This window comes from Streptomyces sp. Sge12, assembly GCF_002080455.1.
Taxonomy (GTDB): domain Bacteria; phylum Actinomycetota; class Actinomycetes; order Streptomycetales; family Streptomycetaceae; genus Streptomyces.
The window spans coordinates 7,019,648-7,074,289 of the sequence record NZ_CP020555.1 but is presented as its reverse complement, the minus strand read 5'-3'; the positions used below and the strand labels follow the sequence as shown (position 1 = coordinate 7,074,289).

The following is a 54,642-nucleotide window of genomic DNA, read 5'->3' as shown; positions in this document are numbered from 1 at the left end:
GGCACCGGCCCCGTACATCCCGCAGCAGCAGCCGATGGCGGCCCGCGGCGGGTACGTCCCGCAGCCCCAGCCGCAGCAGCCCCGTCCGGCGGCCATGGCCACCGGGTACGAGGCCATGCGTCCGGCCGCACCGCGTCCGATGCAGGTGCCCGCACCGGTACCGGCCGCCTCGTACGAGGACCCGTACGGCCGCCCCTACCAGGGACGCGGCTACTGAGGGGGCTCTGAGACGCGGGGCGGCGGAGGGGCTGGCAGGATGCCCCCATGTCGAACTTGCACGTGCAGGCGCTCCACATCCATCCCGTCAAATCGGTAGCGGGGACCGCTCCCGACGAGGTGGCCGTGGAGCCCTGGGGTCTGTCCGAGGACCGGCGTTGGGCGCTGATCGACCCCGAGGGCACGGTCATGACCCAGCGCCGCCATCCGCGGCTGGCCCTGGCCGCGGCCCGTCCGGTGGGCGGCGGCCGGATCGCCCTGACAGCGCCCGGTATGCCGGAGCTGTTCGTGGAGGTGCCCGACCCGGGTCCGCTGGAGCCGGTCGTGCTGTTCGGGAAGAAGGTCGAGACCGTCGTCGCGGCGAGCGCCGCGGCCGACTGGTTCAGCGCGTACCTCGGGGTGCCGGTACGCCTGGTGCACATGGATGATCCGGCCGTACGCCGTCCTGTGGATCCGGATTACGCCCTGCCGGGCGAGACGGTGAGTCTGGCCGACGGCTATCCCCTGCTCATCACCACGCTCGCCTCGCTGGACGCCCTCAACTCGCTGATCGCGCAGGGGGACCACCCCGAGGAAGGCCCGTTGCCGATGAACCGTTTCCGCCCCAATGTGGTGGTTTCCGGGGCCGAGGCCTGGGCGGAGGACGGCTGGCTGCGCATCGCGATCGGCGACGCCGTCTTCCGCGGGGTACGGGAATGCGGGCGGTGCGTCGTCACCACCACCGACCAGGCGACGACGGAGCGGGGCAAGGAACCGCTGAAGACTTTGGCCCGGCACCGGAGGATCGGCCGGTCGCTCGCCTTCGGGCGGCTCCTGGTGCCGGTGCGGCTGGGTACGGTGCACGTCGGCGACGAGGTTCGCGTCCTCGCATGACGCGACCGGGAACGCCCCGAGCCGGGCGGAACGGGTGTACGGGGCGGGCGGTCGCGGACCGGCGACCGGCCGACCGGATTGACACCTTCGAGGGGCAGCGCGCCCGGGCTGGAACCAACCGGCATGACCAGGCCGTTGGATCAGTCAGGACAGAGGTGCAGACAGGCGCAGACTGGCACAGGTTGGGGGAGCCGGACCGTGCGGACAGCAATGGGTGTGTGGCGTTGGCGGCGCAATCCGCTGCGCCGGCCGACCGATCTCTTCGAGGCGTGGGTGGCGTTCGCCGCGCTGGTGTGCGTCCTGGTGGTGGCTCCGGCCGTCGGCTGCGTCGCGGGCCTTCAGGTGGACGGCACGCTCCAGCAGGCCGCGCACGAGCAGCGGCAGGACCGTCATCTCGTACCGGCGGTGGTGGTCCGGCCGGCCGCGGAGTCGGAGTCGGAGCCGGCCGGGGGCCCGGCCGACGACCCGTCGGCACAGCGGACGGCCCCGCACCGTACGCAGATCGTGGCCGTGTGGACCGCGCCGGACGGCAGCAGCCACCAGGGCACGGTGCCGGCCGCGGAGGAACCGCCGCTGCCCGGCGACCGGTTCCGGATCTGGACCGATGCGCGCGGCCGGGTGGTCGGGCAGCCGCTCGACCCGTCCTCGGCCGTGTTCCACGCGGGGATGGCGGGCCTGGCCGCCGCGATCTGCGTGGCCGCGCTGGGAGAGACGGTGCGGCGGCTGGTCGTACGGCGGCTCATGCATCGGCGGTACATACGTCTGGACCGGGCCTGGGCCGCCACCGGGCCGGACTGGGGTCGAGCGGGTGCGGGGAGTTGACCTGGCAGCTCATCGGCTCCGCGCGCGCTACGGTGGAGCCGCCGGATCGGTCTCTCCAGTTACTTCGGTGACGTCAGACTTCAGTGGCTTCGGTCGTATCGGCAGCGCGAGTACGAGGGTGGGGGCACGACAGCACCATGGTTCAGGGCACGGTCCAGGTGACGCACGGCGGGTCTTCGCGGTGGCGGCGCCGCTCCGGTGAGTATCCGACACTGACCGCCGCGCTCGCCGTCGCGGGCGACGGGGACGTCCTGTCCATCGCCCCCGGCACCTACCGCGAGAACCTGGTGCTGCACCATGCCGTCACCCTGCGCGGACCCGAGGGCGGGGCCGGATCGGTACGGATCGCCCCGCTCGACGGGGTCGCGCTGACCGTGCGCGCCTCGGCCGTGATCCAGGACCTGTATCTGGAGGGCCAGGACCGGGCGGCGCCCGCCCTGCTGGTGGAGGACGGCTGCCCCGAGCTCACCGACCTGCGCGTGAGCACCCACTCCGCCGCCGGCATCGAGGTGCGCGGCGTCGGGGCGCGGCCCCTGGTGCGGCGCTGCACGGTGGAGAATCCGGCCGGCGTCGGCATCGCCGTACTCGACGGCGGTGGCGGGGTGTTCGAGGAGTGCGAGGTCGTGGCCGCCGGGCAGAACGGCGTCTCGGTCCGCGGCGGGGGCCGCCCCCGGCTGGAGCGCTGCCGGATCCACCACGCCACCGGCGCGGGCATCGGGGTCACCGGGGAGGGGTCCGGGCTGGAGGCGCTGGGCTGCGAGGTGTACGAGGTCAAGGGCGCCGGGGTGCAGATCGCCGCGCGTGCCACGGCGCGGCTCACCGACTGCTCGGTGCACCGCACCTCGGCCGACGGGGTCACCCTCGACACCGACGCCGTGCTCACCCTGGCCGGCTGCGACATCCACGACATCCCGGAGAACGCGGTCGATCTGCGGTCCCGGTCCGTGCTGACCCTCAGCCGCACCACGGTGCGCCGGTTCGGCCGCAACGGACTGTCCGTGTGGGACCCGGGCACCCGGGTGGACGCCGACTCCTGCGAGATCCATGACAGCACGGGTGACTATCCGGCGGTGTGGATCAGTGACGGGGCCACCGTCTCCCTCGACTCCTGCCGGGTGCACGACGTGCCCGACGCGCTGTTCGTCCTGGACCGCGGGTCGCGCGTCGACGTGGTCGACAGCGATCTGTCCCAGGTGCGCAACACCGCCGTCTCGGTGAGCGACGGGGCCACCGCCCAGCTCGACGACTGCCGGATCCGCGAGGCGGCGACCGGGGCCTGGTTCCGCGACCACGGCAGCGGCGGCACGCTGGCCGGCTGCACCATCGACGCCGTCCAGACCGGTGTCATCGTCACCAAGGGGGCCGACCCCACCCTGGAGCGGTGCACCGTCACCTCCGCGGCCGAGGCCGGTTTCTATGTGTCGGCGGGCGGCCGGGGCACCTTCACGGCCTGCCGGGTGTCGGACAGTTCCGGCTTCGGTTTCCACGTCATGGACGGCTGCCGCACCACGCTGACGCGCTGCCACACCGAGCGCTGCGCCCGCGGGGGCTACGAGTTCGCGGAGGACGGGCCGGCCGCCCAGGACTGCACCGGCGACGAGTCCGGTACGCGGGCGGCGGCCCGGTCCGCCGCGGGCGGCGGCCCCGCCGGACCCGCGCAGGCGGGCATCCTCACGGTCACCGGGGTGCAGAGTCCTGCGGTGCGTGCGGCGCAGCCGGCGCCGGCGTCCGTACCGCGGCCCGCGGACGGGGCGCAGGCGGTCCCGGCCACCGCCGCCCGGGAGTCCGGCGAGATGCTGGGCCAGCTCGACGCACTGGTGGGCCTGGACAGCGTCAAGCGTGAGGTGCGGGCCCTCACCGACATGATCGAGGTGGGCCGCCGCCGCCAGCTGGCGGGCCTCAAGGCCGCCTCGGTGCGCCGGCACCTGGTCTTCACCGGTTCCCCCGGCACGGGCAAGACCACGGTGGCCCGGCTGTACGGGGAGATCCTGGCCTCGCTCGGGGTGCTGGAGCGCGGGCACCTGGTCGAGGTGTCCCGGGTGGACCTGGTCGGTGAGCACATCGGCTCCACGGCGATCCGGACGCAGGAGGCTTTCGACCGGGCGCGCGGCGGGGTGCTGTTCATCGACGAGGCGTACGCGCTGGCCCCGGAGGACTCGGGCCGGGACTTCGGGCGCGAGGCGATCGACACGCTGGTGAAGCTGATGGAGGACCACCGGGACGCGGTGGTGGTGATCGTCGCCGGGTACACGGCGGAGATGGAGCGCTTCCTGACGGTGAATCCGGGGGTGGCCTCCCGCTTCTCCCGGACCATCACCTTCGGGGACTACGGGCCCGAGGAGCTGCTGCGGATCGTGGAGCAGCAGGCCGAGGAGCACGAGTACCGGCTCGGTGAGGGCACCTCGCAGGCGCTGCTGACGTACTTCACGGAGCTGCCCAAGGGCCCGGCCTTCGGTAACGGCCGCACGGCCCGCCAGACCTTCGAGTCGATGGTGGAGCGGCACGCGGGGCGGGTCGCCCAGCTCTCCGAGCCCAGTACGGACGAGCTCACCCTGCTGTTCCCGGCGGATCTGCCGGCACTGCCGGCGCTGCCCGCTCCTTGCTGACCACGACCCGCTGGCCCGGTACGTCGACGTCGGCCCGTGCGGCGGCGTCCAACCGGGCGAGCAGGGCATCGCGTTCCGCGGCGAAGGCCGGATCGGCCTGGTAGTCGGAGTGGCCCAGAAGCGGGGCGGGCAGCGGGTGGCGGGCGCTGCGCCCGTAGGCGATCGGGTCGGCGAGCGGACCGCGGTCCACGTGCCGGCCCGCGCCGGGCAGTGCGGGTCCGCCGATGGGGTCGGTGGCCCGCCAGAGGTTGCGCCAGCAGTCGACCTCGCGGTGCAGGGCGGTGAGTTGGCCGGGGCCGAAGTAGGCGGGGAACCAGCGGCCGTAAAGGCGGCCGAGCGGGGATCCGTAGGTGAGCAGGGCGACCCGGCGGCGTGCGGGCGGCGGCAGTTGCCACACGGCCGCGGCGGCGAGCACGCTCCCCTGGGAGTGGCCGGAGATGACGAGGCGGCCGCCCGTGCGGCCGGTCCAGCCGGCCATCCGCCAGGTCAGGTCGGGGACGGCCCGCTCGGCGTAGCAGGGCGGTGCGAAGGGGTGCGCGGCGCGCGGCCAGAAGGTGCCGACGTCCCACAGGATCCCTATGGTCCGGCGGGCGGCCGGATCCCGGTAGGCGCGCCGGCCCCAGGCGACGAAGGAGGCGATACCGAGTCCGATGAGCCAGGACCCGGCGTCCTGGGCGGCGCGGGCGGCGGCCTCCAGCAGCGGCACGGTCCCGCGGGCCGCCTCGCCCGGGACCTCCGCGCTGAGCCAGGCTCCGGCCAGCGCGCCCGCGCCGAGCACCAGGGTGATCCCGGATACGGCGGCCACGAACCAGGGCGCGGAGTCGGTGAGCGCGGCCGCGGTCCGCGCCCCGGCGATCCGGCGGCTGCGGGCGCGGTCCGGTGTCTCCCCCGGGTACTCGGCGGCCACGGAGGCGGCGAGCCGGCCCCGCTCCCGCCCGCCGCGCACCGCGAACCAGCCCGCGAGCAGCGCCAGTACGAGGAGCATCGGGGGCAGTACGGCGGCCTGCCAGGACAGCAGTACGGGCGGCCCGGGCAGCGGGGCGCCCGGCATCCCGGGCGTGGCTCCCCCGTCCAGCCAGTCGGCGACGCGCTGTGCGACGCCGCCCGACATCACCCCGCCGAGCGCACAGCCGAGCATGGCGACGGCGGGCCCGCCGAGTCCGTACAGGGCGGTCGCCGGGTCGGGGTCCCTGCGGTACAGGTGGTGGGCGACGGCGGCGAGGGCGAGCACGCACAGCCCCTGGCCCAGCATGAGCACGCCGAAGGTCAGGTCCCCGGGGAGCCGTCCGGTGGCGGTCCAGCCGGGGCGCGGCCAACAGGCGTACAGCAGCACGGCGGTGAGCAGGGCGAGGGCGCTGCCGGGCAGCAGGGTGACGGCGGCCCGGTCGAGCCGGTGGTCGGGCCGGGCCTCGGTGCGGCCGCGCCGGCACACGACCCAGGCCACGCTGACGGCCCCGGCGGCGAGCAGGACCTGCGTGAGCGTGCCGAGGGCCGCGAGGACGGGAGCCCCGGCCCGGCGGTCCTGGCGGGCGGTCGGGACGGAGACGGCCACCGCCACGGTGAGCAGCCCGGCGGCGGTGTGCGCGGCGCGCAGCCGGGCCACGAGCCGGCGGCCGTACCAGAATCCGGGGCGCCCGAGCGCGGGCGCGGTGTCCGAGGCGGTGTCCGGGTCGGCGGCGCCCGCGGGGGGCGGCTGGGACTCGTAGGCGCTCCAGGTGCGGTTCGACAGGTACCAGAGCAGCCCGGTCAACGCGGCGGGGACCAGGGCCCCGAGGGCGAGGCGCCGCCCGGGCTGGGCCCACCAGCCGCCGCCGGGCCCGAGGAATCCGAGTCGGGAGCCGGGGCCGGCGCAGGTTCCGGAGCCCGCGCACTGCCAGGCGAGGAGGTCGAGCGCGACCTCGCAGGCGGCGGCGATCAGCAGCACGGTCAGGCTGAGGGCGAGGATGCGTACGAGGACCCCGTACGTGCGCACGGCGCGCGGAGCGGGGTCGGCGGCGGACGTGGCGGGCCGCGCCCAGTGGGCGAGGTTGGCCACCATGAAGGGCAGGAGCAGCAGCCACAGGGCGCGGGCGCCGTTGCCGGAGGTGAGCCGGGACCAGCAGTAGGCCTCGGGGACGGGCCGCCCGGCGTACCGCTCGGGGTGGGCTTCGGCGTCCGCGTCGTCGGTGCGGCGGAAGACGGCGGCGGTGGAGTCTCCGGTGACGCGGACGGTGCGCGGGTCGCCGAGCAGCTCGCCGGGAGCTGCGCCGGCGACTCCGTGGACCAGGAGTTCGAGGGCGAGGGGGGTGTCGGGCTGGGGGTGGTCGGGCACGGCGGCCTCCGCTCGCGGGGCGGGACGGGCGCGGTTCCAGCATCCCGCGGGACGGGGCCGCTGCCCAGGCCCCGCGCGGGGATCGACAGAGATCGCCAGAGATCGACACCGGAGGGCAGGGACGGTCCGGGATCGGTCAGGACCGGCGGATATTCGGAAGGAGAGCCCTACGGACTTCTCGCCGGTGCGGGGCTATGGTGTCGCGCACACGCGTTCAGGTCACCGTCCCAGGGGGTACCGCCATGGCTCGCCGACTCCGCCCGGTGGGGCTGGACTTCATCGACGACGCGCCGGTACGGCTGGTCTTCGACGCCGGTACCACGGCGCCTCCCGAAGCCGTCTACCACGCACTCGCCGAGGAGGTGGCGGGCTGGCCCGCCTGGTTCGGCGCGGTGACCCTGGCCCGCCCCACGCACGGGGGCGCGGGCCGCGAGGTCAGGCTGCGGGGCGGGGTGCGCTTCCAGGAGACCGTCATGGCCGCCGATCCCGGGCAGCGGTACGCGTACCGGGTCGACACCACCAACGCTCCCGGGGTGCGCGCCCTGTTGGAGGAGTGGCGGCTGGCACCGGCCGGGTCCGGCACGCACGTGCGCTGGACCTTCGCCGCGGACGGGCCGACCGCGTTCCGCCTCGGCCTCGCGGCCGCCCGCCCGGGTCTGGGGCACTCCTTCCGCACGGCGGTCCGGGCGCTGGACCGCAGGCTCACCGCCCGGCGCGGGGCCGATCAGTAGCCGGATCCACCGTGGCCCCGGACACCCGGTACACCTCGGCCAGTTCTCCGTAGCCGCCCGCACTCCAGACGGCCTCGCGGAACTCCTGCAGCGTCATCCCCGGCCCGGCGGCGAAGTGGACCACCGCGCAGCGTGCGCAGCACCAGCCACGGGACCAGACGTCCTCGGCGGCGACCCGGCCGGCCGCCGTCCGCGCCCGGAACGCCCGCTGCGTGCGCGCGGCCGCCACGATCAGCAAGGCCGCCCCCAGCAGGGCGAACGCCGAGATCCAGCCCAGGAACAGGAGCTCGGGCCCCGGGCCCGGCGGGGCGGGCACGGTACTGCCCCAGGTCCCGGCCGACCACTGGTCCTGCGTGCCCCCGGGCGCTCCGGCGAACCGGTTCCCGGCCAGCGCACTGCCGATGAACGTACCGATCGACACCAGGACGAGCAGCACGCCCAGCACGGTGCGACCGGAGGTCTCCGGGGGCGGCGGGGCCGGGGCCAGCGCGTCGGCCAGCCGCGGGACGATCTCGCGGACGCCGCCGGTGCGCCGGTCGCCGTCGCCGGTCTCCTCGTGGAGGCGGCGCTGCCCGCCGAGACAGACGGCGGGGACGGCGCGGACCTCGTCGCAGCGGCGGCAGCTCGGGCACTCCAGCGGGGATCCCCCACTGTCGGCCGGACTCTCGGCCGGGTTCTCGGCCGGGTTCTCGGCGCCGGGCCGGTCGCCCGGACCGGTGGTCCGGGCCCGTGTGCGCGCGTCCCGCTCGGGTCTGCTGTATTCGATGCCCGCCATGCTTCCCCCCGGCCGCCCGCGCTCCGAATCCGCCGAGCGTAGCCAGGCAACTCCCTTGTCACCACGGTGTTTTCGTGACGGGCCCCTCACGGCGACGGGATGTCAGGCGGCGGGGTGTCAGGCGGCGGGCTCGCGCCAGACACCCGTCGTCAGCAGCGTGTCGAGGGTCTTCGCGTACGGGGCGATGTCGAGCCGCTGCGCCGCCAGCCACTCGTCGGAGTAGTACTTGTCCAGGTAGCGGTCGCCCGGGTCGCACAGCAGGGTGACGACGCTGCCCGTGCGGCCCTCCGCCACCATCTCCGAGATGATCTTCAGGGCGCTCCACAGGCCGGTGCCGGTCGAGCCGCCCGCCTTGCGCCCTATGGCCGTCTCCAGGGCGCGGCACGCGGCGACGCTCGCCGCGTCCGGGACCTTCATCATCCGGTCGATGGCCCCGGGCACGAAGCTCGGCTCCATCCGCGGCCGGCCGATGCCCTCGATGCGGGAGCCGCAATCGCTGCTCGCCCCGGGGTCGTTGTTGGTCCAGCCTTCGAAGAAACAGGAGTTCTCCGGGTCCGGGACGCAGATGCGGGTGTCGTGCTGCATGTAGTGCACGTAGCGCGCGATGGTCGCCGAGGTACCGCCGGTGCCCGCGGTCGCCACGATCCAGGCGGGCTCGGGGTAGCGCTCCAGGCGCAGCTGCTGGTACATCGATTCGGCGATGTTGTTGTTGCCGCGCCAGTCGGTGGCGCGCTCCGCGTACGTGAACTGGTCCATGTAGTGCCCGCCCGTCCGGGCGGCGAGCTCGGCGGACTCCTCGTACATCTTCATCGGGTCGTCCACGAAGTGGCATTCACCGCCGTGGAATTCGATGAGGCGGCACTTCTCCGGGCTGGTCGTGCGCGGCATGACGGCGATGAAGGGGACGCCGATCAGCTTGGCGAAGTACGCCTCGGAGACGGCGGTGGAGCCGGAGGAGGCCTCGATGACCGGGCGTCCGGGGCGGACCCAGCCGTTGCAGAGCGCGTACAGGAAGAGCGAGCGCGCGAGGCGGTGCTTCAGGGAGCCCGTCGGGTGCGTGGACTCGTCCTTGAGGTAGAGGTCGATCCCCCACTCCTCGGGGAGCGGGAAGCGCAGCAGGTGGGTGTCGGCGGAGCGGTTGGCATCGGCCTGGACCTTGCGGACGGCCTCCTTCAGCCAGGCACGGTAGTCCGCGTCGCTGCGATCGACGTCGACGGTCGTGGCAGTCGTACCGGAGGTACCGGTGGTTCTGGTAGTGCCGGTGGTGCTCATGTGCCGCGCTCCTTCGTGGGTGAACTTCGCCCCCCTTCTTGGCAATGTACCTCTCCCACCTGCACAAACGTTCGCTTTGGGGATCCATGCGAATCCCTTTCGATCGCGTTCGGTTGCACTGTGCGGCACCGTGGGTGACCCTGGTGGAGCATTACCGAGGGTGCAGCACCCGTAACACTCATGTCGGGGAGTCGCAGCCGTGATCACTCATTCCCGCAGGCACTGCGTCGTCGAACTGCAGGCCTTGCCGTCGCGGATCGGCCAAATCCGCAGAATCGTTTCTGCACAACTGCGCCACTGGGAGCTCGACCCGCTCATAGACCGGGCTGCGCTCGGCGTGACGGAACTGCTCAGCAACGTCCACCGCCACGCGCAGCCGGACAAGACCTGCACCGTGGAGATCGAACTCCGGCTCGGGCGGCTGACGGTCTCGGTCATCGACAGCGATCCACGGCTGCCGGTCGTCCACGAGACGCGGGCGGAGGCCCTGGAGACCTGCGGACGCGGGCTCGCCCTCGTAGCGGCCCTCAGCGAGGCCTGGGGGGCGCGCGAGCGGCCCGACGGACCCGGCAAGGCGGTGTGGTTCTCGCTCACGGCGGCCCCGGCCCCGGTGGAACGGGCCCGGCCGGTCCCGATCAGGACCACGCCCGTACGGGAACCCGCGCGTGCGGTGCTCCTGGCCGTCGACCCGGCGCCCACGGCGGCAGGCCTCCCGGTGGCATCGCCGGTCGGCGCCCGGCCCGGGTGACCGACCGCCGGCCACCACGGGCCGGGCCGATCGGCAGGATCGGCAGGACGCCGCCTAGGCGAGGGCTCCCAGCGGGTCGTCGAGCACCGGCTGCCACGCCAGTTCCGCCGCACCGACCAGGCTGTTGTGGTCGAGGGTGCACGGCAGGATGGGCACCCCGCCGCTGCGCCCCCACAGGCTGCGGTCCGCGACCACCGCGCGCAGCCGCTCCGGGTCGGCGTGCAGCAGTTCCCGGTGCAGCCCGCCCAGGATGATCCGGTCCGGATTGAGGATGTTCACCAGGCCCGCGAGGCCGAGGCCGAGCCGGTCGATCAGCTCCTGCGTGGCCGCCCGTACCGCCGGTTCCGCGGGTTCCTCGCGCAGCAGGTCGCGGGCCTGCTGCAGCAGTGACACCTCGGGGCCGGGACTGCGGCCCGCCGCGGTGAGGAAGGCCAGCGGGTCCGCCTCCACGTCCAGGCAGCCGCGGCTGCCGCAGTGGCAGGCCCGCCCCTCGGGGTTCACGGTGAGGTGGCCGACCTCCAGGGCCAGGCCCGAACTCCCGCTGTGCAGGCGGCCGTCCAGCACCAGCGCGCCACCGACCCCGCGGTGCCCGGTGGCCACGCACAGCAGGTGCTGGGCGCTGCGCCCCGCGCCGTGCCGGTGCTCGGCCAGGGCCGCGAGGTTGACGTCGTTGCCGGTGAGGGCCGGGCCGTCGATCCCGGCCGCCTTCACGCACTCCGCGAAGATGGCCCGCACGGGAGAGCCGGCCGGCCAGGCCAGGTGCAGCGGGTTCAGCGCCGTGCCGTCCGGTTCCGCGACCGCCGAGGGGACCGCGAGCCCCGCGCCGACGCAGCGGCGGCCGCTCTGTTCGAGCAGGGCCGCGCCCGCCTCCACCACCGCGCCGAGCACCTGCGCCGGGTCGGCGGAAACGGTGACCTTACCAGGGGCGGTGGCCACGATCCGCCCGCCGAGGCCGACCAGGGCCGCGCGGAAGCCGTCCGAGTGCACCTGGGCGGCCAGCGCCACCGGGCCGTCCTCGGCCACCGAGAGCCGGTGCGAGGGCCGGCCCTGGGCGCCGCCGGTCCCTCCGGCACCTCCGGGACGGGAATCGACGCGGATCAGACCGAGCGCCTCCAGCTCCGCGGCGACGGCTCCTGCGGTGGCGCGGGTGACTCCGAGCTCGGCCGTCAGGACGGCCCGGGTCGGGGCGCGGCCGGTGTGCACGAGCTCCAGCGCCGGCCCGAGCGCGCCGCGACCCCGCTCCAGTCTGGTCCGCGCAGCCGCTCCGGACGCGGATGACGTGGCGGATGACGTGGTCGCATCCCCCACCTGCGGCGGGGCCCCGTTGCCGTTCATGGCATCGATCCTCGCATGATCGGGGCACGCCGGGCGCCGCCCCTCAGCCCAGCCCGCCGACCCGGAGTGTGATGTTCAACCGCCCGGTCAGTCCGAGGTCGCGCGGGCCGGTGCCCGGCAGGACCTTCGGTACCCCGTGGTACGCCGGTCGGCTCGGCCCCCCGAAGACGAAGAGGTCCCCGCTGCGCAGCTCGACGTCCCGGTACGGACGCCCGCGCGAGGCCGTGTTCCCGAAGCGGAAGACGCAGGTGTCGCCGAGGCTGAGGGAGACCACGGGCGCGGTGGACCGCTCCTCGGCGTCGCGGTGCATGCCCATGCGGGAGTCGCCGTCGTAGAAGTTGATCAGCGCGATGTCGTAGGCCGCGTCCGGTCCGGGCTCGGGCGGGGCGCCGTACGCGGCGGCCACGGCCTCCCGCCCCAGTTCGGCGAGCCACGGCGGCATCGGCTTGACCGGCTCCCCGTCGCCGTCGACGGCCGTGCGCGCGTAGCCGTACGGGTACCAGTGCAGCCCGAGGCACACCTGGCGCGCGGTCATCACCCCGCCTCCGGGGGTGCGTACGGTGCGCAGGCCCGCGGGCGGTCGCGCCCACGCCCGGCAGGCCGCCAGCAACTCGCCCTGCCGAGCGGCCCCGAGCCAGTCGGGCACGTGCACGGCGCCGGGGGCGATCACGGTCCGCTCGCGCGGGAAGAGTTCCCCGTCCATGCTCTCCATTGTCGCGGGCCGGCTGATAAGACTCGCGGTATGGAGATCACCGAACATGTGCAGGCCCTCGCGCACGAAGGCGAGCTGCTCGCCGAGGCCGCCGAACGCGCCGGTACGGACGCAGCGGTTCCCACCTGTCCGGGGTGGCGTGTCACCGACCTGTTGCGGCACACCGGCTCGGTGCACCGCTGGGCGACCGCGTACGTGGCGGAGCGGCGGCTGGAGCCGGTGGGCTTCCCGGACGCGCCGGAGCTGGTCGGCGGCGAGCTGCTGGAGTGGTTCCGGGAGGGCCATGCGGACCTGGTGCGCGCCCTGACCGGGGCCCCGGCCGACGTGCACTGCTGGACCTTCCTCCCGACGGCTCCGCCCTCGCCGGTGGCGTTCTGGGCCCGGCGGCAGGCCCATGAAACGGCCGTGCACCGGATGGACGCGGAGTCCGCGCTCGAGGTGGTGTTCTCGGCGGTCGAGCCGGAATTCGCGGAGGACGGGGTGGACGAGCTGCTCACCGGCTTCCACGCCCGGCCGCGGAGCCGGGTGCGGACCGCCGAGCCGAAGGTGGTGCGGGTGCGGGCCGCCGACACGGGAGCGGTGTGGACCGTCCACCTGTCGGCGGCGCCGGCCCGTACGGTGCAGGGCGACACGGGCGAGCCGGCGGACTGCGAGCTGACCGGCGAGGCGGCCTGGCTGTACGAGGCCCTGTGGAACCGGGTTCCGCTGGCCGGCCCGGGGGTCACGGGCGACCAGGCGCTGGCGCGGCTGTGGACGGAGACGGCCGGAATCTGACCGTTGCGGGGGCGGGGTCGGGTGCGCGCGGCGAGTCCGGTGCGCGCGGCGGGTCGGGCGGTCCCGGCGGTTCGCCGCGCGGCGGGTTCGACGGTCCGGCGGGTTCGACGGTCCGGCGGGTTCGGCGGGTTCGGCGCGGCGCGGGTACGCCCGGTGCGCGGCGGTTGTGCGCGGGGACCCCTTGTGACGGACCGTGCGCGCTGTGACACTGCACGCATGGAGCGACGTACACAGGCGGACCGGGACGCCATCACCATCGAGATCGGCTACGCCTTCGTCAGCGCCTGCTTCGCGGCCGCCCTGGCCTTCGGCGCGGTGTACGGGCCCGTGCTCGCGTTCTCCCTCTCCCCGTCGACGGGCCGGATCCTGGCCGTGGCGGGCGGGATTCTGGCGGCGGTGGTGTTCCTGCTCCGGGTCACCCATGTGCTGCTCGGCTTCGCGCGGCGCCCGGAGAACGACGGCGCATGACCCTCGACATGGGCATGACGAGCAACAGCCGTTAGGGTCGGACCCTCAACGATCACGGGGGTAGACGATGGTGTTCGGTTCGGCAGTCCGCGGCGCGGCGGTCCTCGCGGTGGTGCTGGCGGGGTTCGCCGTCTCCTGCGACGCGGAGCCGGCCGCGCCGGCCGCCGTGTCCGCCCCGGCCGACGGCGGCGCCCTGGGCCCGTCGGACCCGAGCCCGTCGGCGCCCTCGCCGACCGGTGCGCCGACGCTCCCCGGCTCCCGCCCCGAACTGGTCCGGGACGCCTTCGCGGGGCTCCAGGCGACGCTCGACGACTCCTGCACGCCGGGCAACTGCGCGTACACCCTCGGCCGGCTCGACGCGGAACTCCACCGCATGGACCGCGCGATGAAGGCCGACCCGAAGGGCCCGGGCCACTTCCCCGAGCCGATCGCCCTGATCGCGAAGCTCGACGGGGAACTCGGCGGCGACCGGAGCACCCCGAACCTGGAGAAGCACAAGGCCCTGCTGATCGGCACCCGCGACAAGATCAACACCTGGATGCAGGGTCACCCCGACGACTACCGCTGACCCTCGGCGAACCGCGTCCTCACCGACGCCGAGCGCGCCGCGCCGGAGCCGGCGGAGCCGGGCGCCCGTATCGCGGACGCAGCGGGCGGGGCCTGTGTCTCAGCCGAGGGTGGCCGCGTACGTGGTCTGGGTGCGGTACTTCCAAGTCGGGCCCGCGTTCCAGGGGTTGGGCATGATCGTGCTGGTCGCGTACGCGTAGCCCGCGCCGCGCTCGAAGGCCGTCCGCAGGGTCGCGCGCATCGCGCCGGCGTCGGGGACGTCGTGGACCAGGTGCCAGAACGCCGTACCGCTCGGGTCGAGTTCGGTGCCCGCCCGGTAGCCGGAGAGGTGGTCGAAGACGTTGCCGCCGAGCCAGCCGCCGCCGGTGTAGGCGGCGTAGGTGTCCTCGAACGTGACGAAGATGTCCGCGGTGCGGTGGCCGGGCTCCAGGTAGCAGTCGGCTATGGCGGTGCCGGGGTTGTTGACGACCAGGTCGGGGGCGGCCGGGTCGATGTCGTCCATGAGCTCCTGGACATAGCGGCGCAGCTCCGCGTAGTAGTCGCGGGTGGCGTTGGCGGGGCCGCAGTCGCGGCTGACGACGTCGAAGAAGATGCCGTCGACGTGGAGGCGGCCGTCGGCGGTCTTGAGGTAGTTGTCGACGGAGGCCTTGGCCGCGGCGATGTCGCGGTTGCCGTGGTCGGTGTGGACGTAGCCCAGCACCCGGGTCTTCTCGCCGGTGGAGGTGGTACGGGCGCGCAGGGCGTCGGCGCGGGAGCGCCAGGGGCCGTCGAACGGGGAGTCGCCGTTCCCCGGGTTCAGCACGACCACCGAGGGCGCCGGGGCGGTGGCGGTGAGATCGGTCAGCATGGGGTCGTTCGCCCAGACGTACGCGGGGACGCCGATCTCCAGACCTCGTACGCCCGGCGGCCGGGGGGTCGGGGGCGGGGTGGGCTCCGGGGCGGCCGCCGGGGGTGCGTCGCGGGCCGCGGCGATGATGGCCGGCGCCGACGCGACCAGTAACGCGGTGACCAGGGCGGCGTACAAGGCCTTCACGGCGCGGGGCATGAACGTTCCTCCGGCGGCGGCGAGGGGGGCGACCCGAGGAACACTAGACGGGCGGCACGTCGTTCAAGGCTGAACCGCCCGCATTCGTATGAGGAACAGAAGAGCGAGCCATCCCCTCATCATGTGAATCTTCCGGATCCCCGGGAGGATCGGCGCCCCCGCCCGGTCGCCGTCGGGCCGCCACACGGTCGCCGTCAGTTCGCCGTCAGTTCGCCGTACGGTCACCCTCGGGCCGGTATGCGGTCGGCGCGGGGCCGTCACACGGCGGGCAGCCCGACCCCGTGCGCCAGTTGGTCGGCGGCGTGCGCGAAGAAGGCGGCGCGGTCCTCGACGACCCGGTTGAACTGGCCGAACAGCTCGAAGGAGACCAGCCCGACCAACTGGGCCCAGGCGGCGACCAGGGCCGCGGTGACCGCCGGGGGCAGGCCCTCGGCGAAGTCGGCGGTCATCCGGTCGGCCTCGGCGCGCAGGGCGGGCGGCAGCGGCGGGAGGGCGAGGCCGGGTCCCTCGTAGGCGGCGCGGAGGATGCCGATGAAGGCGTTGCCGACGCGGGAGGCCGGGCCCACGGTGTCGACGGGGGCGATGTAGCCGGGAACGGGGGAACCGTAGATGAGGGCGTACTCGTGCGGGTGCTCCAGCGCCCAGGCGCGGACGGCCCCGCAGACGGCGGTCCAGCGGGCGCGGGGCGGGGCCCCGGCGGCGCGCGCGCCGGCGTCGGCTTCCTCGGCCGCCGCGCCGACGCTGTCGTACGCGTCGATGATGAGAGCGGTGAGGAGGTCGTCCCGACTGGGGAAGTAGCGGTAGAGGGCGGAGGACACCATGCCCAGCTCGCGGGCGACGGCACGCAGGGAGAGTTTGGCGGCGCCCTCGGCGGCGAGCATGCGGCGCGCCTCGTCCTTGATGGCGGCGGTGACCTCGATGCGGGCCCGCTCCCTGGCCCCTCGCACGGTGTTCATGCGGGCCAGTCTGCCATGCGAGCGGAGCACTGCACAGAAAGCGGACTGGCGCTCTAATTCGAGAGCAGTGCTCTTGCTTTGGTGCACCGCTCCGTGCACACTCATTCTCATGAGCGAGAGCAGTGCTCTCTCAACGAAGAAGGCGGCCCGGAGGTCACCATGAACGCGCCCACCCCGTACTACGTCCAGGCCAGCCCGTTCGCGACCCGCTTCAACGCCCTCTTCGGCAGGCTGGCCCGCTTCGGGATCAGCCTCGCGGGCACCGCCGAGCTGTCGGTCCGCGGCCGCAAGTCAGGCCAGATGCAGCGAATCCCGGTCAATCCGCACACCTTCGAGGGCGCCCAGTACCTGGTCTCGGCCCGCGGCCACTCCCAGTGGGTGCGGAACATGCGCGTGGCGGGCGGAGGCGAGCTGCGCGTGGGGCGCAAGGTGCGTGCGTTCACGGTCACCGAGGTCACCGACCCCGTGGAGCAGGCCCGGATCCTGCGCGCCTACCTGGAGAAGTGGGGCTGGGAGGTCAACCGGTTCTTCCAGGGGGTCACCGCCAAGTCCTCCGACGCCGACCTCCGGGCGGCCGCCGCCGACCACCCGGTCTTCCGGATCACAGTCGCCCACTGACCCCGTCGGGCGGCCGAGCGGCCGGCGGGCCGACCCCTTCGGAGCTGCGGCCGGGCCCGCCGCGTCCGGTGCGGTGCCCGGCACGGCGGAGGGGTGCCCGAGTACTGGACGTACTCGGGCACCCCTACAGCGCGGCCCGGTGCGGTCCCGGCCGCCGCGGTCCGGCGGGATCCGACCGGGACCGCCCGGTCCCTGCCGCCGCAGGCCGCCCGGTCCCGCCTAGTCCCGGCCGGCGCGGGCCGCCGTCTGCCTGGCGTCCAGCATGTGCAGCGCCCTGCGGGCCAGCGGGTGCGTCCGTACCAGGTCCGCCAGTGTCGTCGAGCCCCGCGTGATCCGGGCGAACGCCCGCCACGCCGGACCGAAACCGGTGATCACCGCGTGCAGCACCCCCGGCCGGGCCTCGAAGACGGTCAGCATCCGCTTGCCGACCCCCATCTCCACGCCCAGCCCGGCCTTCACCGCGAAGGCGTAGTTGAGGGCCTGGCGGCGCGCGTCCACCGCGTCCTGCGCCTCGGAGATCTTCACCGCCCACTCCCCCGCCAGCCGCCCCGAGCGCAGCGCGAAGGAGATGCCCTCCCGGGTCCACGGCTCCAGCAGTCCGGCCGCGTCGCCCGCCACCAGCACCCGGCCGCGCGAGAGCGGCGAGTCGGGCTTGCGGCAGCGGGTCAGGTGCCCGGAGGAGACGGCCGGTTCGAAGCCGGCGAGCCCGAGCCGGGCGATGAAGTCGTCCAAGTAGCGCTTGGTCGCGGCGCCCTCGCCCTTGGCCGAGATGACGCCGACGGTGAGGGTGTCCCCCTTGGGGAAGACCCAGCCGTAACTGCCGGGCAGCGGACCCCAGTCGATGAGGACTCGCCCCTTCCAGTCCTCCGCGACCGTCTCGGGGACGGGGATCTCCGCCTCCAGGCCGAGGTCCACCTGGTCCATCTCCACCCCGACGTGCGCGCCGATGCGGCTCGCGCTGCCGTCCGCGCCGACCACCGCACGGGCCAGCACGGTCTCCCCGTCGGCGAGCACCACGGCGACGGTGCGCCGGTCGGGCACGGCCGCCCCGTGCTGTTCGACGCGGGTCACGGCCGTACCCGTACGGACGGTCGCACCGGCCTTCTCCGCCGCGGCCACCAGACCGGCGTCGAATTCCGGGCGGTTGATGAGCCCGAAGAGCATGTGCTTCGAGCGCCGGGTGCGGGTCAGTTTCCCGTCCATCGAAAAGGTGACCGCGTGGATGCGGTCCTTGAGGGGCAGCACGAAGCCCGGCGGCAGGGCGTCGCGCGAGGGGCCGATGATGCCGCCGCCGCAGGTCTTGTAGCGGGGCAGTTCGGCCTTCTCCAGCAGCAGGACGCGCCGCCCGGCCGTCGCCGCCGCGTACGCGGCCGATGACCCGGCCGGTCCGGCTCCGACCACGACCACGTCCCACACTTCGCCGGTCTCCCCGGCCACCTCGTCGCCCGCCCCCTGCGCGTCCTGCCCCGTGCCCGTGCCCACGCCTGCGTCTGCGCCCGCGTCCGCGCCCGCCTCTGCATCCACGCCCGCCTCCACGCCTGCCTCTGCACCCGCGTCTGCACCTGCGTCGCGTACGTCGTCGTCGCTGCTCACGATGTGTTGCTGCTCCTGATCACCCGGTTGCTCCGATGCCGGGGAAATCCTACGGCGAGAGACCGCCCCGCCCCGCTGTGCGAGGATCAAGACTGTCTTTCGCCACGCCCGGCATACGCATACCCCGCGGATGCGGGCGGCGTACACGGAGAACAACGTCGCACCCAAAAGGAGCGTGCCCATGTCCCAGAATCCGATCGCCGAGACCATCGCCTCGCTGATGCCCCGCGCCAAGCAGGAGCTGACCGAGCTGGTGGCCTTCCAGTCGGTGGCGGACTGGGCGCAGTTCCCCAAGAGCGAGAGCGAGGCCGCCGCGAACTGGGTGGCGGACGCCCTGCGCGTCGAGGGCTTCCAGGACGTGGCGCTGCTCGACACCCCGGACGGCACCCAGTCGGTCTACGGCTTCCTGCCCGGCCCCGCGGGCGCGCCGACCGTTCTGCTCTACGCGCACTACGACGTCCAGCCGCCGCTCGACGACGCCGCCTGGATCTCCCCCGCCTTCGAGCTGACCGAGCGCGACGGCCGCTGGTACGGGCGCGGCTCGGCCGACTGCAAGGGCGGGTTCATCATGCACCTGCTGGCGCTGCGCGCGCTGAAGGCCAACGGCGGCGTCCCTGTGAGCGTGAAGGTGATCGTCGAGGGCTCGGAGGAGCAGGGCACCGGCGGCCTCCAGCAGTACGCCGAGGCGCACCCGGAGCTGCTGACCGCCGACACCATCGTCATCGGTGACGCGGGGAACTTCCGGCTCGGCCTGCCGACGGTGACGGCCACCCTGCGCGGCATGTGCCTGCTCAAGGTGAAGATCGACACGCTGGGCGGCAACCTGCACTCGGGCATGTTCGGCGGTGCCGCGCCCGACGCGCTGGCCGCGCTGATCCGCGTACTCGACTCGCTGCGCGCGGCGGACGGTTCGACGACCGTGGACGGGCTCGCCTCGGACGCGGTGTGGGAGGGCCTCCAGTACCCGGAGGCGGACTTCCGCGCCGACGCGAAGGTCCTGGACGGTGTCGGGCTCATCGGTGAGGGCACGATCGCCGACCGGCTGTGGGCCCGTCCGGCGGTCACGGTCCTCGGCATCGACTGCCCGCCGGTGGTCGGCGCGACGCCGTCGGTGCACGCGAGCGCCGGCGCGCTGATCAGCCTGCGGGTCCCGCCGGGTGTGGACACCGCCGAGGCCATCAAGCTGTTCCAGGCCCACCTGGAGGCGCACACCCCGTGGCAGGCGCGCCTCGAACTCGAGGTCGTCGGCCAGGGCCAGCCGTTCCAGGCGGACACCGACAGCCCGGCGTACGCGTCGATGCGTACGGCTCTGGAGGCCGCGTACCCCGGCGAGGAGATGCAGATCAGCGGCATGGGCGGGTCGATCCCGCTGTGCAACACGCTGACCTCCCTCTACCCGGACGCGGAGATGCTGCTGATCGGGCTGAGCGAGCCCGAGGCGCAGATCCACGCGGTCAACGAGAGCGTGTCGCCGCAGGAGCTGGAGCGCCTGTCGGTGGCGGAGGCCCTCTTCCTCGTCAATTACGCGGAGTCCAAGCGCGCCTGACCCCTGCCGGGGGTGTGTCGGCCGCATCGTGTACGCCCGGGGCGCAGTGCGCCCTGGGCGTACTGCGCTCCCGGTGAACGCGGCGGGGTGCGGGGACCGGGCGTCCGTACGTTGGCCGTATGGATCTTGTCGAAGTACTCGCGAACCGGCTCCACATGCTCCGTTTCCCCATCGGCCAGGCCTACCTCTGGCAGGACGGGGAAGCCCTCACCCTGATCGACGCGGGCCGTGCCGGGTCCGCCGCCGAGATCGAGCGGGCGATACGTTCCCTCGGGCGGGCGCCCGAGCAGCTGGAGCGGATCGTCCTCACCCACTGCCACCGCGACCACGTCGGTGCCGCCGGCGAACTCGCCGCCCGCTGGGGCGCGCGGGTGCTGGCGCACCGCCTGGACGCACCGGTGATCCGGGGCGAGCTGCCCGTGCCCGAACCGGTGCTGCTGGACTGGGAGATCCCGCTGTACGCGCACGGCCTGACCGTCCCCGAGGCGCCGCCCACCCGGGTCGACCGCGAGCTGGAGGACGGGGACGACCTGGGCTTCGGGGACGGGGCGTACGTCGTGCACGCCCCGGGCCACACGGACGGCAGCATCGGGATCCACCTCCCGCGCCACGGCGTGCTGTTCACCGGCGACTGCGTGGCGGCCGTGGGCCCGCTGATGCTGGGCGTGTTCAACGTCGACCGCGCCCGGGCCATCGCCGCCTTCGGCCGCCTGGCCTCGCTCGCCCCCTCGATCGCGTGCTTCGGCCACGGCGACCCCCTGACGGAGAACACGGCACAGGCCCTCGCGAAGGCGGCGACCGAGGCGGCCACCACCGGCTGAGACCGTGCGCGTCCCGGCCGTTCCCTGGCGGGTCGGACCGGCGCCGATGCCTTCCCGGTGCGGTGCCGGAGGTTCATGCGCTCGGTGACGCGGCGCACGCGATGACCCCGGCCCTCGGGCAGGGCGACGGCCGGACGCTGGAGGGCGCGGCCGCCCGGCCCGCCGCGCTGCGCCCGGCGGGGCCAGGGCTTCAGCCGGTCGGGACGCCCGCCTCCAGGTAGAGGGGGCGGCCGCGTTCACGCGCGCGCAGGGCCCAGCGCAGGCGTTCGTAGCGGTGCTGCGGGAGCAGGCCGGCGGCCTCGGCCTCCGTGACGAAGCGCCAGGCCCGCAGTTCCGGGCCGGGGAGCCGGAGCCGGGCCGTCGCCTCCGCCGAGAGCCGGCCGCCGTCGAAGAGCAGGCGCAGTCCGCCGTACCCGGGCGGCTGGGGCGCCTCCCAGTCGACCACCAGCAGCCCGGGCGTCCGGTCCAGTACGACGCCCAGTTCCTCCGCGACCTCCCGTACGCCGGCGCACGCGGGCGCCTCGCCCGCTTCGACGACGCCGCCCGGGAACTCCCAGCCCGCCTTGTAGGTGGGATCCACCAGCAGCACCCGGTCCTGCTCGTCGAAGAGCAGCACCCCGGCCGCCACCGTCTCGCGGGTGGGCTCCGGCGTCTGCACGATGTCGCAGACCCGGGCCCTCTCCGAGCGGACGGCCTCGGCGATGCGCTCGGCGGTCTCGCGCGGGGTCAGTACCCCGTTGTCGATCACGTGCGCGTCGCCCGTCAGCCAGCCGAGGGCCTGCTGGTAGGCGGGGATGTGGTCGTACGCCCACTGCCGGACCCGTACGTCGACCTCCGCGGGCTCGCCGGGCTCCTTCCGGGTGGCGATGCGCTCCCGCAGGATCGTTTCCGCAGGAGCCAGCAACACGTGCCGCACCGCGATCCGCCGCGCCGCGAGCCCGCCGAAGATCTCGTCCCGGTACTCCTGGCGCAGCAGCGTCATCGGTACGACGAGCACCCCGCCCAGCTCGGCGAGCAGCGCCGCGGCCGTGTCCACGACCAACCGCCGCCAGCTCGGGAGGTCCTGGTAGTCGCTCACCTCGGCCAGCCGCTTGGGCGGTAGCAGCACGCGCAGCGCGTCTCCGATGAACTCCGGGTCGAACAGGGTGCTGTCCGGCAGGATTCCGGTCAGTTCGCGGGCCGTGCTGGTCTTTCCGGCGCTGAATGTGCCGTTGATCCAGACAATCACGTCTACCCCTCTCCCCATGGCTCGTCCGGAGCCCCCAGTGGCTTGCCCGCACCACCCTGCCACGGAAACCTCACTATCGGCCGAGTGCTTATCCTCAAGGTCACAGCCCTGCACGTGAGCCCCGGAGGATTCGCCACCGTGCCCCACAACCGCCACCCGTCCGAGCCCCGCTACGGCAACCGGCCGACCATGAAGGACGTGGCGTCCCAGGCGGGCGTCGGCCTGAAGACGGTGTCGCGCGTGGTCAACGGCGAGCCCGGGGTCACCCCCGAGACCGAGAGACGGGTGCAGGAGGCCATCGAGGCCCTCGGCTTCCGCCGCAACGACAGCGCCCGCGTGCTGCGCAAGGGCCGTACCGCCACCGTGGGCCTGGTGCTGGAGGATCTCGCCGACCCCTTCTACGGCCCGCTGAACCGGGCGGTGGAGGAGGTGGCCCGCGCGCACGGGGCGCTGCTCATCAACGGCTCCAGCGCCGAGGACCCGGACCGGGAGCGGGAGTTGGCGCTCGCGCTGTGCGCCCGCCGGGTGGACGGGCTGATCGTGATCCCGGCCGGGGACGACCACCGCTATCTGGAGCCGGAGATGAGGGCCGGTGTGTCCACCGTGTTCGTGGACCGGCCGGCGGGCCGGATCGAGGCGGACGTGGTCCTCTCGGACAGCTTCGGCGGCGCCCGGGACGGTGTGGCCCACCTGATCGCGGGCGGGCACCGCCGGATCGGCTTCATCGGCGACCAGCCCCGCATCCATACGGTGGCGGAACGGCTGCGCGGCTACCGCGCGGCGATGGCGGACGCGGGGCTGCCCGTGGCCGAATCCTGGATCTCCCTCGGATCCACGGCCCCCGAACGGGTCGCGGCGGCGGCCGGAGCGATGCTCACGGGCCCGGAGCCGGTGACCGCCGTCTTCGCCGGGAACAACCGGGTGACGGTCACCGTCGTACGGGTCCTCGCGGCGCACGCGCGCCCGGTGGCACTGGTCGGCTTCGACGACTTCGAGCTGGCCGACCTGCTCCGCCCCGGCGTGACGGTGGTCGCCCAGGACCCGGCGGCCCTGGGCCGGGTGGCCACGGACCGCCTCTTCCAGCGCCTCGCAGGAGCCGACCTGACCCCGTCCCGCATCGAACTCCCGACCCGCCTGATCCCCCGCGGCTCGGGCGAGATCCCCCCTGCGAACTGACATTCGGCGCCGACGAGGGCGGCGCCGGGCGCACGCCCCGACCCCGCACCCCGTGCACGCAGCGCGTTCGCCCCTACCGTCCCCCGGTCGACCGCCCGGAGCGCGGGAGACGGATCGATCACTCGTTCGCCGCTGCGCACAAGGGATTTGACGCTCCACCAGGGCTCTGCCAGCCTCGCGATCCCGGGAACAACGGGGAACAACCGGAGGCGCCCATGAGCCCGCACTACACCGCGCAGAAGAGCCGAAGCCAGGGGCGGGAGGGGTGGTCCGTCATCTTCCGGCACCCGGTGCGCCTGGACCCCTCCACGGGCCGTCCGGGCAGACGTGTGCGGCGCGGGCTGGGCACGTCGGTGGATACCGAGGCGGACGTACTGGTCGGACAGCTCAACGAAATCCTGCGCACGCAGTCCCTCTGGGATCCGCACTCCCGTCAGCAGGCGGCGGGGCTCTTCGACAGCCGTGTCGTGGACGTGTTCTACGAGGACCTCGAGACCAGCAGGACCGACTTCCGCAGGATCCGGGACGACCTCCTTGCGCTGCCCACCGCCGACGACGGCTACAAGCACGTTCTGCTGGTCGGCACGACCGGAGCCGGAAAGACGACGGTGGTCCGGCAGCTCCTCGGCACGGACCCGGAGACCGAGCGGTTCCCCTCCACGTCGACCGCCAAGACCACCGTCGCCGACACCGAGATCGTTCTGACCGAGGCCGGGCCTTACCGGGCTGCCATCACCTTCGCCGGCCGCGACGAAGTCGTCGACCACCTCACGGAGAACGTCTCGGCCGCCGCGCTCGCCCTGTTCCAGGGCAAGTCCGAAGAAGACGCCCTACGGCGTCTCGTGGATCACGTGAACCAGCGTTTCCGCTTCAGCTACGTCCTGGGACGGCCGGAGCTCCCGGCGGATGACGACCTCCTCGACGACGAGGACGACGAGGACGACGACGAAACGGCAGGGGCCGCCGAGGACGTGCTCGGGTTCGCCGACCTTGAGGTCATCGACCCGTCCGCCACGGCGACCCTGCTCGTCCAGACCGTGCCCCGGCTGCGCTCCATGGTCGAGAGGTGCGCCGCCAATGCACGCGAGGAGCTTCGGGCCACGGACGAGGACGCCAGGATCGTCGAGGAGATCGTGGAGGAGACGCTCGACACCGACCTTCGCGCGCTGGAGGACTTCCACGCCGTCGTCGACAGCCTGCTGCACGAGATCGAGCTCAGGTTCTCCCTGCTGGGCGAGGGCGAGCTCCGCCGCACCCGCCAGGGATGGCCGCTCAGTTGGACGCTGGAGACAGCGGATCGTGCCGTCTTCCTGAAGACCGTGATGCGGTTCTCCAGCAACTACGCACCGCTCTTCGGCCGGTTGCTGACGCCGCTGGTGAACGGGATCCGCGTCGCCGGACCGTTTGTCCCGACCTGGGCGGAAGCAAGCGACCGTCTCGTCCTGATCGACGTCGAAGGACTCGGCCACACCCCGAAGTCCGTGGCCTCGGTCTCCACGGACCTGGCGAAGCGGATCGACGAGGTGGACGCGATCCTCGTCGTCGACAACGCGACCGCGCCGATGCAGGCGGCACCGGTCGCCGCGCTCAAGGCCGTTGCGGTGTCCGGCAACTCCGGCAAACTCCACTTCCTCTTCACTCACTTCGACCATATGCAGGCCGACAACCTTCCCCGCTTCTCGGACCGAAAGCGCCACGTCCTCGCATCGGTCGAGAACGTCCTGAACGCCATGGGGAAAGAGCTCGGCCCCGTCGGCGAGCGCGCTGTCCGCACGCAGCTCGAACGGCACTGCTACTTCGTCGGGGGAATGCACAAACCGCTGGGCTCCGGCGGGAAGGAGGGGAAGCGGACGGCCAGTCAGATGCGTTACCTCAGCGCGGACCTCTCCGCCGACGAGGCCGCACCGGACACCGGGCCGGCCCGGCCGGTCTTCAACCGCATGGCTCTCCCCCTCGCGGTCAGCGCGGCAGCCGGCAACTTCCACGCCAGGTGGAGCGGCTTGCTCGGCCTGACGTACAACGCGGACGCGCCGAAGGAGCACTGGACCCGGGTGAAGGCCCTCGCGCGGAGGCTGGGCGAGGGCTGGGGCGACGAGTACGACTCCCTGAAACCGGTCGCCGACCTGCGTACGGAACTCCAGGTGCAGATCTTCCTCATGCTCCAGAGCCCGGTGCGCTGGGAGGGCGGCGAGCCGACCGAGGAGGAACGGGAGGCGGTGATCAACGAGATTTCCAGCGCCGTGACCGGAAGGTTGTACGCGCTGACCGAGCAGCGCCTCAAGGAGGACGTTCAGAACGCGTGGCTCGACGCCTACGGGCAGCGCGGACCGAAATCGACCTTTGCCCGGGCCCGCATCATCGACGCCGATGTCTTCGGCCGCGGCGCCCCCGTCCCGACCGCCGCGCCCTCCGCCGACAAGAACAGCTTCCTGAAGGCCGTGGCGGACATCCTGACCGAAGTGGCGGACGAGACCGGGTTCGTCCTCGGCTGAGGACGAGACGCCGCGAGGCCCGTCCGGTGGGCGACCCCGGACGGGCCTCGGCGGGCGTTCGGCCGGATCAGTTCGTGGCCGTCAGGGTGGCCGAGCGGCGGGGGATCGCGAAGGCGTCCAGCTCCGCGCGGGTCAGGCCGGTGAGGGCGGTGACCTCGTCGGCGCCGACGGCGCCGCAGTCGAGGCCGCGGACCAGGTAGCCGGCCAGGGCCTTGGCGGTGGCGGGCTCGTCCATCACGTCGCCCTCGATCTTGGCGACGTACGCCTTCAGGCGCGCGGCGGCGGTCTCCAGGCCCTCGCGGTAGAAGGTGAAGACGGCCGCGTAGCGGGTCGGCAGGTGCGCCGGGTGCATGTCCCAGCCCTGGTAGTAGGCGCGGGCCAGGGCGCGGCGGGTCAGGCCGTAGTGGAGCTTCCAGGCCTCGTGGACGTGCTCGGTGGTGCCGATCGGCAGCACGTTGGTCGAGCCGTCGGAGACGCGTACGCCGGTGCCGGCGGCCGCGACCTGCATGATCGCCTTCGCGTGGTCCGCGGCGGGGTGGTCGCTCGACTGGTACGCGGCGGACACGCCGACGCAGGCGCTGTAGTCGAAGGTGCCGTAGTGCAGGCCGGTGGCGCGGCCCTGGGAGGCCTCGATCATCCGGGCGACGGTCGCGGTGCCGTCGGAGGCCAGGATGGACTGGCTGGTCTCGATCTGGATCTCGAAGCCGATCCGGCCCCGGCGCAGGCCGCGGGTGGTCTCGAAGGCCTCCAGCAGCTGGACGAAGGCGGTGACCTGCTCGGCGTAGGTGACCTTGGGGAGGGTCAGGACCAGGTTCTCCGGCAGGCCGCCGTGGGCGAGCAGGCCGGAGAGGAAGATGTCCGTGGTGCGGATGCCCCGGTCGCGGACGTTGGACTCCATGCACTTCATGCGGATGCCCATGTACGGGGCGTTGGTGCCGTTGGAGTACGCCTCGGAGATCAGGCGGGCGGCGCGGGCCGCGGCCTGGTCCTCCTCCTCGTCGGAGCGGACGCCGAAACCGTCCTCGAAGTCGACGCGGAGGTCCTCGATCGGCTCGCTCGCCAGCTTGGCGCGCACCCGGTCGTAGACGGGTACGGCCAGCTCGTCGGAGATGCCGAGCACCTTGGCGAAGGTGGCGGCGTCCGGGGCGTGCTCGTCGAGGGCCGCGAGGGCCTGGTCGCCCCAGGAGCGGACGGTGTCCGCGGCGAAGACGTCACCGGGTACGTAGACGGTGTGGATGGGCTGCCGGGTGCCGGGGTCGCCCGGGTAGTGGCGCGCGAGCTCCGCGTCCACCGGCGCGAGGGAGGCGCTGATGCCCTCGCTGACCGCGCCTGCGAGGCTCGTCGCCACCTTCTCCTGCTGACCCATCGTGCACTCTCCTCTTTTCCGCTTCACGGAAGCTTAGATCCGCATAGCAGAATTTAGTCACGGGGTTCCGCTCCGTCAATGGTCCCCCGGCCGCCGTGGGCAAACGACTCGGGGCCGCGCGGTGAGAATCACCACACGGCCCCGAAGAAGCGATGCTACGAAGAGAAGCGCAGGTCAGGCTGTCAGCCCTTGCGCGCCTTGATCTCGCCGGTCAGCTGCGGGACGACCGCGAAGAGGTCGCCGACCACGCCGTAGTCGACGAGGTCGAAGATCGGGGCCTCGGCGTCCTTGTTGATGGCCACGATGGTCTTCGAGGTCTGCATGCCGGCCCGGTGCTGGATCGCGCCCGAGATGCCGGAGGCGATGTAGAGCTGCGGGGAGACCGACTTGCCGGTCTGGCCGACCTGGTTGGTGTGCGGGTACCAGCCGGCGTCGACGGCGGCACGCGAGGCGCCGACGGCCGCGCCGAGGGAGTCCGCGAGCTCCTCGATGATGCCGAAGTTCTCGGCACCGTTGACGCCACGGCCGCCGGAGACCACGATCGCGGCCTCGGTCAGCTCGGGGCGGCCGGTCGACTCGCGCGGGGTGCGAGCGGTGACCTTGGTGCCGGTGGCCAGTGCGCCGAAGGTGACGGCGAGCGCCTCGACGGCGCCGGCGGCCGGAGCGGCCTCGACCGGGGCCGAGTTCGGCTTCACGGTGATGACCGGGGTGCCCTTGGAGACGCGGGACTTGGTGGTGAACGACGCGGCGAAGGCGGACTGCGTCGCGACCGGGCCCTCGTCACCCGCCTCCAGGTCGATGGCGTCGGTGATGATGCCCGAACCGATGCGGACGGCCAGGCGGGCGGCGATCTCCTTGCCCTCGGCGGAGGACGGGACGAGCACGGCGGCCGGGGAGACGGCGTCGTACGCGGCCTGGAGCGCGTCCACCTTCGGTACCACGAGGTACTCGGTGAACTCGGGGGCGTCGGCGGTGAGGACCTTGACCGCACCGTGCTCGGCGAGCACGGCGGCGGTGGCGTCGGCACCGGCGCCCAGGGCGACGGCGACGGGCTCGCCGATGCGGCGGGCCAGCGTCAGCAGCTCGAGGGTGGGCTTGCGGACGGCGCCGTCCACGTGGTCGACGTAGACGAGAACTTCAGCCATGGGACTGCTCTCCTGCGATTGCGAAGTGTCTGGGGGCTAAGAGGGGTGGCCGAGGTTCTTAGATGAACTTCTGGCCGGCCAGGAACTCGGCCAGCTGCTTGCCGCCCTCGCCCTCGTCCTTGACGATCGTGCCGGCGGTACGGGCCGGGCGCTGCGCCGCGGAGTCGACCGCGGTCCAGGAGCCCTCGAGGCCGACCTCGTCGGACTCCAGGTCCAGGTCGGACAGGTCCCAGGACTCCACCGGCTTCTTCTTGGCGGCCATGATGCCCTTGAAGGACGGGTAGCGGGCCTCGCCCGACTGGTCCGTCACCGAGACGAGCGCGGGGAGGGAGGCCTCCAGCTGCTCGCTCGCGGTGTCGCCGTCACGGCGGCCGGTCACGGTGCCGTCCTCGACCTTGACCTCGGAGAGCAGGGTGACCTGCGGGACGCCCAGGCGCTCGGCCAGGATCGCCGGCAGCACACCCATGGTGCCGTCGGTCGACGCCATGCCGGTGATGACCAGGTCGTAGCCGGCCTTCTCGATCGCCTTGGCGAGCACCAGCGAGGTGCCCATGACGTCGCTGCCGTGCAGGTCGTCGTCCTCGACGTGGATGGCCTTGTCGGCGCCCATCGAGAGCGCCTTGCGCAGCGCGTCCTTGGCGTCCTCGGGGCCCACCGTCAGGACGGTGATCTCGGCATCGTCGGCCTCGTCGGCGATCTGCAGCGCCTGCTCGACGGCGTACTCGTCGAGCTCCGACAGCAGGCCGTCGACGTCGTCACGGTTGACGGTCAAGTCCTCGGTGAACTGCCGGTCGCCCGTGGCGTCGGGCACGTACTTCACACAGACAACGATCCTCAGGCTCACGCCGGCTCTCCTACCGCATCGTCTTTTCTGGTACCGCCTTATGCAGGCAGCATAGGCGCCTTGTCGGGCGGATCCCGGTCGGGGCGGCCCGCGCTCCGAAGGGAATGTTACTCGTCAGTACACCGCGGGTCCCACCAAGTCGCAAGGCTGCCGAGCTGTGATCTGCCCAACGCCGTCCGACCCGGCCGAGCAGGGACGATTCAGTCGCGCAACGCGTTGAAGCGCCCCTGGTGGTACAGCAGGGGGCGCCCTTCCCCGGCCGGATCCCCCACGACCGCCTCAGCGATGATCACACGATGTTCGCCGGCGGGCACACGTGCCACCACCCGGCAGACGAGCCACGCCAGTACGCCGTCCAGTACGGGCACCCCGTGCGGTCCGGCGGCCCAGCCGGTCGGCGGGCCGAAACGGTCGGCTCCGCTCCGGGCGAACAGCCCTGCCAGCTCCCGTTGGTGCTCGCCGAGTATGTGGACGCCGAGGTACTCGCTGTCGCGCACCGCGGGCCAGGTGGAGGCCCCGGTGCCGATCGTGAAGGACAGCAGCGGCGGGTCGGCGGAGACGGAGTTGAGCGAGGTGGCGGTGAACCCCACCGGGCCGCCGGCGCCCTGGGCGGTGATCACGGCGACGCCCGCCGCGTGCTGCCGGAAGACCGACCGCAGCAGGTCGGGCGAGCCGGGACGGGCTGTGTCGGCGATCGCGGCCGCGCCCGCTGCCGCGCCTGCGCCGGAGCGGGGGGTACGGGGGGAGGGGGCCGTGGAGAACGTCGGGACGGTAGGGACTGTGGGAGCAGTCATCAGGGTTCTGCCTTCTGCCGCGGAACACGCGGGCGCTGTCGGGGATCGGGGGCCTGGGCTTTCAGTGATCCCAACAGCGCGCGCTCGCGTGGCGGACGAGGTCCACATGGACCCGTCCGTAGAGCAGGAGTTCATACCGCATACCGCCAGCCTGGCGATCTCCCGTGGACCCAGTCAAGCGGGATCGGGCAGATGTCAGGCGCGTCACGCTGTGTGCGGGCGCGCGCACCGGCGCCCCCGGCCCCGCCCCGTCGGTCCGCCGCGCGGTCCGCCGCTCGATCGGTGCGCCGGTCCGTCCACCGGCCGGGCCGCCGGACGCGCCGCCCGTCATACCGCGGCCCCGAGGGCGGCGATCACGTCCACCTTGCGCGGCATCCCGGCCGCCCGCCGCACGATCCGGCCCGCCGCGTCCAGGACCAGCACCGTCGGGGTCTTCTCGATCCCGAGGCTCCGGACCAGGTCGAGCCGCTCCTCGGCGTCGATCTCGATGTGCGCCACCCCGTCGACCATCGCCGCGACCTCGGCGAGGATCCGCCGCGTCGCCCGGCAGGGCTGGCAGAACGCGCTGGAGAACTGCACCAGGCTGGCCCGCGCCCCCGGTTCCGCGCCCAGTTCGGCGGCGCCCAGCCGGATCCGCGCCTCTTCCTGCCCGAGCACCGCACTCCCCTCGCCGTCTTCGTCCACGTACGTCATCCTCGTACGCTCGTCCGTTGATCGGAGCACCCCGCAGGCCCGCGACATTCCCGGCGTGATGAGAATCTCCCCGGGTAGGGTCTTCTGGACTGGCCAGCGGCCCGCGTATGGGGCACGATCCCCATGGTCGCGTACCTACGCTTCCGTAACTTCCGGCCGGGAGCACCTCCCCAGGCAGAAAGCGGGGTCTCCCCACCATGGCTGAGCTCGTCTACCCTCCCGTGATCGGCGCCGCGCACGGGCTCTTCCGCGCGCTGGACATCCGTATCGACATGAAGGGCACCGAGAACATCCCCCGCAAGGGCGGTGCGGTCCTGGTGTCGAACCACATCGGATACCTCGACTTCATCTTCGCCGGCCTGACGGCGCGGCCGCAGAAGCGCCTGGTCCGTTTCATGGCGAAGGAGTCGGTGTTCCGGCACAAGGTGTCCGGTCCGCTGATGCGCGCGATGAAGCACATCCCCGTCGACCGCAAGCAGGGTGAGGCCGCCTACCAGCACGCCCTGGACTCGCTGCGGGCCGGCGAGATCATCGGCGTCTTCCCGGAGGCGACGATCTCCCAGTCCTTCACGCTCAAGAGCTTCAAGTCGGGTGCGGCGCGCATGGCGCAGGAGGCCGGGGTCCCGCTGATCCCGGTGGCCCTGTGGGGCACGCAGCGGCTGTGGACCAAGGGCCGCCCGAAGAACCTCAAGCGCAGCCACATCCCGGTGACGATGCGCGTGGGCGAGCCCGTGGAGGCCCCGTCCGACCAGTACGCGGGCGCCATCACCCGCCGGCTGCGCGAGCGCGTGCAGGAGCTGCTGGACGCCGCGCAGCGCGCGTACCCGGACAAGCCGAAGGGCACCGACGACTCGTGGTGGCTGCCGGCCCACCTGGGCGGCACCGCGCCGACGGCGGCCGAGGTCCGCGAGGCCGGCTGATCGGCTGATCGACTGCGCTCACGACGTCGGCCGCCGGGACCCGCAGAGGGTCCCGGCGGCCGACGTCGTGGCGCGGTCAGTGCGGCGCACTGGGCGGCTCGCACGGGGCGGCGAAGCACTGCCACTGCGGCTTCAAGTGCGGGTGCCCGGGACGGGTGAAGAAGGGGCTGTCCGACGTGCCGGGAATGTTGGCGAGGTCGCCGCGGGGCGCCTCTTCGGCCGGCCGCTCACCCTCGGGCGGGCTCGTTCCCGGGAAGCGCTCGAAGAGGCTTCCGCCGCCGGGCGGCCCGATCCACATCAGATTGAACCTGTTGCTGCCGTCGTCGGCACTGCCGTCGGCGGTGTCCCCCGCGACCGCGTGCGTCGTCGTCGGGGTGGCGGCGAAAGCGGTCGTGGGCACCAGCACGCCGCCCGCGACGATGGCGGTCGAGGCGGTGAGCAGGGCGAGGCGGCGGATCCGAAGGGGGCGGGTCATGGTGGTTCTCCTCTTGACGGGGGATGGGACGACCCCTCCAGTACGCCTCGCCGCCCGCGCCGCGTCATGCCCCTGCATCTCGGGGCTTGACGGATCGAAGAGCCCCGGCCCCGGTCCGGGTGGTCGGCGTGGGTCAGGGTCTCCCGGGCCTCGCAGTGGTTCTCGGTGCCGACGGGGCGGCGGCCCTCGTCGGGCGGTCCCCCACTCCCCTCAGCCCTCTCCTTCCTGCTCGCGTTTCCGGCGGCGGTGCGCGGCGACCCGGGCCCGCGTGGCGCAGCCGCCGGAGCAGTAACGGCGCGCGCTGCCCGGCCCGGTGGCGAGGAAGAACCGCCCGCAGCCCGCGGCGGCGCAGGCTCCCCAGGCGATCCGCCCGTACTCGGTGAGCAGTTGGGCGAGTGCGAGGGCGCCCGAGGCCAGGAACCAGTCGCCCCAGCCGGCCCCCTCGCCCCGGTCGACGTGCAGGTGCCAGGGGTGGCCGTCGTGCCGGGTGAGCCGGGGCCGGGTGCCGCACTCCTCGAACAGTGCGTTCAGGGCCTCGGCGGCGCGGTCCTCGTCGCTCTCCCCGAGCACCGCCGCCATCCGCCGTGCCGCGGAACGCAGTTCGGCGGCGCCCGCCTCGGGGAACGCCTCCTCGGTCAGGTCGGCGGGGCGCTCCCCGTGCCCGGCGAGCAGCTCCGCGAGCGCGGCGCGCGGCAGGTCCGGGGTCGCACGGACCGCCTCGGCCACGTCGACCAGCCGCCGGGCGGCCGAGAAGCCGCCCCGGGGATCCGCCATCCTCATGTCCTTTCGCCGTACACCCGAATGCCGTAACGTCTTGGGCGTCTATGACGTTACATCCTGTCGGGGAGGGGTCGCATGGGCGGATTCGGGCGCTACCTGGCCGCGGCGCTGGCCGCACGGACCGCCTCGGAGGGCATGGGCATGGCCGTGGTGCTGCTCGCGCTGGAGCGCACCGGGAGCGCGGCGCACGGGGCGTTCGTACTGACGGCCTGGCTCGCCCCGCACGTCCTGGCGGCTCCGCTCGCGGGCGCCGCGGCGGCCCGCAGCCGCCGGCCGCGGCTGTTCCACGTCGGCGCCCTGGCCGGGTTCGCGGCGGCGGTGGCGGCGCTGACCGCCCTGCTCGGCCGGGCTCCCGTCCCGCTGGCGCTGGCCGTGGCGGTGCTCGGCGGCTCCTGCGGGCCGATGGTGACCGGCGGACTGTCCAGTCTGGTCACCGGCCTGGTCGCGGCGGGTCCCGGGCGCGACCGGGCGTACGGCTGGGACGCCGCGACCTACAACGCCGCCGCCGTCACCGCGCCCGCGGCCGTCGGCCTGGTGACGGCCCTGGGCTCGGCCGGGCCCGCGATGGCCGTCCTGGCGGCGTCCGGAGCGCTCGCGGCGGTGCTGGCGGCGACCCTCCCGTACGGGGACCAGGGCGCGGGCCCGGCCCCGGACGCGCCCCGGGCCGGCCTGGGCGCGGGGCTCGCGGCACTGTGGCGGGTCCGCGAACTGCGGGCCGTCACCTCGGCCACCACCCTGGCCTTCGTCGGCATCGGCTCGCTCACCACCGTCTCGGTGCTGCTGGCGACCGAGCTCGGCAGTCCGGGCGGCGGGGGCGTGCTGATGACGGCCTTCGCGGTGGGCGCGCTCGGCGGCTCGCTGACGCTGGGGCGGATCACGTCCGTCGAGCCGGGCCGGCTGGTGCGGTGGGCGCTGGCCGGGACCGGCGCTGCCCTCGCGGCGGCCGTCCTCGCCCCCTCCCTGGCCGTGACGGCGGCGCTCTTCGCGGTGGCCGGGGTGTGCGACGGGCCGCTGCTGACGGCCACGTTGCGGATCCGCTCGGAGTACGCGCCGGACGGGGCGCGGACGCAGGTGTTCACCCTGGGGGCGGGGCTGAAGCTGACGGCCGCGTCGGCCGGGGCCGCCCTGGTGGGCATCGCGGCCGACGCGCCCGCGGCGGCGCTGCTGACCGGGATCGCCGCCCTGCTGCTCACGGCGGCGCTGCTGCACGCCCTGACGTCGGCGCGGGGGCCCGCGCGACCCGCCCGCGCCGGATCCGCAGCAACCGCAGGAACCGCCGGAGCCGCCGGAGCCGCAGGACCTGCGGGGTCTACAGGGCCGTCGGGAGGTTCCGCCACAACTGCGGCCGGTCGGCGGACTCCCGAAGGGCCTTGAGCACGGCCGGGTGCGGGCGGGCGTGGAGCTCCGGGTGGTCGATCTCGCCGAGTTCCGGGCGTACGGGGAAGGCCAGCCGCTCGCGGTCGAGGTCGAACCGGGCGTCCACGCCGGGCTTGTTGCCGCGCGGGTCGAGGCGGGACCAGCGCGCACTGCCGGGCAGCCGCAGGGCGATCAGCCCGTGCACGAGGGGCTGCGTCCCATCGTCCTCGGTGAGGCGCTGGTAGCACAGGGCCGCCGGGATGCCCTGGGCGCGGAGCAGGGCGACGAGGGCGTGGGACTTGGCGTGGCAGATGCCGTTGCGCGTCGCGAGGACCTCGGACGCGCGCCAGGCGACGCGCAGGTCGCCCGAATCGGCCGAGTGCGGGATGGTGTCGCGGACGAACTCGAAGGCGGCTTGGGCGTATGAGTATGCGTCTCCGGTGGTGGACCAGAGGGTGTCGGCGGTGTCCTGTACGCCCGGATGCCAGTGGTCGATCGCCTCGTCGGACGCCAAGTAGGCGTGGATATCGGGGTTCTGCTGGGTCAGCTGCATGGCCGGAGCATAAGCAAACCCCCGACCGGAAATCCATAGATTTCCGGTCGGGGGTATAGTTATGCAGGACTGTGCGGTGCCGGCGCCTAGCGGGCCAGCTCTTCCTTCAGCGCCTGGAGGAAGCCGTCCACGTCCTCTTCCTGGGTGTCGAAGCCGCACATCCAGCGGACATCGCCCGCGGCCTCGTCCCAGAAGTAGAAGCGGTAACGCTTCTGCAGCCGACGGGACACCTCGTGCGGCAGCCGGGCGAACACCGCGTTCGCCTGCACCGGGTAGAGGATCTCCACGCCGTCCGTCTCGCGCACGCCGGCGGCGAGCCGCTGCGCCATCGCGTTGGCGTGCCGGGCGTTGCGCAGCCACAGGTCCTTGGCCAGCAGGGCCTCCAGCTGCACCGACACGAAGCGCATCTTGGACGCGAGCTGCATCGACATCTTGCGGATGTGCTTCATCTGCCGGACGGCGTCCGGGTTCAGCACCACCACGGCCTCGCCGAACATCATGCCGTTCTTGGTACCGCCGTACGACAGCACGTCCACGCCGACCGCGTTCGTGAAGGCGCGCATCGGCACGTCGAGCGAGGCCGCGGCGTTGGCTATCCGGGCACCGTCGAGGTGGACCTTCATGCCGAGCCGGTGGGCGTGCTCGCAGATCGCCCGGATCTCGTCCGGCGTGTAGACCGTGCCCAGCTCGGTGTTCTGGGTGATCGACACGACCTGCGGCATCGCCCGGTGCTCGTCCTCGAAGCCCCAGGCCTCCTGGTCGATGAGCTCGGGGGTGAGCTTGCCGTCCGGGGTCGGGACGGCGAGCAGCTTGAGGCCCGCCATCCGCTCCGGGGCGCCGCCCTCGTCCACGTTGATGTGGGCGCTCTTGGCACAGATCACCGCACCCCAGCGGTCCGTCATCGCCTGGAGGGCGGTGACGTTCGCGCCGGTGCCGTTGAAGACCGGGAAGGCCTCCGCGTACGGCCCGAAGTGGCTGCGGATGACCTTCTGCAGGTGCTCGGTGTAGTCGTCCTCGCCGTAGGCGACCTGGTGGCCGCCGTTGGCGAGGGCGATGGCCGCCAGGACCTCCGGGTGCACCCCCGCGTAGTTGTCGCTCGCGAAACCTCGCACAGCCGGGTCGTGGTGACGCCGGGCGTCGGTCTTGCCTGCCTCGGTTCTCACGGTTGCGGAGTGAGCCACAGACGCTGTCCGTTCACATCGATTGCGGGCCGCTCCCAGACGCCGGCGATGGCCTCGGCCAGCTCCTTCACGTCGGTGAAGCCCGCGAACTTCGCATTGGGACGCTCGGCGCGCATCGCGTCGTGCACCAGTGCCTTGATGACCAGGATCGCAGCTGCCGCGCCGGGGCCCTCGTCACCCCCCGCCTTGCGGAAGGAGTCCGCCATCGCCAGGGTCCAGGCCTCGGCGGCCGCCTTGCCCGCGTTGTACGCGGCGTTGTTGGCGACCGGCTTGTGCGCTCCGGACTGGCTGATCAGCACGTAGCGGCCGCGGTCGCTGCGCAGCAGCCCGTCGTGGAAGGCCAGCGAGGTGTGCTGGACGGTGCGGATGAGGAGCTTCTCCAGGAAGGTCCAGTCCGCGAGGTCGGCGTCGGTGAAGGTCTTGCTGCCGCGCCAGCCGCCGACGAGGTGGACCAGGCCGTCGATGCGGCCGAACTCCTTCTCGGTCTGCTCGGCCCAGGCCTTGGTGGCGCCCAGGTCGAGCAGGTCCACGGTGTCACCGGTGATGGTGGCGCCGCCGTGGGCGTAGCGCGCCGCGTCCACGGCCTCCGCGAGCCGCGCCGGATCGGCGTCGGACGCGACGACCACCGCTCCCGCCTCGGCGAGGCGGAGCAGGGTGGCACGGCCGGCGGGGCCACCGGCCCCGGCCACCGCCACCACCGCTCCGTGCAGCTTTCCGTTGCCGTTCCCGGAGCCGTTCATCTGTCCAGCCTCCTGTGGGCGAGCGCTCACGCGGCGACTCGCTCGGCCTGCTCGGCATTCAGGGCGGTGATGCCCTTCGTGGAGGCGATCACTCCCTTGAGCTTCTTGGCGAGCGCCTCAAAGAACATGCTGAGCGGAAACTCGTCCGGAAGCACGTCGTCCACCAGCTTGCGCGGGGGCTGCGTCATGTCCAGCGCGTCGGGACCCTTGGCCCACTTGGAGCCCGGGTGCGGGGCGAGGTAGGTGGAGACCAGCTCGTAGGCCTTGAACCAGTGGACGAGCTTCGGGCGGTCGATGCCGGCCCGGTAGAGGTCCTCGATCTCGGCGCACAGCTGGTTGGTGACCTGCGGGGCGCGCATCCAGTCGATCTTCAGCTTGTTGTCCGTCCAGCGCACGACGTCGTGCTTGTGGAGGTAGGCGAAGAGCAGCTGGCCGCCGAGGCCGTCGTAGTTGCGGTTGCGGTCGCCGGAGACCGGGAAGCGGAACATCCGGTCGAAGAGGACGGCGTACTGCACGTCGCGGCCGTGCTCGTTGCCCTCGGACTCCAGCTTCACGGCCTCCTTGAAGGCGGTGAGGTCGCAGCGCAGCTCCTCCAGGCCGTACATCCAGAACGGCTGGCGCTGCTTGATCATGAAGGGGTCGAACGGCAGGTCGCCGTGGCTGTGGGTGCGGTCGTGGACCATGTCCCACAGGACGAAGGCCTTCTCGCAGCGCTCCTGGTCCTCGACCATGCGGGCGATGTCCTCGGGCAGGTCGATGCCCAGGATGTCGACGGCGGCCTCGGTCACCTTGCGGTAGCGGGCGGCCTCGCGGTCGCAGAAGATGCCGCCCCAGGTGAAGCGCTCGGGGGCCTCGCGCACGGCGATGGTCTCCGGGAAGAGCACGGCGGAGTGGGTGTCGTAGCCCGGCGTGAAGTCCTCGAAGGTGATACCGAGGAAGAGCGGGTTGTCGTACCGGGTGCGCTCCAGCTCGGCGAGCCACTCGGGCCACACCATCTTGAGCACGACGGCTTCCAGGTTGCGGTCCAGGTTGCCGTTCTGGGTGTACATGGGGAAGACGACGAGGTGCTGGAGTCCGTCGGCGCGCTCGGCGGCCGGGTGGAAGGCCAGCAGGGAGTCGAGGAAGTCCGGGACCTTGAAGTCGTCCGCGGCCCACTTGCGCAGGTCGGCGATGAGCGCGCGGTGGTAAGCGGCTGCGTGCGGGAGCAGCGGGGACAGCGTCTCGACGGCCTCGATCACGCGGTCCACGGCGGCGAGGACGGTGGCACGGCCGTGGGCGCCCTCGACCTCGAAGTCGATGGAGCCGTCCTTGGCCTGCCAGGGCCGGATCTCCTCCACGGCGGCCTTGAGCTCGGGCCATGCGGGGTGGTCCACCACCCGCGCTCCGGCGGTTATCACGGCGCCGCCGGTTCCGGGCACAAGAGTTTCCGTCATGTCACTTCCTCCACAGGAGAACCTCACGTATGGGCAGCGTATGCGCGCGAGGCTCTTCCCCTCAAGAGGTGACTCCGGAAATTATCCTGCGTCACCCCCTCCTTCACCGGAAGTCTTCCCGTCCGTCGGCGCGGAACCGACCACTCCGCCCAATCGCGCCAAGGCTTCCCCCGGTCGGCGGCCGTACGCCGGCCGGGCCCGGCCGGGTGGGGCGCGGGAGGCGCCAGAGGCGCACATCACACACCCCGGAAGTGCGGAATGACCCTTTCGCCCCACTGGCGCAAGGTTTCCGGGCAGGCCCCCTGCTTCACTGGGCCTCCAGGGTTGCGCCGCGCACCCGGCCTCACTTCAATTCGAAATATGCCGAGTAGTCATGAGTCGAAGAAGCAAGAGCTGCCGCCGACCGCGTGGGCCGTTCTGGGCCTGCTCTCCTTTCCCGGCGAGCGGACCGGCTACGAGCTGAAGAAGTGGGCGGACTCCTCCCTGCGCTTCTTCTACTGGTCGCCGGCCATCAGCCAGATCTACGCGGAGCTGCGCCGTCTGGAGGAACTCGGCCACGCGGCCTCCGTGCGCTCCGGGCCCGAGGAGACGCGGGCCAAGCGGCGCTACGCGATCACCGACGCCGGGCGCGAGGCGCTGGCCGGGTGGGCCGCGGACACCGCCGAGGCCGGGCCCCCCGTGCTCAAGCACGGACTGCTGCTGCGGATCTGGCTCGGCCACCTGGCCGAGCCGGAGCGGCTGCGCGCGATGGTCGGCGAGCACCTGGAGCGGACCCGGGGCGAACTGGCCGCCGTACGGGAGGCCATGGAGCACGCGGGCGGCGTACCGGACTGGAACTTCCCCACCCTCGCGCTGCGCTGGAGCGAGCGGCAGCACCTGGCCGAACTGGCGCTCGCCGAGGCCCTGCTCGGCGACCTGGACGAGCTCGCGCGGACGCCGCGCGAACCCGGTCGTCAAGCCGGCGGGGACGCGCCCACGCCCGGGTGACGCGACAGGCGCGCCATCGCCCCCGGCGGGGCGCACGACCCCGGCGGGAAGCGGCCGGAACGCTCCTCGGGAGCCGTGCACGCCCGGTCCTTTCGCACCCGCGGCGCACTAGCATGCGACCTCATCGCGCGCGGCCGGTCGGGACACCGCAGCCGCGCGGGGAGCCGCCGTCGACGGAAGCGAGAGAACCTTGACTTTCCTCACCATCGGTCACCGCGGGGTCATGGGTGTCGAACCGGAGAACACCTTGCGGTCGTACCTGCGAGCGGAACGTTGCGGCATGGACGTCATCGCTCTGGATCTGCGCCTCAGCAAGGACGGCGCCCTCGTCGCCGTGCACGATCCCGAGGTGGACCGGACCACCGACGGCTCGGGGGCCGTCGCCGATCTGACCCTGGCCGAGCTGCGCGAACTGGACGCCGGTCAGGGCGAGCACGTGCCGGTCCTCGAGGAGGTCCTGGACGCGGTCCGGGTGCCGCTCCAGGCCTTCGTCCACGACCTGGCCACCGCCCCGGTGCTCGCGGAACTGATCCTGCGCCGCGACCTGGCCTCCCGGGTGGAGGTGGCCTCCGACCGGGAGGCGGTGCTCGCCGAGACGGCCCGGCTGGTGCCGGGCGTGCGGACCGTCCTGTGCGCGGACTCCCCCGCCGCGGAGGCCGGGTCCCTGGTGGACCGCGCGCTGGCCGTGGGCGCCGCGACGATCGCGGTGGACATCCGGCGGCTCAGCCTGGAGGCGGTGGAGTCCGCGCACGCGGCGGGCCTGCGCGTGACGGGCCGCGCGGTCAACACCCTGGACCTGTTGCGGCTCGCGCGGGCGCTGGGCCTGGACGGCGCCGCCACCGACTTCCCGGAGATCCGCAGCACCGGCCGCTTCACCGCCTGACGGCCCGTCCGGGCTCCGGCCCCTGGCGGCCTGCGCCCGGGGCGGCCTGCGCTCAGAGCGACTTGACCAGCAGCTCGAAGGCGAGGTCGTCGCGGAGCGGGACGCCGAAGCGCGCGTCACCGTAGGGGAAGGGGCTCAGCTCGCCGGTGCGCCGGTAGCCGCGGCGCACGTAGTAGGCGATGAGCTCCTCCCGTACGTTCACCACCGTCATGCGCATCTCCTTGGCGCCCCAGTGCTCGCGGGCGCGGCGCTCGGCCTCGGCCAGGATCTCCTTGCCGAGGCCGCCGCCCTGGAGCCCGGGGCGGACGGCGAACATCCCGAAGTAGACGTGGTCGTCCCGGTGTTCGAGCTGGCAGCAGGCGACGAGTTCGCCCGCGCGCTCGACGACGAGGAGGACCCCGTCCGGGGCGGCGATGACGGCGCGGACCCCGTCCGGGTCGGTGCGCTGCCCGTCCAGGTAGTCGGCCTCGGTGGTCCAGCCGGCCCGGCTCGCGTCCCCGCGGTAGGCGGACTCGACGAGGTCCACCAGTTCCGGTACGTCCGTCTCGACGGCGCTGCGGAAACTCAGGGCGGCGGGCTGGGCGGTCGTCATCGGGTGCTCCGTTCGGTGCGGCGGCATATGACATGCCGGGAAGGCAGGGAGAGCGTATCCCGGAGCCGCGTGAGGGTGCTGTGAGAGGGGCATCTCTCCCCGTGACGCCGACGAACCGGGAGGTTCCGCCGTGCACGGTTCTGCCACTTCCCTCGCCACCTCCGTCTCCTCCTGGCTGCTGGTGCTGCTGTGCGCGGTGAGCGGTGCGTACTGCCTGTGGCGGGTGCGCGGTTCGGGCGGGGCCGCCGGGGAGGCGGTGATGGGCTTCGGGATGGCGCTGATGGCGGTGCCTCTCGGGCACGGTGACGGGTGGCGGATCCCCGTCCTGGCCGTGGTCTTCTGCGGTGCGTCCCTGCACGCCCTGTGGCTGCTGCGGGGCGGGGCGCACCACGCCCACCACCTGGTGGGCTCGCTGACGATGGTCTACATGACCGTGACGGCGGGGACGGGCCCCGCGGACGGTCAGGGGCACGGCCAGGGCCACGCGCCGGGGGCAGGGCTGCCGCTGCTCACCGGGGCACTGCTCCTCTACTTCGCCGGGTACGTGGTGCTCGGCGGGAGCCGGCTGATCACCGCGGGCGGCGGGGCCGCGGCCGCACCGGCGGCAAGCGGCCGGGGCGGGCCCGGCGAACTCATCCGCGCCTGCCGACTCGCCATGGGAATGGGGATGTTGGCCATGCTGCTCACGATGTGAGGGCCGTGGCGGACGTGTCCTGCGTCACCAAAGCCCCGAGGGCGTACCCGCAGGTAGTCCCGCGCTCATAGGCTGGCGACCATGATGGTCCCCGCCGCCCTCCTGTTGCTCGGCGCCCTGACCGCGGTGCTCGCGCCCCGTCTGCTGGCCCGGGCCCGCTGGCCCGAGCGCGAGCCGGTCGTCGCCCTGTGGGTGTGGCAGTGCGTGGTCGGCGCGGTGCTCCTGTGCTTCGGGCTGTCGATGCTGCTGAGCGCTGCGGCGGCCTGGCAGGCGGTCCGGGGCCGGCTCTTCGCCGCCGCCCCGCACGGGGTGGTCGACGCCTACGCGCTGGGCGCGTCCGGCGGGCCCTGGGCCGCCGCCACCGCGCTCGCGCTGGCGGGCGGCGGGCTGTGGACCGGGGCGATGCTGACCGCCGAGGTGCTGCGGGCGCGGGCCCGGCGGCGCGCGCAGGGCAGCGAGCTGCTGGAACGGGCCCCGCTGCTGCCCGGGGAGGACCCGGCGGGCGCGCGGCTCGTCGTACTGGAGGGGCCGCGGCCGGATGCGTGGTGGCTGCCGGGAGCGGCCCCGCAGCTGGTGGTCACGACGGCGGCGCTGGGCCGGCTGAAGGGCAGCCAGCTGGATGCCGTCCTCGCGCACGAGCAGGGGCACGCGGCGGCCCGGCACGACTGGCTGCTGCACTGTTCGCGGGCGCTGGCCCGGGGGTTCCCCCAGGTGCCGGTCTTCGCGGCGTTCGAGGCGGAGATGCACCGGCTGGTGGAGATGGCCGCCGACGACGTGGCCTCCCGGCGGTACGGACGGCTGACGATCGCGCTGGCGCTGGTCGGACTCAACGAGGACCGCGGGGTGTTCGGGGCCTCCTCGACCGAGCACGCGCACGTCCCCCAGCGGGTGCGCAGGCTGCTGTCGGCGGCGCCCCGGCTGTCCCCGGGCCGGCGGCTGCGGCTGACCGCGATGGCCACCCTGGTCCCGGCGATCCCGCTGGTGGTGGCTTTCGTACCGGGGCTGAGCGCGCTGGCGTAGAAGGTGCTCCCCCGGCGCTGCCGGCCGCCGCCCGGCGGTCGGCGGTGCGAGGATCTCGGCATGCGCAAAGATCCCTTGCGGTGGACCGGCATCGGCTGTGCGCTGCTCGCGGCGGTCCTGACGGCGCTGGTGGTGGCGGGGTGGCGGCCGCTCCTCGCCTACGACGAACGGGTCGCGCGGGACCTGCACGCCCACGCCGTGGCCCATCCCGCGGTCACGCAGGTGATGCGGGTGCTCAGCGACTGGGTGTGGGACCCCTGGACGATGCGTGCCCTGGCGGCCGTCGCCTGCGTGCTGCTGTGGTGGCGGGGCGACCGGGGGCGTGCGGTGCTGGTGGCCGTGGCGACACTGGCGGCCTCGGTGGTGCAGCAGGTACTGAAGGCGTTGGTGGGGCGGGAGCGTCCGGTGTGGTCGGATCCGGTGGACTCGGCGCACTACGCGGCCTACCCGTCCGGGCACGCCATGACGGCGACGGTGGTGTGCGGACTGCTCCTGTGGCTGCTCCCCCGCCCGGTCCCGGCACGGGCCCCGGCCGTGTGGGCGGCGGCCGCCTGGGCGGTGGCCGTGGTCTCGGTGCTCGGGGTCGGCTTCACCCGGATGTACCTCGGGGTGCACTGGCCGTCGGACGTGCTGGCGGGCTGGCTCCTGGGAGTGGCCCTGGTGGCTCTCGCGGTTTCGGTTCCGGTCCGCGCACGCGGCTGCGACCCGGCGGAACGGTGAGGGTACGGCGCGCCTGCCCTGGATGATCCCCCGTGTCACCCAGAGCAGGCGACCCCGTGCGCTGAGTATATTGGCTCGGAGCCAGTCAACGCAGGAGTAAGCATGTCCCCGCGCAGCGCATCGGTCAATGAAGAATTGCGCAGACGTTCCCGGGAGCGGCTGCTGCAGTCCACGGTCGAACTCGTGGCCGAGCGCGGCTACGAGGCCACGACCCTCGGCGACATCGCCGACCGGGCGGGCGCGGCGCGCGGCCTGGTCTCGTACTACTTCCCAAGCAAACGGCAGTTGCTGCAGTCGGCGGTGCACCGGCTGATGTACCTCACCCTGTACGCCGCGCTGGAGCGGGAGCCCCGCAGCGCCTGCGGGCGCGAGCGGCTGGCGCGCGCGATCGACGCGGTCCTGGGGCTGGCGCGGGACGAACCACTGCTGATGCGCACCCACATGGCGGGCATCCTCACCGCCGAGGGCTTCGTGCAGTGCCCCGAGCAGCAGCGGCTGGCGGAACTGCTGCGGGACACCGTCGTGCGGTACGGCTCGGCGGACCCGGACGCGGACTATCCGCTGCTGCGGGCCCAGCTGATGGGCGCCGTGGTGGCGATCCTGCTGCCCGGCGCCCCGATGCCGGCACGGCGGCTGCGGGCCGAGCTGTTCCAGCGCTACGGACTGGACTGGGAGCTCGGCGTTCCGCCGGACGGCGGGCCGCCCGGCGGAACGTTTCCCTCATACTCCGCGCACCCCTGAGGTCAGTGGTACTCGGGCTGGGTCTGCACGTTGAGCCGGTCCGTCCACACCCACTTGGCGCTCTCGGTGCGCCAGTCGTCGAGCCGGAGCACGTCGAGGCCCTTGGTGATGTCGTTCGAGTAGATGTGCCCGTTGTAGTAGTACGCGGACCAGGATCCGCCGAGGCCGAGCCGGTCCGTCGTCAGCGGTCCGCGCTCGAAGTAGGCGATCTCCTTGGGCCGGGCGGAGTCGGTGAAGTCCCATACGGAGACGCCGCCCTGGTACCAGGCCTGCACCATGATGTCGCGGCCGCCGCCGACCGGGACCAGCGAGCCGTTGTGGGCCACGCAGTTCTCGGTGTCGGCCTGGTGGCGCGGGATCTTGAAGTAGCTGCGGAAGGCGAGCTTGCGCTGGTCCCCGCGGCCGGTGATCTCGTAGATCCCGTCGGCGCCCCGGTTCGGCCCGGTGGCCTCGTTGCAGGTGGCGCCGCCACCGCCGCCGAGCTCGTCGGTGAACACCACCTTGTTCGCGCGTTCGTTGAAAGTGGCCGAGTGCCAGAACGCGAAGTTCACGTTGTCCTGGACCCGGTCGATGACCCGCGGCTGCTCGGGCCTGCTGATGTCGAAGAGGATGCCGTCGCCCATGCAGGCGCCCGCGGCCAGGTTCTTCGACGGCAGCACGGTGATGTCGTGGCAGCCGGTGGTCTTGGAGACGCCCGGGTTGGTGGGCGCGCCCGGGTTGCCGCCGTCCGGGAAGAGGACCGGGAAGGCGACGACGGCGGCCTTCGTCGGGGCCTTCTTCGGGACCTTCACGATCGAGATGCCGTCGTGCGGCGGCTTGCAGTCGGGGAAGGCCTCGTTCGGGGAGTACGAGGCGACGTAGAGGTAGAGGTCGCGGTCGCCCGGCACCAGGGTGTGGGTGTGCGAACCGCAGGCGGTCTCGACGGACTTGATGTACCTGGGGTTCTTCTTGTCCTTGATGTCGAAGATCTTGATGCCCTCCCACGAGGACTTCTCCGTGGCCGGCTGCGAGACGCTGTTGCAGGAGTCGTCGCTGCGCGAGGAGTCGGTGGAGAGGAAGAGCAGGTCGCCGTGGACCGAGATGTCGTTCTGGCCACCGGGGCAGAGCACCTGGCTGACGGTCTTCGGGGCCTTCGGGTTGGCGATGTCGTAGATGGTGAAGCCGTTGTAGTTGCCCGCGTAGGCGTACCTGCCCTGGAAGGCCAGGTCGGAGTTGACCACCGTCGGGTCGGTGCTGGGGATGTTGGCCAGGGGCTTGATGTTGCGGCTGTGCACGATCTCGTCCTGGCCGGGAATGTCGCCCGGGGCGAGCTCCCTGCCCTCGGCGAGGCCCGCGCTCTGCCGGTTCGCGCTGCCGGGTGTTAAGTCACCCGGGTCGGGGGTGGCGGCCGCCGGTCCGGCTGCCAGGAGCGTGGTGAGGAGGCCGGCCGCGGCGACGGCCACCCCCACCCTCCTGTTTCGCACCCGCCTGGTGTGTTGCGAGGTCACTGTGCCCTCCCATGGGAGCCCGATCGGTTCCGCCCACAGGGGAACGGAACCAGGACCCCGGCAGTATCTTCCCTTCATGGACATGGCAAAAGCCCTCAGGGGCCGGACCGTCTTACAAGCGCGCTTCGGCCGACTCTCGCTGGCGGCGGTGGCCGCCGGCCTCCTGCTGACGCTCTCCGGCTGCCAGGGGGACGACGGATCGGACCGGGCCGACGACGGCCGGGCCACGATCGTCGCCCCGGGAAAGCCGGGTGAGAAGGCCCGTCACCTCACCCCCGAGCAGGCCGCGAAGGCGAAACCCGACGACAGCCCGAACGCCGCCGACCACGCCTACGTGTCCCGCATGATCGAACACCACCGGCAGGCGCTGACGATGAGCGCGCTGGCCCCCGAGCGGGCCGCGGCGGACGGGGTCAAGCGGCTGGCGGAGCGGATCACGGCGGCCCAGAAGCCCGAAATCGGCGCGATGGAGAAGTGGTTGGCGCGCTACCCGGCCCCCGCACCGGCCCCGTCGGCGGGCGCGTCGGCGGGCTCCGGCGGGCACCCGCAGGGGCACGACCACGGGGCGATGCCCGGCATGGCGACGGAGCAGCAGCTCAAGGACCTGGCCGCGGCCGGCGGGGCCGACTTCGACCGGCTCTTCCTCACCCTGATGACCGCCCACCACGAGGGCGCCGTGAAGATGGCCGGCGAGGCGCTGGCCGGCGGGAACAACGGGGCGGTGGAGGAGATGGCCACCGAGGTGGTGGCCACGCAGAGCGCCGAGATCCACCGGATGCGCTCGATGGGCTGACTCCGCGGGGGGCCGGTGTCATGCTGGGACCACCTGCGGGAGGAGCTCCGCCGTGCTTCGTGTCGCCGTCGTCGGATCGGGCCCCAGCGGGGTCTACGCGGCCCAGACGCTGGTGCAGCAGCGCGAGGTGCCCGGGGTACGGGTGGACGTGCTGGACCGGCTCCCCGCCCCGTACGGGCTCGTCCGGTACGGGGTCGCCCCGGACCACGAGAAGATCAAATCGCTCCAGGGCAGCCTGCGCACCGTGCTGGAGGACGAGCGGATCCGCTTCCTCGGGAACATCGAGGTCGGCGGGGACCGGCTGTCCACGGACCGGCTGCTGGAGCTCTACCACGCCGTGGTGTACTGCGTGGGCGCGGCCCGGGACCGGATGCTGGGGATCCCCGGCGAGGACCTGGCCGGGGTGCACTCCGCCACCGCCTTCGTGTCCTGGTACAGCGGTCATCCGGACGCCGCCGCGGAGGCCTTCGACCTGCCCGGGGTCGACAGCGCCGTCGTGGTCGGCGCCGGCAACGTCGCGGTGGACGTGACGCGGATCCTGGCCCGGGGCACGGCCGAACTGGCGCCCACGGACATGCCGCAGGCGGCGCTCGGCGCTCTCGGGGACAGTGCGGTGCGCAGGGTGGCGATGGTGGCCCGGCGCGGGCCGTCGCAGGGCCGGTTCACCACCAAGGAGCTGCGCGAACTGGGCACGCTGCCGGGTGTGGACATCGGCGCGGACCCGGCCGAGCTGGCCCTGGACCCCGTGTACACCGACCCGGCGGCGGCCGCCGCCCTGCCGGCGGTGGCCCGGCGGAACCTGGAGGTGCTGCGCGGCTGGGCCGAAGCGGGCCCGGGCGAGGGGCCGCGCCGGATCGCGCTGCGGTTCTATCTGCGCCCGGTGGAGATCCTGGGCGGGCCCGACGGCCGGGTCACCGGGATGCGCTTCGAGCGCACCGCCCCGGACGGCAGCGGCGGGGTGACCGGGACGGGCGTGTACGAGGACGTCGAGGCGCAGTTGGTGCTGCGCTCGGTGGGGTACCGGGGCGTGCCGCTCGCCGGGCTGCCCTTCGACCCCGCGAGGGGCACGGTCCCGCACGCGGCGGGGCGGGTGCTGCGCGCGGGCCGGGCCTCGGTCGGCGAGTACGTGGCGGGCTGGATCAAGCGCGGCCCGACCGGGGTGATCGGCACCAACCGGCCCTGCGCCAAGGAGACCGTGTCCTCGCTGCTCCAGGACGCGGGGGCACTGGCCCGGCGGGACCTCCCCGGGGACCCGCTGGACGCCCTGCGGGGGGCGGGCCTGCGGCCGGTGCGGTGGCCCGGCTGGCTGGCCATCGAGGCGGCCGAGGCCGAGCTGGGGCGCTCCCTGGGCCGCCGCTCGGTGAAGATCCCCGACTGGCAGGGCCTGTTGGGCGCGGCCGGCCCGCTCTAGGCCGCCTCTTTCGGATCTTGTCGGCCGGGCCCGCGGCGTCCGGTGCCATGGGGTCTCCCCAGGCCCGCCGGGGCCGAGGGGGAGCCCGACAAGGCGGCCGGGTGCGGTACCGGGCGTCACGGGCCCGGCAGGATCCGAAGGAGACGGCCTGGGCCTCAGGCGCCGAGGCGGGCTTCCTCGGCCGCGGCGGCCGCGAGGACGCTGTCGAGGAGGCCGGGGAAGAGCGCCTCCAGCTCCTCCCGGCGCAGGGCGTTGAGCTTGGTGGTGCCGCGGTAGGTCTGGCGTACGACACCGCTCTCGCGCAGCACGCGGAAGTGGTGGGTGGTCGTGGACTTGGTGACGGGCAGGACGAAGAACGAGCAGGCCAGGTCCTCGGCCGAGGCGGCCAGGTCCAGGACGATGGACAGCCGGACCGGGTCGGAGAGCGCGTGCAGCACGCCGTCGAGGCGGATCTCGCCCGCCTCGGGGTGGGCGAGGATGCGGGAGGTGTCCCGTTCCGTCATGTCCCTGCTCCACTCACTCGGTTCGTTGCGTTCCGGTTCCTGCGGGCCCCCCATCGTACGAGAGCCGTCGAAGAAGGCGGGCGCCTCACGGAAATCGGCGCAAAGCAGTGGTAGGGCTCCGGTGGCACCCGGGTGTCACCGGAGCCCTGCACGTCACCAGGAGCGGTGGTACGGGGCCGGCACGGGGACCTCCGCGCCCAGCTCGGCCGCCGCGCGGCGCGCCCAGTACGGGTCGCGCAGCAGCTCCCGGCCCAGCAGCACGGCGTCGGCCTCCCCGTTGGCGAGGATCTTCTCGGCCTGCTCCGGTTCGGTGATCAGGCCGACGGCGGCCACGGGCAGGGAGGTCTCGGCCTTGACCCGGGCCGCGAAGGGGACCTGGAAGCCGGGGCCGACGGGGATCTTCGCGTGCGGCGCGAGGCCGCCGGTCGAGACGTCGAGCAGGTCCACCCCGTGCTCCGTCAGCAGCTGCGCGAACCGGACCGTTTCGTCGGCGGTCCAGCCATCCTCCTCCAGCCAGTCGGTGGCGGAGATCCGGAAGAACAGCGGGAGCTCCTCGGGCCACACCGCCCGTACGGCGTCGACGACTTCGAGGGCGAAGCGGGTGCGGTTGGCGAAGGAGCCGCCGTACGCGTCGGTGCGCCGGTTGCTGTGCGGGGAGAGGAACTCGCCGATCAGGTAGCCGTGCGCGCCGTGGATCTCGACGACCTCGTAGCCCGCGGCCAGTGCGCGCCGGGCGGCGGCCGCGAAGTGGCCGGTGATCTCGTGGATCTCGTCGACCGTCAGCTCTTGGGGCACCGGGTGGCCCTCGGAGAACGCCAGGGGGCTCGGGGCGACCGGCTGCCAGCCGTGCGCCTCGGGCCCGACCGGCCCGCCGCCGTTCCAGGTGCGGTCGGTGGAGGCCTTGCGGCCGGCGTGCGCGATCTGGATGCCGGGGACGGTGCCCCGGGCCTTGAGGAAGGAGGTGATCCTGCGCAGCGCCTCGACCTGGGTGTCGTTCCAGATGCCGAGGTCGTAGGGGGAGATCCGGCCTTCCGGGGAGACTGCGGTCGCCTCCTGGATGATCAGGCCGGTGCCGCCGGTGGCGCGTGCGGCGTAGTGGGCGAAGTGCCAGTCGTCGGCGACGCCCGCGTTCGGCCCGAACGCCTCGGCGCTGTACTGGCACATCGGGGCCATCCACACGCGGTTGGGGACGGTGACGGAGCGAAGCGTCCAGGGTGCGAACAGGGCGGCGAAAGCGGCGGGTGCAGCACTCATCAGGCTCTCCAGATACGGCCGGACATGCCGGGGCGACCAAGTACGAGGATCACCGTACTACGAATTTCCTCGTACTACGAGACCTCTCGTACAAGTGCGTCGAGTTCCGCGCGCAGCGCCCCGGCGAGAGCCTCCAGGTCCGGGACGGCCGCCGCGTCGGCCACCAGTCCGTAGTGGACGGTCCCCTTGTACGTGGAGACCGCGACGGCCAGCGACTGGCCGCGGGCCAGCGGGGCGAGCGGATAGACCTCGCGGACCGCGCTGCCGCCGAGGGTGAAGGTGAAGCCCGGCAGCGGGACGCTGGTGACCAGGATGTCGAAGAGGAGCCGGGCCGCCTGCGCCACGAGCGGACCGCCGAGCCGGTGGCCGAGCGGGTGGACGTGGTCGGCGAGCAGGGCGACGGCCCCGGCGCCGCGGGCGGGTCCGGCGTCCTTGTTGCGGTCCATGGCCGCGCGCACCCGGTCGAGGCGGCCCAGCGGGTCCGACTCGGCGAGCGGCAGCCGGAGCAGATAGCCGGAGAGCCGGTTTCCGGCGCCCCCGGCACCTCCGGGGCCGCGACGGCGGGACACGGGGATCAGGGCGCGCGGTCCGGCGCCCCAGGGTTCCGGGTCGCCGCGCTCCGCCAGCCAGCGCCGCAGCGCGCCGGCGACCAGCGCGATCAACACGTCGTTGACGGTGCCGCCGGCGCCCTTGCGGACCAGGTTGACCTCGTCCAGGTCCAGCGCCAGGCAGGCGACCTCCCGGGCGCCGGCTCCGGTGGAGTCCGCGGTGAGCGCCGCCGGCACGCCGAGCGGCAGACCGGCGCGGGCCACGGCGGCGCCGATCTCCAGCGCCTGGCCGACGTCCTGGACCCGGGCCGCCAGCACCCCGGGGAGCCTGCGCAGGAGGGAACCGGCCCGCTGCTCGGGGACGGGCCGCGCGGGCGGCCGCGGGGCCGTCCCCTCGTCGAACAGGGTGGCCGCGAGGGCGAGCGCGCCCAGCCCGTCGGCGAGGGCGTGGTGGAACTTGAAGAGCACCGCGAAGGAGTCCGGGTCGGGCCCGGCCAGGACGTGCGCCTCCCAGGGCGGCAGCGCCCGGTCCAGCGGCCGGGCCATGAGGGGCCCGGCGGCGGCATGCGGTACGGCCTCCCCGGTCCGGACGAGGAAGACGTGCCGCGCCGGGTCGAAGCCGGGGTCCGGCGACCAGGCGGCGGCACCGACCGGCAGCAGCACGTCGTGGATCCGGCGGCGCAGGCGCGGCACGGCGGCGCAGCGGGCGGTCAGCAGCTCGGCGGCCCGCTCGGCGGCGCCGGGGCCGGCGGCGCGGAAGACGGCGAGCGCGCCCAGGTGCATGGGGTGGTCGGCGGATTCGATCCGCCAGAAGGCGAGGTCGAGCGGGGACAGGTGCTCGGTGGCCACATACGTCCTCTCGCGGGCGGCGGCAGTGACCTGAAGTCAATCCATTACGGACACCTGCATGCAAGCAACAATCATTTCGGGGCGGTAAATGATCGGTATTGATCTGGTAGTCGGCGGCCCCGCGCCGCCCGCCGGGCCACTGTCAGCGGGCGGGTGCAGACTGGTCCGCGAAGACGCTCCACAAGGAACGCCCGCCAGGACGACGAGGTCCGGAGGTGCCGGCCATGGCCGACGCGGTACTGCTCGTGGGAACCCGCAAGGGACTCTTCATCGGACGTCGCCGGGGCGGCGGACCGTGGGAGTTCGACGGACCCCATTTCAACGCCGAGGCCGTCTACGCCGTCGCCATCGACCGGCGCGGACCGGCGCCCCGGCTGCTGGTCGGCGGCGACAGCTCCCACTGGGGACCGTCCGTCTTCACCTCCGACGACCTCGGGGCGACCTGGCGGGAGCCCACCGCGCCCGCCGTGAAGTTCCCCAAGGACACCGGCGCCTCCCTGGAACGGGTCTGGCAGCTGCATCCGGCCGGCCCCGAGGCGCCCGACGTGGTGTACGCGGGGACGGAACCGGCCGCGCTCTTCCGCTCCACCGACCGGGGCGAGTCCTTCGAGCTGGTCCGCCCGCTGTGGGAGCACCCGAGCCGCGGCAAGTGGGAGCCGGGCGGTGGCGGCGAGGGGCTGCACACGGTGATCACCGACCCCCGCGACGCGGACGCGGTGACCGTGGCCGTCTCCACCGCCGGGGTGTTCCGGACCAAGGACGGCGGAGCCAGCTGGACCCCGTCCAACCAGGGGGTCTCGGCGGTGTTCCTGCCGGACCCGAACCCCGAGTTCGGCCAGTGCGTGCACAAGATCGCCCAGGACGCCGGGGACACGGACCGGCTGTACCTCCAGAACCACTGGGGCGTCTACCGCAGCGACGACGCGGGCGGCCGGTGGACCGACATCGGCGGCGGCCTGCCCTCCGACTTCGGCTTCGCGGTCGCGGCCCATCCGCACCGGCCGGACACCGCCTACGTCTTCCCGCTCAACGCCGACTCCGACCGGGTCCCGGCCGAGCACCGGTGCCGCGTCTTCCGCACCCGGGACGCCGGCGCCACCTGGGAACCGCTGACCCGCGGACTCCCCGCCGGCGACCACTACAGCACGGTGCTCCGGGACGCCCTGTGCACGGACGACGCGGACCCGGCGGGCATCTACTTCGGCAACCGCAACGGCGAGGTGTACGCGAGCCACGACGACGGCGAGAGCTGGCAACTGCTCGCCGAGCACCTGCCGGACGTACTGTGTGTACGGGCGGCCACGTTCGGCCAGTAGAGTGATCCACCGTGGCAGCACGACCGTTGAACGAGATCGTCGAGCCGGGCTGGGCCCGGGCTCTGGAGCCGGTGGCGGGGCAGATCGCCGCGATGGGCGACTTCCTGCGCGCCGAGATCGCGGCGGGGAGGACGTACGTACCGGCCGGGGCGAATGTGCTGCGCGCCTTCCAACAGCCCTTCGCCGAGGTCAAGGTACTGATCGTCGGACAGGACCCCTACCCCACCCCGGGGCACGCGGTGGGCCTGTCCTTCTCGGTCGCCCCCGACGTGCGGCCGGTACCGCCGAGCCTCGACAACATCTTCCTGGAGATGCACCGGGACCTCGGCACCGGACGCCCCGCGAACGGCGACCTCACCCCCTGGACCCGGCAGGGCGTCCTGCTGCTCAACAGGTCGCTCACCACCGCGCCCCGGCGCTCCAACGCGCACCAGGGCAAGGGCTGGGAGGCGGTCACCGACCAGGCCATCCGGGCCCTGGCCGCGCGCGGCACACCGCTGGTCTCCATCCTGTGGGGACGGGCCGCCCGCAACCTGCGGCCGCTGCTCGGTGAACTGCCCGTCGTGGAGTCCTCGCACCCCTCCCCCAAGTCCGCCGACTACGGCTTCTTCGGCTCCCGCCCGTTCAGCCGGACGAACGAACTGCTGGTGGGCCAGGGTTCACAGCCTGTGGACTGGCGCTTGCCGTCCGTCAGTTGAACGTATCTGATATTCACCGGATAAATACGGACAGATGCCTCGCGGGACGGCCCTGCCCGAACACCTTGTTCCGATAAGCCAGTAGCATGCGGCGCCATGAGCTCCCCCACTGGGCCCGCAAATGGCCTGCCCGTACGAATGCCGCGACCCCGCCAGACCGGACGGCACCGCCGGCCCGAGCCCGCGGTGGCGCCCGAGGGCGCGCCCGCGCTGGTGCTCGCCGTGCCCGGTGCCCCCTCGGCCGCCTCGCGAGGGCTCGCGGAAGAGATCATCAGCATCGGCCGCTCCGAGCTGCCGGGCCTCGACGCCCGGATCGGCTTCCTCGAGGGTGACGACGCCTCCGAGTTCCCGTCGCTGTCCGGCGTGCTGAGCGCCGTCGCGGGCGAGCGTGTCGCGCGCGCGGAGTTCGCCCGCGCGGCCGGCCACGAGGTGCCCGCGCCGACCGGCCCGGACGCCGTGGTCGTACCGCTGCTGGCCGGCCCCGACGCCGATCTGCTGCGCCGGATCCGCCAGGCGCTGATGGACTCCTCCGCCGCCGCCGAGCTGGCCGACGTACTCGGCCCGCACCCGCTGCTCGCCGAGGGCCTGCACGTGCGCCTGTCCGAGGCGGGCCTGGCCCGCGCCGACCGCGCCCGGCTCTTCACCGTGACCACCGCCGCCGACGGCATCGTCCTGGCCACCACCGGTGGCGAGGAGGCCGTACAGGCCGCCGGGATCACGGGCATGCTGCTGGCCGCCCGGCTCGCCGTGCCCGTCAAGGCCGCCGCCCTCGACCAGGAGGGCTCGGTGGCCGCGGTCGCCGAGCAGCTGCGCCGCGAGGGCTCCACGCTGCTCGCGCTCGCCCCCTACCTGATCGGCCCGGAGGCCGCCGACGGGCTGCTCGACACCGCCTGCAAGGAGGCCGACTGCGCCACCGCCGAGGTGCTCGGCGCCTACGGCGCGCTCGGCAAGCTGGCCGTCGCGCAGTACGCCGCGGCGCTGGGGATCGCCCAGGACGCCGCCGCACACTGACCCGCCCGTACGACCTGTACGACCTGTACGACGGAAAGGGCCCCCGGCGGCCACGGTCTCCCGTGGCCGCCGGGGGCCCTTTCCCCTGCCCGGGGGCGGATGCGCTCAGCCGAGCACCACGCAGGTGGCCGCGGGCACGGCCAGCGAGCCGGCCCGGTGCGGCTGCCCGGTCAGCGGGTCCACGTCGAACCAGGTGACGTCCCCCGAGCGTTCGTTGGCCGCGTACAGCCGGTACCCCGAGGGGTCGACGGCGAGGTCGCGCGGCCAGTGGCCGCCGCAGGACACGGTCCCGGTGAGCCGTGGCGCGCCGGGCCCGCCCGCGAGGGAGAGGGTGACGACCGTGTCGGCCCCGCGGACGGCCGCCCAGACGAACCGCCCGTCGGGTGAGGCGACGATCGCCGAGGGGTAGGCCCGCGCGGGCCCTGAGGCGCCCGCGGAGGCCACCGGAACCTCGCCGACCGGTTCCAGTTGCCCGGAGGTCCCGTTCCAGCGGCAGACGGTCACCTGCGGCTCCAGCTCGTGCAGTACGTACGCCAGCCCGCCCTCCGGATGGAAAGCGAGGTGGCGGGGGCCGGTCCCGGCGCGCAGCGCGGTCTCGCTGTGCACCCGCAGCGCCCCGGTGTCCGGGTCGTGCGCGCAGACCCGTACCGAGTCGGTGCCGAGGTCCACGCTGAGCACCCAGCGGCCGGTCGGGTCGGGCAGCACCTGGTGGGCGTGCGGACCCTCCTGCCGGCCGGCGTCGGGGCCGGAGCCCCGGTGGGACAGGACGTGGGAGGGCCCGCCGGGGGCTCCGTCGGAGGCGAGCGGGAGGCTGCTCACGCTGCCGGAGGTGTAGTTGGCGGTGAGCAGCCTGCGCCCGGCCAGGCTCAGGTGGGTGGGTCCGGAGCCCCCGACACGGACGGGCGCGCCGAGGGGGGCGAGGCCTGCGGCGGTGGTCCGGAAGGCGGCGACGGCGCCCCGCTCGGTCTCGTTGACCGCGTAGAGCACACCGGTGGAGGGGGCGAGGGCGAGGTAGGAGGGGTCCTCGGCGGCGGTGACCGAGAGCGGGGTGAGCGCTCCGGTCCTCGGATCGACGGCCGCGGTGGTGACACCGCGGCCTCCGGTCGAGGTGAACGAGCCGATGTAGGCCCGGCGTTCGCCGCTCCGGTCCGTGCTGTCCGCGCCGCTCAC

53 protein-coding genes (1 of these 53 running past the window's edge) are annotated in these 54,642 nt (G+C 73.4%); 27 read left to right on the top strand and 26 right to left on the bottom strand.

Annotation, left to right across the window (positions count from 1 at the left end):
• The 4 genes from B6R96_RS31615 to B6R96_RS31600 form a co-directional block, all read left to right on the top strand.
• On the top strand, positions 1-217 hold the final stretch of the coding sequence (locus tag B6R96_RS31615; RefSeq protein ID WP_030384307.1) for a DUF6643 family protein. Its footprint begins 293 nt before the window's first position; only the last 217 of its 510 coding nucleotides appear in the window; the start codon falls outside the window, past its left edge; its stop codon occupies positions 215-217.
• Between the two features lie 47 nt (positions 218-264).
• Entirely contained in the window at positions 265-1,089 is an 825-nt protein-coding gene (locus B6R96_RS31610) for an MOSC domain-containing protein (protein WP_081524349.1), read from the top strand.
• A 198-nt stretch (positions 1,090-1,287) separates the two neighbouring features.
• Positions 1,288-1,911, top strand: a complete 624-nt coding sequence (locus tag B6R96_RS31605; protein WP_053701545.1) for an Rv1733c family protein — start codon at positions 1,288-1,290, stop codon at positions 1,909-1,911.
• A 137-nt stretch (positions 1,912-2,048) separates the two neighbouring features.
• Entirely contained in the window at positions 2,049-4,517 is a 2,469-nt protein-coding gene (locus B6R96_RS31600; RefSeq protein WP_081524348.1) for a right-handed parallel beta-helix repeat-containing protein, read from the top strand.
• Here B6R96_RS31600 and B6R96_RS31595 read toward each other — a convergent pair.
• A complete protein-coding gene (locus B6R96_RS31595; protein ID WP_081524347.1) occupies positions 4,459-6,828 on the bottom strand; it encodes a hypothetical protein in 2,370 nt (789 codons plus the stop codon). The two genes, B6R96_RS31600 and B6R96_RS31595, sit on opposite strands and share 59 nt — an antisense overlap.
• Before the next feature lie 242 nt (positions 6,829-7,070).
• On the opposite strand from B6R96_RS31595, the gene B6R96_RS31590 reads away from it, so the two are divergent.
• Complete coding sequence (locus tag B6R96_RS31590) at positions 7,071-7,559, top strand: SRPBCC family protein (protein WP_081524346.1); 489 nt, start codon at positions 7,071-7,073, stop codon at positions 7,557-7,559.
• Here B6R96_RS31590 and B6R96_RS31585 read toward each other — a convergent pair.
• Positions 7,531-8,334, bottom strand: coding sequence for a hypothetical protein (locus B6R96_RS31585; protein WP_081524345.1), 804 nt, complete (start codon positions 8,332-8,334; stop codon positions 7,531-7,533). The genes B6R96_RS31590 and B6R96_RS31585 overlap by 29 nt on opposite strands.
• 117 nt (positions 8,335-8,451) lie before the next feature.
• Positions 8,452-9,606, bottom strand: a complete 1,155-nt coding sequence (locus tag B6R96_RS31580) for a PLP-dependent cysteine synthase family protein (protein WP_081524344.1) — start codon at positions 9,604-9,606, stop codon at positions 8,452-8,454.
• Between the two features lie 199 nt (positions 9,607-9,805).
• Between B6R96_RS31580 and B6R96_RS31575 the strand changes: the two genes are divergently transcribed.
• Positions 9,806-10,354 (top strand): ATP-binding protein, encoded by a 549-nt coding sequence (locus B6R96_RS31575; RefSeq protein WP_081524343.1) that lies wholly within the window; start codon positions 9,806-9,808, stop codon positions 10,352-10,354.
• Positions 10,355-10,408: 54 nt separating this feature from the next.
• On the opposite strand, the gene B6R96_RS31570 is transcribed toward B6R96_RS31575, so the two are convergent.
• Both B6R96_RS31570 and B6R96_RS31565 read right to left on the bottom strand, forming a co-directional pair.
• Positions 10,409-11,689: an ROK family protein gene (locus tag B6R96_RS31570; RefSeq protein WP_078938018.1), complete on the bottom strand. Its 1,281-nt coding sequence runs from the start codon at positions 11,687-11,689 to the stop codon at positions 10,409-10,411.
• A gap of 43 nt (positions 11,690-11,732) precedes the next feature.
• On the bottom strand, positions 11,733-12,392 hold the full coding sequence (locus B6R96_RS31565) for an alpha-ketoglutarate-dependent dioxygenase AlkB family protein (protein WP_030384298.1): 660 nt from the start codon (positions 12,390-12,392) through the stop codon (positions 11,733-11,735).
• A 39-nt stretch (positions 12,393-12,431) separates the two neighbouring features.
• Here B6R96_RS31565 and B6R96_RS31560 point away from each other — a divergent pair, with 39 nt between their 5' ends.
• The 3 genes from B6R96_RS31560 (at position 12,432) to B6R96_RS31550 (ending at position 14,211) form a co-directional block, all read left to right on the top strand.
• Positions 12,432-13,175: a maleylpyruvate isomerase family mycothiol-dependent enzyme gene (locus B6R96_RS31560; RefSeq protein ID WP_081524342.1), complete on the top strand. Its 744-nt coding sequence runs from the start codon at positions 12,432-12,434 to the stop codon at positions 13,173-13,175.
• A gap of 216 nt (positions 13,176-13,391) precedes the next feature.
• The gene (locus B6R96_RS31555; protein WP_030384296.1) at positions 13,392-13,643 is read left to right on the top strand and encodes a DUF6332 family protein; all 252 of its coding nucleotides are present in this window, start codon (positions 13,392-13,394) and stop codon (positions 13,641-13,643) included.
• 67 nt (positions 13,644-13,710) lie between these two features.
• Positions 13,711-14,211 carry a hypothetical protein gene (locus B6R96_RS31550; protein WP_081524341.1) on the top strand — a complete coding sequence of 167 codons (501 nt, stop codon included), beginning with the start codon at positions 13,711-13,713 and terminating at the stop codon, positions 14,209-14,211.
• A 99-nt stretch (positions 14,212-14,310) separates the two neighbouring features.
• On the opposite strand, the gene B6R96_RS31545 is transcribed toward B6R96_RS31550, so the two are convergent.
• Entirely contained in the window at positions 14,311-15,255 is a 945-nt protein-coding gene (locus B6R96_RS31545; protein WP_081524340.1) for a spherulation-specific family 4 protein, read from the bottom strand.
• Positions 15,256-15,512: 257 nt separating this feature from the next.
• Positions 15,513-16,211: a TetR/AcrR family transcriptional regulator gene (locus tag B6R96_RS31540; protein WP_053701550.1), complete on the bottom strand. Its 699-nt coding sequence runs from the start codon at positions 16,209-16,211 to the stop codon at positions 15,513-15,515.
• 159 nt (positions 16,212-16,370) lie between these two features.
• Between B6R96_RS31540 and B6R96_RS31535 the strand changes: the two genes are divergently transcribed.
• The gene (locus B6R96_RS31535) at positions 16,371-16,829 is read left to right on the top strand and encodes a nitroreductase family deazaflavin-dependent oxidoreductase (RefSeq protein ID WP_081524339.1); all 459 of its coding nucleotides are present in this window, start codon (positions 16,371-16,373) and stop codon (positions 16,827-16,829) included.
• A gap of 219 nt (positions 16,830-17,048) precedes the next feature.
• Here the strand turns inward: B6R96_RS31535 and B6R96_RS31530 are convergent, their stop codons facing one another.
• Positions 17,049-18,266, bottom strand: coding sequence for a geranylgeranyl reductase family protein (locus tag B6R96_RS31530; RefSeq protein WP_081524338.1), 1,218 nt, complete (start codon positions 18,264-18,266; stop codon positions 17,049-17,051).
• A gap of 337 nt (positions 18,267-18,603) precedes the next feature.
• Here B6R96_RS31530 and B6R96_RS31525 point away from each other — a divergent pair, with 337 nt between their 5' ends.
• Together B6R96_RS31525 and B6R96_RS31520 are read left to right on the top strand one after the other, a co-directional pair.
• Positions 18,604-19,968: a dipeptidase gene (locus B6R96_RS31525; protein WP_053171849.1), complete on the top strand. Its 1,365-nt coding sequence runs from the start codon at positions 18,604-18,606 to the stop codon at positions 19,966-19,968.
• A 119-nt stretch (positions 19,969-20,087) separates the two neighbouring features.
• Positions 20,088-20,789, top strand: a complete 702-nt coding sequence (locus B6R96_RS31520; protein WP_081524337.1) for an MBL fold metallo-hydrolase — start codon at positions 20,088-20,090, stop codon at positions 20,787-20,789.
• Positions 20,790-20,979: 190 nt separating this feature from the next.
• Here B6R96_RS31520 and B6R96_RS31515 read toward each other — a convergent pair whose 3' ends face one another.
• Positions 20,980-22,017 carry an NUDIX hydrolase gene (locus B6R96_RS31515; protein ID WP_081524336.1) on the bottom strand — a complete coding sequence of 346 codons (1,038 nt, stop codon included), beginning with the start codon at positions 22,015-22,017 and terminating at the stop codon, positions 20,980-20,982.
• Positions 22,018-22,206: 189 nt separating this feature from the next.
• Here B6R96_RS31515 and B6R96_RS31510 point away from each other — a divergent pair, with 189 nt between their 5' ends.
• Both B6R96_RS31510 and B6R96_RS31505 read left to right on the top strand, forming a co-directional pair.
• Positions 22,207-23,193 carry a LacI family DNA-binding transcriptional regulator gene (locus tag B6R96_RS31510; RefSeq protein ID WP_234431635.1) on the top strand — a complete coding sequence of 329 codons (987 nt, stop codon included), beginning with the start codon at positions 22,207-22,209 and terminating at the stop codon, positions 23,191-23,193.
• Positions 23,194-23,408: 215 nt separating this feature from the next.
• Positions 23,409-25,685, top strand: a complete 2,277-nt coding sequence (locus tag B6R96_RS31505) for a hypothetical protein (protein WP_081524335.1) — start codon at positions 23,409-23,411, stop codon at positions 25,683-25,685.
• A 67-nt stretch (positions 25,686-25,752) separates the two neighbouring features.
• Here the strand turns inward: B6R96_RS31505 and B6R96_RS31500 are convergent, their stop codons facing one another.
• From B6R96_RS31500 to B6R96_RS31480, 5 genes are all read right to left on the bottom strand, one after another.
• Positions 25,753-27,051: a DUF6986 family protein gene (locus B6R96_RS31500; protein ID WP_081524334.1), complete on the bottom strand. Its 1,299-nt coding sequence runs from the start codon at positions 27,049-27,051 to the stop codon at positions 25,753-25,755.
• Positions 27,052-27,233: 182 nt separating this feature from the next.
• On the bottom strand, positions 27,234-28,196 hold the full coding sequence (locus B6R96_RS31495; RefSeq protein WP_053701556.1) for an electron transfer flavoprotein subunit alpha/FixB family protein: 963 nt from the start codon (positions 28,194-28,196) through the stop codon (positions 27,234-27,236).
• 58 nt (positions 28,197-28,254) lie between these two features.
• Positions 28,255-29,040, bottom strand: coding sequence for an electron transfer flavoprotein subunit beta/FixA family protein (locus B6R96_RS31490; RefSeq protein WP_030012969.1), 786 nt, complete (start codon positions 29,038-29,040; stop codon positions 28,255-28,257).
• A gap of 200 nt (positions 29,041-29,240) precedes the next feature.
• Positions 29,241-29,834 carry a flavin reductase family protein gene (locus tag B6R96_RS31485; protein WP_081524333.1) on the bottom strand — a complete coding sequence of 198 codons (594 nt, stop codon included), beginning with the start codon at positions 29,832-29,834 and terminating at the stop codon, positions 29,241-29,243.
• Positions 29,835-30,161: 327 nt separating this feature from the next.
• Positions 30,162-30,527 (bottom strand): thioredoxin family protein, encoded by a 366-nt coding sequence (locus B6R96_RS31480; RefSeq protein WP_081524332.1) that lies wholly within the window; start codon positions 30,525-30,527, stop codon positions 30,162-30,164.
• Between the two features lie 197 nt (positions 30,528-30,724).
• Here B6R96_RS31480 and B6R96_RS31475 point away from each other — a divergent pair, with 197 nt between their 5' ends.
• A complete protein-coding gene (locus B6R96_RS31475; protein ID WP_030384282.1) occupies positions 30,725-31,447 on the top strand; it encodes a lysophospholipid acyltransferase family protein in 723 nt (240 codons plus the stop codon).
• A 76-nt stretch (positions 31,448-31,523) separates the two neighbouring features.
• On the opposite strand, the gene B6R96_RS31470 is transcribed toward B6R96_RS31475, so the two are convergent.
• Positions 31,524-31,922 (bottom strand): hypothetical protein, encoded by a 399-nt coding sequence (locus B6R96_RS31470; RefSeq protein ID WP_081524331.1) that lies wholly within the window; start codon positions 31,920-31,922, stop codon positions 31,524-31,526.
• A gap of 210 nt (positions 31,923-32,132) precedes the next feature.
• Positions 32,133-32,696, bottom strand: coding sequence for a CGNR zinc finger domain-containing protein (locus B6R96_RS31465; RefSeq protein WP_107475622.1), 564 nt, complete (start codon positions 32,694-32,696; stop codon positions 32,133-32,135).
• Between the two features lie 81 nt (positions 32,697-32,777).
• Here B6R96_RS31465 and B6R96_RS31460 point away from each other — a divergent pair, with 81 nt between their 5' ends.
• Positions 32,778-34,076, top strand: coding sequence for a hypothetical protein (locus tag B6R96_RS31460; RefSeq protein ID WP_081524329.1), 1,299 nt, complete (start codon positions 32,778-32,780; stop codon positions 34,074-34,076).
• On the opposite strand, the gene B6R96_RS31455 is transcribed toward B6R96_RS31460, so the two are convergent.
• The 4 genes from B6R96_RS31455 to B6R96_RS31440 all read right to left on the bottom strand — a co-directional run bounded on the left by B6R96_RS31455 (position 34,012) and on the right by B6R96_RS31440 (position 37,965).
• Positions 34,012-34,611 carry a transglutaminase-like domain-containing protein gene (locus tag B6R96_RS31455; RefSeq protein ID WP_053701560.1) on the bottom strand — a complete coding sequence of 200 codons (600 nt, stop codon included), beginning with the start codon at positions 34,609-34,611 and terminating at the stop codon, positions 34,012-34,014. The two genes, B6R96_RS31460 and B6R96_RS31455, sit on opposite strands and share 65 nt — an antisense overlap.
• An 86-nt stretch (positions 34,612-34,697) precedes the next feature.
• Positions 34,698-35,792: a threonine aldolase family protein gene (locus B6R96_RS31450; RefSeq protein ID WP_051778902.1), complete on the bottom strand. Its 1,095-nt coding sequence runs from the start codon at positions 35,790-35,792 to the stop codon at positions 34,698-34,700.
• On the bottom strand, positions 35,771-36,532 hold the full coding sequence (locus B6R96_RS31445) for an SDR family NAD(P)-dependent oxidoreductase (RefSeq protein WP_030384276.1): 762 nt from the start codon (positions 36,530-36,532) through the stop codon (positions 35,771-35,773). Before B6R96_RS31445 ends, B6R96_RS31450 begins: the two co-directional genes overlap by 22 nt.
• 26 nt (positions 36,533-36,558) lie before the next feature.
• On the bottom strand, positions 36,559-37,965 hold the full coding sequence (locus B6R96_RS31440) for a DUF6421 family protein (protein ID WP_030384275.1): 1,407 nt from the start codon (positions 37,963-37,965) through the stop codon (positions 36,559-36,561).
• Positions 37,966-38,325: 360 nt separating this feature from the next.
• On the opposite strand from B6R96_RS31440, the gene B6R96_RS31435 reads away from it, so the two are divergent.
• Both B6R96_RS31435 and B6R96_RS31430 read left to right on the top strand, forming a co-directional pair.
• Positions 38,326-38,952, top strand: a complete 627-nt coding sequence (locus B6R96_RS31435; protein WP_107475621.1) for a PadR family transcriptional regulator — start codon at positions 38,326-38,328, stop codon at positions 38,950-38,952.
• 190 nt (positions 38,953-39,142) lie between these two features.
• Positions 39,143-39,835 carry a glycerophosphodiester phosphodiesterase gene (locus B6R96_RS31430; protein ID WP_081524327.1) on the top strand — a complete coding sequence of 231 codons (693 nt, stop codon included), beginning with the start codon at positions 39,143-39,145 and terminating at the stop codon, positions 39,833-39,835.
• A 52-nt stretch (positions 39,836-39,887) separates the two neighbouring features.
• On the opposite strand, the gene B6R96_RS31425 is transcribed toward B6R96_RS31430, so the two are convergent.
• Positions 39,888-40,427, bottom strand: a complete 540-nt coding sequence (locus tag B6R96_RS31425; protein WP_081524326.1) for a GNAT family N-acetyltransferase — start codon at positions 40,425-40,427, stop codon at positions 39,888-39,890.
• A 130-nt stretch (positions 40,428-40,557) separates the two neighbouring features.
• Here B6R96_RS31425 and B6R96_RS31420 point away from each other — a divergent pair, with 130 nt between their 5' ends.
• From B6R96_RS31420 to B6R96_RS31405, 4 genes are all read left to right on the top strand, one after another.
• A complete protein-coding gene (locus tag B6R96_RS31420) occupies positions 40,558-41,121 on the top strand; it encodes a DUF5134 domain-containing protein (protein ID WP_079404084.1) in 564 nt (187 codons plus the stop codon).
• An 81-nt stretch (positions 41,122-41,202) separates the two neighbouring features.
• Positions 41,203-42,141, top strand: coding sequence for a M56 family metallopeptidase (locus B6R96_RS31415; protein ID WP_030384270.1), 939 nt, complete (start codon positions 41,203-41,205; stop codon positions 42,139-42,141).
• Positions 42,142-42,201: 60 nt separating this feature from the next.
• Complete coding sequence (locus B6R96_RS31410; protein ID WP_081524325.1) at positions 42,202-42,861, top strand: phosphatase PAP2 family protein; 660 nt, start codon at positions 42,202-42,204, stop codon at positions 42,859-42,861.
• A gap of 102 nt (positions 42,862-42,963) precedes the next feature.
• Complete coding sequence (locus B6R96_RS31405; RefSeq protein ID WP_081524324.1) at positions 42,964-43,602, top strand: TetR/AcrR family transcriptional regulator; 639 nt, start codon at positions 42,964-42,966, stop codon at positions 43,600-43,602.
• Between the two features lie 2 nt (positions 43,603-43,604).
• On the opposite strand, the gene B6R96_RS31400 is transcribed toward B6R96_RS31405, so the two are convergent.
• Positions 43,605-45,089, bottom strand: a complete 1,485-nt coding sequence (locus B6R96_RS31400; RefSeq protein WP_081524323.1) for an LVIVD repeat-containing protein — start codon at positions 45,087-45,089, stop codon at positions 43,605-43,607.
• A gap of 76 nt (positions 45,090-45,165) precedes the next feature.
• Here B6R96_RS31400 and B6R96_RS31395 point away from each other — a divergent pair, with 76 nt between their 5' ends.
• Together B6R96_RS31395 and B6R96_RS31390 are read left to right on the top strand one after the other, a co-directional pair.
• Complete coding sequence (locus tag B6R96_RS31395; RefSeq protein ID WP_081524322.1) at positions 45,166-45,882, top strand: DUF305 domain-containing protein; 717 nt, start codon at positions 45,166-45,168, stop codon at positions 45,880-45,882.
• Between the two features lie 52 nt (positions 45,883-45,934).
• On the top strand, positions 45,935-47,293 hold the full coding sequence (locus B6R96_RS31390) for an FAD-dependent oxidoreductase (protein ID WP_081524321.1): 1,359 nt from the start codon (positions 45,935-45,937) through the stop codon (positions 47,291-47,293).
• A 155-nt stretch (positions 47,294-47,448) separates the two neighbouring features.
• Here B6R96_RS31390 and B6R96_RS31385 read toward each other — a convergent pair whose 3' ends face one another.
• The 3 genes from B6R96_RS31385 to B6R96_RS31375 form a co-directional block, all read right to left on the bottom strand.
• On the bottom strand, positions 47,449-47,796 hold the full coding sequence (locus B6R96_RS31385) for an ArsR/SmtB family transcription factor (protein WP_053701567.1): 348 nt from the start codon (positions 47,794-47,796) through the stop codon (positions 47,449-47,451).
• Between the two features lie 153 nt (positions 47,797-47,949).
• Positions 47,950-49,050: an NADH:flavin oxidoreductase/NADH oxidase gene (locus B6R96_RS31380; RefSeq protein ID WP_030384263.1), complete on the bottom strand. Its 1,101-nt coding sequence runs from the start codon at positions 49,048-49,050 to the stop codon at positions 47,950-47,952.
• 74 nt (positions 49,051-49,124) lie between these two features.
• Positions 49,125-50,447: a wax ester/triacylglycerol synthase family O-acyltransferase gene (locus tag B6R96_RS31375; RefSeq protein ID WP_081524320.1), complete on the bottom strand. Its 1,323-nt coding sequence runs from the start codon at positions 50,445-50,447 to the stop codon at positions 49,125-49,127.
• Between the two features lie 224 nt (positions 50,448-50,671).
• On the opposite strand from B6R96_RS31375, the gene B6R96_RS31370 reads away from it, so the two are divergent.
• The 3 genes from B6R96_RS31370 (at position 50,672) to B6R96_RS31360 (ending at position 53,472) form a co-directional block, all read left to right on the top strand.
• Positions 50,672-51,763 (top strand): WD40/YVTN/BNR-like repeat-containing protein, encoded by a 1,092-nt coding sequence (locus B6R96_RS31370; RefSeq protein ID WP_081525341.1) that lies wholly within the window; start codon positions 50,672-50,674, stop codon positions 51,761-51,763.
• An 11-nt stretch (positions 51,764-51,774) separates the two neighbouring features.
• Complete coding sequence (locus B6R96_RS31365) at positions 51,775-52,461, top strand: uracil-DNA glycosylase (protein WP_081524319.1); 687 nt, start codon at positions 51,775-51,777, stop codon at positions 52,459-52,461.
• Positions 52,462-52,557: 96 nt separating this feature from the next.
• Positions 52,558-53,472: a sirohydrochlorin chelatase gene (locus tag B6R96_RS31360; RefSeq protein WP_078626090.1), complete on the top strand. Its 915-nt coding sequence runs from the start codon at positions 52,558-52,560 to the stop codon at positions 53,470-53,472.
• A gap of 105 nt (positions 53,473-53,577) precedes the next feature.
• On the opposite strand, the gene B6R96_RS31355 is transcribed toward B6R96_RS31360, so the two are convergent.
• Positions 53,578-54,642, bottom strand: coding sequence for a lactonase family protein (locus B6R96_RS31355; protein WP_081524318.1), 1,065 nt, complete (start codon positions 54,640-54,642; stop codon positions 53,578-53,580).

What these genes read in the sequence shown, in the direction of transcription:
- B6R96_RS31610 (WP_081524349.1), top strand. Translation starts at nt 265, where the DNA reads ATGTCGAACTTGCACGTGCAGGCGCTCCACATCCATCCCGTCAAATCG.
- B6R96_RS31600 (WP_081524348.1), top strand. Translation starts at nt 2,049, where the DNA reads ATGGTTCAGGGCACGGTCCAGGTGACGCACGGCGGGTCTTCGCGGTGG.
- B6R96_RS31590 (WP_081524346.1), top strand. Translation starts at nt 7,071, where the DNA reads ATGGCTCGCCGACTCCGCCCGGTGGGGCTGGACTTCATCGACGACGCG.
- B6R96_RS31585 (WP_081524345.1), bottom strand. Translation starts at nt 8,334, where the DNA reads ATGGCGGGCATCGAATACAGCAGACCCGAGCGGGACGCGCGCACACGG.
- B6R96_RS31580 (WP_081524344.1), bottom strand. Translation starts at nt 9,606, where the DNA reads ATGAGCACCACCGGCACTACCAGAACCACCGGTACCTCCGGTACGACT.
- B6R96_RS31570 (WP_078938018.1), bottom strand. Translation starts at nt 11,689, where the DNA reads ATGAACGGCAACGGGGCCCCGCCGCAGGTGGGGGATGCGACCACGTCA.
- B6R96_RS31565 (WP_030384298.1), bottom strand. Translation starts at nt 12,392, where the DNA reads ATGGACGGGGAACTCTTCCCGCGCGAGCGGACCGTGATCGCCCCCGGC.
- B6R96_RS31560 (WP_081524342.1), top strand. Translation starts at nt 12,432, where the DNA reads ATGGAGATCACCGAACATGTGCAGGCCCTCGCGCACGAAGGCGAGCTG.
- B6R96_RS31555 (WP_030384296.1), top strand. Translation starts at nt 13,392, where the DNA reads ATGGAGCGACGTACACAGGCGGACCGGGACGCCATCACCATCGAGATC.
- B6R96_RS31550 (WP_081524341.1), top strand. Translation starts at nt 13,711, where the DNA reads ATGGTGTTCGGTTCGGCAGTCCGCGGCGCGGCGGTCCTCGCGGTGGTG.
- B6R96_RS31545 (WP_081524340.1), bottom strand. Translation starts at nt 15,255, where the DNA reads ATGCCCCGCGCCGTGAAGGCCTTGTACGCCGCCCTGGTCACCGCGTTA.
- B6R96_RS31540 (WP_053701550.1), bottom strand. Translation starts at nt 16,211, where the DNA reads ATGAACACCGTGCGAGGGGCCAGGGAGCGGGCCCGCATCGAGGTCACC.
- B6R96_RS31535 (WP_081524339.1), top strand. Translation starts at nt 16,371, where the DNA reads ATGAACGCGCCCACCCCGTACTACGTCCAGGCCAGCCCGTTCGCGACC.
- B6R96_RS31525 (WP_053171849.1), top strand. Translation starts at nt 18,604, where the DNA reads ATGTCCCAGAATCCGATCGCCGAGACCATCGCCTCGCTGATGCCCCGC.
- B6R96_RS31520 (WP_081524337.1), top strand. Translation starts at nt 20,088, where the DNA reads ATGGATCTTGTCGAAGTACTCGCGAACCGGCTCCACATGCTCCGTTTC.
- B6R96_RS31510 (WP_234431635.1), top strand. Translation starts at nt 22,207, where the DNA reads ATGAAGGACGTGGCGTCCCAGGCGGGCGTCGGCCTGAAGACGGTGTCG.
- B6R96_RS31505 (WP_081524335.1), top strand. Translation starts at nt 23,409, where the DNA reads ATGAGCCCGCACTACACCGCGCAGAAGAGCCGAAGCCAGGGGCGGGAG.
- B6R96_RS31500 (WP_081524334.1), bottom strand. Translation starts at nt 27,051, where the DNA reads ATGGGTCAGCAGGAGAAGGTGGCGACGAGCCTCGCAGGCGCGGTCAGC.
- B6R96_RS31495 (WP_053701556.1), bottom strand. Translation starts at nt 28,196, where the DNA reads ATGGCTGAAGTTCTCGTCTACGTCGACCACGTGGACGGCGCCGTCCGC.
- B6R96_RS31485 (WP_081524333.1), bottom strand. Translation starts at nt 29,834, where the DNA reads ATGACTGCTCCCACAGTCCCTACCGTCCCGACGTTCTCCACGGCCCCC.
- B6R96_RS31480 (WP_081524332.1), bottom strand. Translation starts at nt 30,527, where the DNA reads ATGACGTACGTGGACGAAGACGGCGAGGGGAGTGCGGTGCTCGGGCAG.
- B6R96_RS31475 (WP_030384282.1), top strand. Translation starts at nt 30,725, where the DNA reads ATGGCTGAGCTCGTCTACCCTCCCGTGATCGGCGCCGCGCACGGGCTC.
- B6R96_RS31470 (WP_081524331.1), bottom strand. Translation starts at nt 31,922, where the DNA reads ATGACCCGCCCCCTTCGGATCCGCCGCCTCGCCCTGCTCACCGCCTCG.
- B6R96_RS31465 (WP_107475622.1), bottom strand. Translation starts at nt 32,696, where the DNA reads ATGGCGGATCCCCGGGGCGGCTTCTCGGCCGCCCGGCGGCTGGTCGAC.
- B6R96_RS31460 (WP_081524329.1), top strand. Translation starts at nt 32,778, where the DNA reads ATGGGCGGATTCGGGCGCTACCTGGCCGCGGCGCTGGCCGCACGGACC.
- B6R96_RS31455 (WP_053701560.1), bottom strand. Translation starts at nt 34,611, where the DNA reads ATGCAGCTGACCCAGCAGAACCCCGATATCCACGCCTACTTGGCGTCC.
- B6R96_RS31445 (WP_030384276.1), bottom strand. Translation starts at nt 36,532, where the DNA reads ATGAACGGCTCCGGGAACGGCAACGGAAAGCTGCACGGAGCGGTGGTG.
- B6R96_RS31440 (WP_030384275.1), bottom strand. Translation starts at nt 37,965, where the DNA reads ATGACGGAAACTCTTGTGCCCGGAACCGGCGGCGCCGTGATAACCGCC.
- B6R96_RS31435 (WP_107475621.1), top strand. Translation starts at nt 38,326, where the DNA reads ATGCCGAGTAGTCATGAGTCGAAGAAGCAAGAGCTGCCGCCGACCGCG.
- B6R96_RS31425 (WP_081524326.1), bottom strand. Translation starts at nt 40,427, where the DNA reads ATGACGACCGCCCAGCCCGCCGCCCTGAGTTTCCGCAGCGCCGTCGAG.
- B6R96_RS31415 (WP_030384270.1), top strand. Translation starts at nt 41,203, where the DNA reads ATGATGGTCCCCGCCGCCCTCCTGTTGCTCGGCGCCCTGACCGCGGTG.
- B6R96_RS31410 (WP_081524325.1), top strand. Translation starts at nt 42,202, where the DNA reads ATGCGCAAAGATCCCTTGCGGTGGACCGGCATCGGCTGTGCGCTGCTC.
- B6R96_RS31405 (WP_081524324.1), top strand. Translation starts at nt 42,964, where the DNA reads ATGTCCCCGCGCAGCGCATCGGTCAATGAAGAATTGCGCAGACGTTCC.
- B6R96_RS31395 (WP_081524322.1), top strand. Translation starts at nt 45,166, where the DNA reads ATGGACATGGCAAAAGCCCTCAGGGGCCGGACCGTCTTACAAGCGCGC.
- B6R96_RS31385 (WP_053701567.1), bottom strand. Translation starts at nt 47,796, where the DNA reads ATGACGGAACGGGACACCTCCCGCATCCTCGCCCACCCCGAGGCGGGC.
- B6R96_RS31380 (WP_030384263.1), bottom strand. Translation starts at nt 49,050, where the DNA reads ATGAGTGCTGCACCCGCCGCTTTCGCCGCCCTGTTCGCACCCTGGACG.
- B6R96_RS31370 (WP_081525341.1), top strand. Translation starts at nt 50,672, where the DNA reads ATGGCCGACGCGGTACTGCTCGTGGGAACCCGCAAGGGACTCTTCATC.
- B6R96_RS31360 (WP_078626090.1), top strand. Translation starts at nt 52,558, where the DNA reads ATGAGCTCCCCCACTGGGCCCGCAAATGGCCTGCCCGTACGAATGCCG.